51 protein-coding genes (1 of these 51 running past the window's edge) are annotated in these 57671 nt (G+C 55.8%); 30 read left to right on the top strand and 21 right to left on the bottom strand.

Annotated elements, in window-relative coordinates:
* Together GQF03_RS13280 and GQF03_RS13275 are read left to right on the top strand one after the other, a co-directional pair.
* Positions 1-419, top strand: partial view of an acyl-CoA dehydrogenase family protein gene (locus GQF03_RS13280; protein ID WP_161339783.1) — the 3' end only. The gene continues 769 nt to the left of window position 1, outside the view; only the last 419 of its 1188 coding nucleotides appear in the window; the start codon falls outside the window, past its left edge; it ends in the stop codon at positions 417-419.
* Positions 420-458: 39 nt separating this feature from the next.
* A complete protein-coding gene (locus GQF03_RS13275) occupies positions 459-2000 on the top strand; it encodes an acyl-CoA synthetase (protein ID WP_161339782.1) in 1542 nt (513 codons plus the stop codon).
* A 66-nt stretch (positions 2001-2066) separates the two neighbouring features.
* Here GQF03_RS13275 and GQF03_RS13270 read toward each other — a convergent pair whose 3' ends face one another.
* Entirely contained in the window at positions 2067-3272 is a 1206-nt protein-coding gene (locus GQF03_RS13270; RefSeq protein WP_161339781.1) for an acetyl-CoA acetyltransferase, read from the bottom strand.
* A 2-nt stretch (positions 3273-3274) separates the two neighbouring features.
* On the bottom strand, positions 3275-4744 hold the full coding sequence (locus GQF03_RS13265; protein WP_161339780.1) for a hydroxymethylglutaryl-CoA synthase family protein: 1470 nt from the start codon (positions 4742-4744) through the stop codon (positions 3275-3277).
* A 225-nt stretch (positions 4745-4969) separates the two neighbouring features.
* On the opposite strand from GQF03_RS13265, the gene GQF03_RS13260 reads away from it, so the two are divergent.
* From GQF03_RS13260 to GQF03_RS13245, 4 genes are read left to right on the top strand one after another with little or no spacing between them, the layout of a single operon-like run.
* Positions 4970-6592 (top strand): acyl-CoA carboxylase subunit beta, encoded by a 1623-nt coding sequence (locus GQF03_RS13260; protein WP_161339779.1) that lies wholly within the window; start codon positions 4970-4972, stop codon positions 6590-6592.
* Positions 6593-6645: 53 nt separating this feature from the next.
* Positions 6646-8649: an acetyl/propionyl/methylcrotonyl-CoA carboxylase subunit alpha gene (locus tag GQF03_RS13255; protein WP_161339778.1), complete on the top strand. Its 2004-nt coding sequence runs from the start codon at positions 6646-6648 to the stop codon at positions 8647-8649.
* 25 nt (positions 8650-8674) lie between these two features.
* On the top strand, positions 8675-9469 hold the full coding sequence (locus GQF03_RS13250; protein ID WP_206376001.1) for a TIGR03084 family metal-binding protein: 795 nt from the start codon (positions 8675-8677) through the stop codon (positions 9467-9469).
* A gap of 26 nt (positions 9470-9495) precedes the next feature.
* Complete coding sequence (locus GQF03_RS13245) at positions 9496-11526, top strand: NADPH-dependent 2,4-dienoyl-CoA reductase (protein WP_161339777.1); 2031 nt, start codon at positions 9496-9498, stop codon at positions 11524-11526.
* Positions 11527-11626: 100 nt separating this feature from the next.
* Here the strand turns inward: GQF03_RS13245 and GQF03_RS13240 are convergent, their stop codons facing one another.
* Positions 11627-12772, bottom strand: a complete 1146-nt coding sequence (locus GQF03_RS13240) for an acyl-CoA dehydrogenase family protein (protein ID WP_161339776.1) — start codon at positions 12770-12772, stop codon at positions 11627-11629.
* A gap of 171 nt (positions 12773-12943) precedes the next feature.
* Here GQF03_RS13240 and GQF03_RS13235 point away from each other — a divergent pair, with 171 nt between their 5' ends.
* From GQF03_RS13235 to GQF03_RS13200, 8 genes are all read left to right on the top strand, one after another.
* On the top strand, positions 12944-13561 hold the full coding sequence (locus GQF03_RS13235) for a TetR/AcrR family transcriptional regulator (RefSeq protein ID WP_161339775.1): 618 nt from the start codon (positions 12944-12946) through the stop codon (positions 13559-13561).
* Between the two features lie 34 nt (positions 13562-13595).
* On the top strand, positions 13596-14423 hold the full coding sequence (locus GQF03_RS13230) for an enoyl-CoA hydratase/isomerase family protein (RefSeq protein WP_161339774.1): 828 nt from the start codon (positions 13596-13598) through the stop codon (positions 14421-14423).
* A 5-nt stretch (positions 14424-14428) separates the two neighbouring features.
* On the top strand, positions 14429-16240 hold the full coding sequence (locus GQF03_RS13225) for an acyclic terpene utilization AtuA family protein (protein WP_206376002.1): 1812 nt from the start codon (positions 14429-14431) through the stop codon (positions 16238-16240).
* Between the two features lie 34 nt (positions 16241-16274).
* Positions 16275-18374, top strand: coding sequence for an acetate--CoA ligase family protein (locus tag GQF03_RS13220; protein ID WP_161339772.1), 2100 nt, complete (start codon positions 16275-16277; stop codon positions 18372-18374).
* Positions 18371-19576, top strand: coding sequence for a CaiB/BaiF CoA transferase family protein (locus GQF03_RS13215; RefSeq protein ID WP_161339771.1), 1206 nt, complete (start codon positions 18371-18373; stop codon positions 19574-19576). Before GQF03_RS13220 ends, GQF03_RS13215 begins: the two co-directional genes overlap by 4 nt.
* Positions 19577-19623: 47 nt before the next feature.
* Positions 19624-20259, top strand: a complete 636-nt coding sequence (locus GQF03_RS13210; RefSeq protein ID WP_161339770.1) for a glutathione S-transferase family protein — start codon at positions 19624-19626, stop codon at positions 20257-20259.
* Positions 20260-20280: 21 nt separating this feature from the next.
* Positions 20281-20943 (top strand): rhomboid family intramembrane serine protease, encoded by a 663-nt coding sequence (locus tag GQF03_RS18930; protein ID WP_161339769.1) that lies wholly within the window; start codon positions 20281-20283, stop codon positions 20941-20943.
* 103 nt (positions 20944-21046) lie between these two features.
* Positions 21047-21523 (top strand): YHS domain-containing (seleno)protein, encoded by a 477-nt coding sequence (locus GQF03_RS13200; protein ID WP_161339768.1) that lies wholly within the window; start codon positions 21047-21049, stop codon positions 21521-21523.
* A 72-nt stretch (positions 21524-21595) separates the two neighbouring features.
* Here GQF03_RS13200 and GQF03_RS13195 read toward each other — a convergent pair whose 3' ends face one another.
* The 4 genes from GQF03_RS13195 to GQF03_RS13180 form a co-directional block, all read right to left on the bottom strand.
* Complete coding sequence (locus tag GQF03_RS13195) at positions 21596-22099, bottom strand: DUF934 domain-containing protein (RefSeq protein ID WP_161339767.1); 504 nt, start codon at positions 22097-22099, stop codon at positions 21596-21598.
* Positions 22092-23744, bottom strand: a complete 1653-nt coding sequence (locus GQF03_RS13190; RefSeq protein ID WP_161339766.1) for a nitrite/sulfite reductase — start codon at positions 23742-23744, stop codon at positions 22092-22094. Before GQF03_RS13190 ends, GQF03_RS13195 begins: the two co-directional genes overlap by 8 nt.
* 14 nt (positions 23745-23758) lie before the next feature.
* On the bottom strand, positions 23759-24073 hold the full coding sequence (locus GQF03_RS13185; RefSeq protein WP_161339765.1) for a DUF2849 domain-containing protein: 315 nt from the start codon (positions 24071-24073) through the stop codon (positions 23759-23761).
* Positions 24074-24204: 131 nt separating this feature from the next.
* On the bottom strand, positions 24205-24954 hold the full coding sequence (locus tag GQF03_RS13180; protein WP_161339764.1) for a phosphoadenylyl-sulfate reductase: 750 nt from the start codon (positions 24952-24954) through the stop codon (positions 24205-24207).
* Positions 24955-25130: 176 nt separating this feature from the next.
* Here GQF03_RS13180 and GQF03_RS13175 point away from each other — a divergent pair, with 176 nt between their 5' ends.
* Both GQF03_RS13175 and GQF03_RS13170 read left to right on the top strand, forming a co-directional pair.
* Positions 25131-25904 (top strand): hypothetical protein, encoded by a 774-nt coding sequence (locus GQF03_RS13175; protein ID WP_161339763.1) that lies wholly within the window; start codon positions 25131-25133, stop codon positions 25902-25904.
* Positions 25894-27390 (top strand): M48 family metalloprotease, encoded by a 1497-nt coding sequence (locus tag GQF03_RS13170; RefSeq protein ID WP_161339762.1) that lies wholly within the window; start codon positions 25894-25896, stop codon positions 27388-27390. The genes GQF03_RS13175 and GQF03_RS13170 overlap by 11 nt, the downstream gene beginning before the upstream one ends.
* A gap of 21 nt (positions 27391-27411) precedes the next feature.
* Here GQF03_RS13170 and GQF03_RS13165 read toward each other — a convergent pair whose 3' ends face one another.
* From GQF03_RS13165 to secA, 5 genes are all read right to left on the bottom strand, one after another.
* Positions 27412-28227, bottom strand: coding sequence for a hypothetical protein (locus tag GQF03_RS13165; RefSeq protein ID WP_161339761.1), 816 nt, complete (start codon positions 28225-28227; stop codon positions 27412-27414).
* Between the two features lie 122 nt (positions 28228-28349).
* Positions 28350-28847 (bottom strand): CarD family transcriptional regulator, encoded by a 498-nt coding sequence (locus GQF03_RS13160; protein ID WP_161339760.1) that lies wholly within the window; start codon positions 28845-28847, stop codon positions 28350-28352.
* Positions 28848-29126: 279 nt separating this feature from the next.
* Entirely contained in the window at positions 29127-29465 is a 339-nt protein-coding gene (gene fdxA, locus GQF03_RS13155; protein WP_161339759.1) for a ferredoxin FdxA, read from the bottom strand.
* 114 nt (positions 29466-29579) lie between these two features.
* Positions 29580-30038 (bottom strand): tellurite resistance TerB family protein, encoded by a 459-nt coding sequence (locus GQF03_RS13150; RefSeq protein WP_161339758.1) that lies wholly within the window; start codon positions 30036-30038, stop codon positions 29580-29582.
* Between the two features lie 31 nt (positions 30039-30069).
* Positions 30070-32751 carry a preprotein translocase subunit SecA gene (gene secA, locus GQF03_RS13145; RefSeq protein ID WP_161339757.1) on the bottom strand — a complete coding sequence of 894 codons (2682 nt, stop codon included), beginning with the start codon at positions 32749-32751 and terminating at the stop codon, positions 30070-30072.
* A 335-nt stretch (positions 32752-33086) separates the two neighbouring features.
* On the opposite strand from secA, the gene GQF03_RS18925 reads away from it, so the two are divergent.
* The gene (locus GQF03_RS18925) at positions 33087-34055 is read left to right on the top strand and encodes a peptidylprolyl isomerase (protein WP_161339756.1); all 969 of its coding nucleotides are present in this window, start codon (positions 33087-33089) and stop codon (positions 34053-34055) included.
* 63 nt (positions 34056-34118) lie between these two features.
* Here GQF03_RS18925 and GQF03_RS13135 read toward each other — a convergent pair whose 3' ends face one another.
* Positions 34119-34559 (bottom strand): DUF1178 family protein, encoded by a 441-nt coding sequence (locus GQF03_RS13135; RefSeq protein WP_161339755.1) that lies wholly within the window; start codon positions 34557-34559, stop codon positions 34119-34121.
* 95 nt (positions 34560-34654) lie between these two features.
* On the opposite strand from GQF03_RS13135, the gene GQF03_RS13130 reads away from it, so the two are divergent.
* A complete protein-coding gene (locus tag GQF03_RS13130; protein WP_161339754.1) occupies positions 34655-35164 on the top strand; it encodes a class I SAM-dependent methyltransferase in 510 nt (169 codons plus the stop codon).
* Between the two features lie 6 nt (positions 35165-35170).
* Here the strand turns inward: GQF03_RS13130 and GQF03_RS13125 are convergent, their stop codons facing one another.
* Genes GQF03_RS13125 through GQF03_RS13115 form a run of 3 tightly spaced genes read right to left on the bottom strand, consistent with a single transcriptional unit; the run spans position 35171 to position 37111 of the window.
* Entirely contained in the window at positions 35171-36025 is an 855-nt protein-coding gene (locus GQF03_RS13125) for a carbon-nitrogen hydrolase family protein (RefSeq protein ID WP_161339753.1), read from the bottom strand.
* An 18-nt stretch (positions 36026-36043) separates the two neighbouring features.
* Entirely contained in the window at positions 36044-36304 is a 261-nt protein-coding gene (gene grxC, locus GQF03_RS13120; protein WP_161339752.1) for a glutaredoxin 3, read from the bottom strand.
* Positions 36305-36349: 45 nt separating this feature from the next.
* Positions 36350-37111: a ComF family protein gene (locus tag GQF03_RS13115; protein WP_161339751.1), complete on the bottom strand. Its 762-nt coding sequence runs from the start codon at positions 37109-37111 to the stop codon at positions 36350-36352.
* A 113-nt stretch (positions 37112-37224) separates the two neighbouring features.
* Here GQF03_RS13115 and GQF03_RS13110 point away from each other — a divergent pair, with 113 nt between their 5' ends.
* Both GQF03_RS13110 and GQF03_RS13105 read left to right on the top strand, forming a co-directional pair.
* Positions 37225-38121: a methyltransferase domain-containing protein gene (locus GQF03_RS13110; protein ID WP_161339750.1), complete on the top strand. Its 897-nt coding sequence runs from the start codon at positions 37225-37227 to the stop codon at positions 38119-38121.
* Between the two features lie 160 nt (positions 38122-38281).
* Positions 38282-38671: a MarR family transcriptional regulator gene (locus GQF03_RS13105; RefSeq protein ID WP_161339749.1), complete on the top strand. Its 390-nt coding sequence runs from the start codon at positions 38282-38284 to the stop codon at positions 38669-38671.
* A 194-nt stretch (positions 38672-38865) separates the two neighbouring features.
* On the opposite strand, the gene mutT is transcribed toward GQF03_RS13105, so the two are convergent.
* From mutT to ubiG, 3 genes are all read right to left on the bottom strand, one after another.
* Positions 38866-39282: an 8-oxo-dGTP diphosphatase MutT gene (gene mutT, locus GQF03_RS13100; protein WP_161339748.1), complete on the bottom strand. Its 417-nt coding sequence runs from the start codon at positions 39280-39282 to the stop codon at positions 38866-38868.
* On the bottom strand, positions 39282-40514 hold the full coding sequence (gene argJ / locus GQF03_RS13095) for a bifunctional glutamate N-acetyltransferase/amino-acid acetyltransferase ArgJ (protein WP_161339747.1): 1233 nt from the start codon (positions 40512-40514) through the stop codon (positions 39282-39284). The genes mutT and argJ overlap by 1 nt, the downstream gene beginning before the upstream one ends.
* Before the next feature lie 73 nt (positions 40515-40587).
* A complete protein-coding gene (gene ubiG / locus GQF03_RS13090) occupies positions 40588-41349 on the bottom strand; it encodes a bifunctional 2-polyprenyl-6-hydroxyphenol methylase/3-demethylubiquinol 3-O-methyltransferase UbiG (RefSeq protein WP_161339746.1) in 762 nt (253 codons plus the stop codon).
* Positions 41350-41533: 184 nt separating this feature from the next.
* Here ubiG and GQF03_RS13085 point away from each other — a divergent pair, with 184 nt between their 5' ends.
* From GQF03_RS13085 to clpB, 10 genes are all read left to right on the top strand, one after another.
* The gene (locus tag GQF03_RS13085) at positions 41534-42754 is read left to right on the top strand and encodes an aspartate kinase (protein WP_161340803.1); all 1221 of its coding nucleotides are present in this window, start codon (positions 41534-41536) and stop codon (positions 42752-42754) included.
* Position 42755: 1 nt separating this feature from the next.
* Positions 42756-43799: an NAD(P)H-dependent flavin oxidoreductase gene (locus GQF03_RS13080; protein ID WP_206376006.1), complete on the top strand. Its 1044-nt coding sequence runs from the start codon at positions 42756-42758 to the stop codon at positions 43797-43799.
* On the top strand, positions 43800-46064 hold the full coding sequence (gene ptsP, locus GQF03_RS13075) for a phosphoenolpyruvate--protein phosphotransferase (RefSeq protein WP_161339745.1): 2265 nt from the start codon (positions 43800-43802) through the stop codon (positions 46062-46064).
* A gap of 84 nt (positions 46065-46148) precedes the next feature.
* A complete protein-coding gene (locus GQF03_RS13070) occupies positions 46149-47543 on the top strand; it encodes a helix-turn-helix domain-containing protein (protein ID WP_161339744.1) in 1395 nt (464 codons plus the stop codon).
* 124 nt (positions 47544-47667) lie between these two features.
* Positions 47668-48813 carry a flavodoxin-dependent (E)-4-hydroxy-3-methylbut-2-enyl-diphosphate synthase gene (gene ispG / locus GQF03_RS13065; RefSeq protein ID WP_161339743.1) on the top strand — a complete coding sequence of 382 codons (1146 nt, stop codon included), beginning with the start codon at positions 47668-47670 and terminating at the stop codon, positions 48811-48813.
* 39 nt (positions 48814-48852) lie between these two features.
* Entirely contained in the window at positions 48853-50097 is a 1245-nt protein-coding gene (gene hisS / locus GQF03_RS13060) for a histidine--tRNA ligase (protein WP_161339742.1), read from the top strand.
* Between the two features lie 9 nt (positions 50098-50106).
* The gene (prfA, locus tag GQF03_RS13055) at positions 50107-51195 is read left to right on the top strand and encodes a peptide chain release factor 1 (protein ID WP_161339741.1); all 1089 of its coding nucleotides are present in this window, start codon (positions 50107-50109) and stop codon (positions 51193-51195) included.
* Complete coding sequence (gene prmC / locus GQF03_RS13050; RefSeq protein WP_206376007.1) at positions 51185-52054, top strand: peptide chain release factor N(5)-glutamine methyltransferase; 870 nt, start codon at positions 51185-51187, stop codon at positions 52052-52054. Before prfA ends, prmC begins: the two co-directional genes overlap by 11 nt.
* A 244-nt stretch (positions 52055-52298) precedes the next feature.
* Positions 52299-52934: a DUF4167 domain-containing protein gene (locus GQF03_RS13045; RefSeq protein WP_161339740.1), complete on the top strand. Its 636-nt coding sequence runs from the start codon at positions 52299-52301 to the stop codon at positions 52932-52934.
* A 245-nt stretch (positions 52935-53179) separates the two neighbouring features.
* Positions 53180-55768, top strand: a complete 2589-nt coding sequence (gene clpB, locus GQF03_RS13040) for an ATP-dependent chaperone ClpB (protein WP_161339739.1) — start codon at positions 53180-53182, stop codon at positions 55766-55768.
* A gap of 87 nt (positions 55769-55855) precedes the next feature.
* Here the strand turns inward: clpB and GQF03_RS13035 are convergent, their stop codons facing one another.
* Both GQF03_RS13035 and GQF03_RS18780 read right to left on the bottom strand, forming a co-directional pair.
* Positions 55856-57310 (bottom strand): peptidoglycan DD-metalloendopeptidase family protein, encoded by a 1455-nt coding sequence (locus tag GQF03_RS13035; RefSeq protein WP_161339738.1) that lies wholly within the window; start codon positions 57308-57310, stop codon positions 55856-55858.
* 108 nt (positions 57311-57418) lie between these two features.
* On the bottom strand, positions 57419-57671 hold a 253-nt coding region (locus GQF03_RS18780), incomplete at its 5' end, for a hypothetical protein (RefSeq protein WP_206673083.1).

Raw genomic sequence — 57671 nt, 5'->3', positions numbered from 1 at the left:
GCGAGAGGCTGGGGATGGCGGCGGGGGCCAATGCCGCCGCGCGGGTATGCCTTGAAGACGCGCTGACCTGGGCCCGCGAGCGCATGACCTTTGGCAAAAGGCTCGCCGATCATCAGGTGATCCGCCACAAGTTCGCCGAGATGGCCCGCAAGATCAATGCGACGCAAGCCTATCTGGAACAATGCGCCCTTCGTGTGCAGGCTGGTGAACGGCCGGTCGCCGACCTTTCCCTGTTGAAAGTTCAGGCCAGCCAGACCATGGAATTCTGCGCGCGTGAAGCCATGCAGATCCTGGGGGGCGCGGGGTACATGCGGGGTTGCCGGGTGGAGCGGATTTACCGGGAAGTTCGGGTGATGGCGATCGGCGGCGGATCGGAGGAGATCATGCGTGACCTTGTTGCGCGTCAGATGCAGATATAAAGACAAAAAATCGAACAAAAATGCGATCGGGAGGGAAATATGAGCGTAACGCATTATGACTGGCTGGCCCATCATGCCGAAAGAATACCGGATAAGGACGTCTGGGTAGACCTGCATTCGAACCGGCATTTCACCTACCGGGAGGCGAATGACCGGGCCCTGCGCCTCGCGGTACATTTCCAGAGGAATTGCGGGGTAGAGAAGGGCGACCGGATCGGTGTCCTTGCCATGAATTCCACGGATATGCTGGAAATCCAGGCGGCTTGTGCCAAGATAGGCGCGATATTCCTTCCTCTCAACTGGCGTCTGACGGTCAGTGAGCTCGATTTCATCATCCGGGACGCGGCGCCGGACGTTCTGATCCATGACAGGCAATTTGCGACCGAAATAAAAGAGCTAAAAGAAAAGACCGGTGTACCTTATACGTTGGAGACCACGGGCGGCGGCGGAAATACGCCCTATGAAGCGGCGATTGCCGCCGCGAGCCCGTCTCCCGTTCTCGCCACCGTCACCCATGACGATGTCTGGACCATCATGTATACCTCGGGAACGACGGGCCTGCCCAAGGGTGCGATGAACACCTATGGCATGGCGTTTTACAACGCCGTTAATCTGGGCGTGCCGACCTATTTTACCCCGAATGCCAAGACGCTCACCATTCTGCCGCTGTTCCATACGGGCGGGCTCAACTGCTACAGCTCGGTTGCACTTTATTTTGGCGGAACGACACTGGTCATGCGTGCTTTCGATCCCGGCGAATGCCTTCGGCTGATCAATGACCCGGAGGTCGGCCTGACCCATTTCTTCGGCGTGCCGGCAAACTATCTCTTCATGAGCCAGCATCCCGATTTCAAGACAACGGAGTTATCGCGTCTTGTCTGCGCCGGTGTTGGCGGGGCCCCGACGCCGGTGCCGCTTCTGGAAATCTACAAGTCGCGCGGCCTGGCGTTGCAGCAAGGCTACGGCATGACGGAGACGAGCCCGACGGTGACGGTTCAGGATGCGGCGATGGCGTTCGGCAAGCCTGGCTCCGCCGGCAAACTCGCCATGAATGCTGAAGCGCGCATTGTCGATGAAAACGGCAATGACGTCCCGCAAGGAAAAACCGGAGAACTCTGGGTAAAGGGACCGAACATTACTCCCGGCTACTGGAACCGGCCGGACGCGAACGCCACGACGATAACTGATGGCTGGCTGCATACCGGCGATGCCTGCCGGGTCGACGAGGAGGGGAATTACTATGTCGTCGATCGCTGGAAGGACATGTATATCTCCGGCGGAGAAAACGTCTATCCCGCGGAAATTGAAAGCGTGCTGTTCAAGATGCCGGAGATCGCCGATGTTGCCATTATCGGTGTGCCGGATGATCGATGGGACGAAGTCGGTTGCGCCGTGGTTGTCGTGGCGCCGGATCAGACGCTGGCCGCAGACGACGTAATCCTCTTCTGTCAGGACAAGCTTGCGCGTTACAAGATCCCGAAACATGTGGTGTTTAAAACGGAACTGCCGCGGAACGCGACGGGGAAGGTTTTGAAGAGGGTTCTGAAAGAAGAGATCGGGGATCTTCGCAAATCCGCTTGAGCACTCTTTAAATATTCTTCAGGCTGCCCGGGAGTGGAGGCAGCCTGAAGAGGTCAAGGAAAAGAATTATGCGCCTTCTTTTCCAACAATAGTGATCGAACAGACGTTCTGGTGCGGGAAGCCGCCGAGATTGTGGGTCATCCCGAAAACCGGCTCCTCACTGCGCTGACGCTCGCCCGCGCGGCCCTGCATCTGCAGATACATTTCATAGATCATGCGAAGACCCGATGCGCCGATCGGATGGCCGAAGCATTTGAGGCCGCCGTCAATCTGGCACGGCACCTTGCCGTCCGCGTCATAGAAACCGTCCATGACATCCTTTACCGCCTTGCCTTCATCGGAAATGTACAGATCCTCCATAGTCACGAGTTCGGTGATGGAGAAGCAGTCATGAACCTCGAACATGCTGATCTGGTCGCGCGGCTTGGTGATGCCCGCTTCCTTATAGGCGCGGTTGGCGGCTGCCCGCGTGGTGACGAAATAGCTGCCGTCCCAGGAATTGTGCTGCGATTCCGTGCCGTTTGAGGCGGAAAGCTGCAACGCCTTCACGGTAATAAGGTCCGTCTTGCCGAGGGACCGGGCGATCTCCGGCGTCGTGACAATCGCACAGGCAGACCCGTCGCTCACTCCGCAGCAGTCAAACAGCCCGAGCGGTTCCGCAATCATCGGCGCGTTCATGACCCTGTCTTCGTTGATCTTGTTGCGAAGATGCGCCTTCGGGTTTCTCGATCCGTTGTCATGGCTCTTGACGGAGATATGGGCCATCGCCCGTTTCATATCTTCCTTGCTGACCCCGTGCTTCGCCGAATAGGCGGAGGCGAGCTGCGCAAAGGAACCCGGGGCAGAGGCATTTGCCCAGAAAAGATCATTGACGGAGCCGCGGTTGCGCTGCGGCAGGCCGCCATATCCTGTGTCTTTCAGCTTTTCGACGCCGAGAGCCAGGGCAATATCGCAGGCACCCGACGCGACGGCATAGACGGCGCCGCGGAAGGCTTCCGACCCGCTGGCGCAGTAGTTTTCCACGCGTGTGACCGGTATATTGGGAAGGCGCAGGGCCATCGAAAGCGGAACCGCGGATTTCCCCACATGTTCTTCTTCAATGGCCGTCGCGAGCCAGGCGGCTTCGATCTGGCTTTTCTCGATACCGGCATCCGCGAGGGCTTCGACATAGGCCTCGATCATCAGATCTTCGGCATTGTCGTTCCAGCGTTCGCCAAAACGCGAGCAGCCCATGCCCAGTATGGCAACCTTGTCTTTAATTCCTGAGGCCATCGTTATTCTCCTTTGTTTGAAGCGCCTGCCGGGGCCGCTTTCCAGAAATAGCGCCTGAACCCGCGCTTGTTGTCATAATCCTTGATCCGGAACATCATCCGCATGGGCATTCCCACCTTGATGTCGGTTTCCGGTGAAATGTCCGTGAAATCGCTCATCAGGCGGCCGCCCTCCTCGAACTGAATCATGCCGTAATAGGCGGGTGGGTCCGGAGAGTAGGTCAGCCGGTCGGCGGTAAAGGAATTCACCTTGGAAATACGCTCCGCGAAGGGATAATCTTCCTGTGTGCCGATCGCGCCGCAGTTTTCATTGACGCACATATTGGATTTCGGAAACTGAGCGGTCCCGCATTGGGAGCATTTGCCGCCCACCATTGCCTGCGCCATCCCCTTGTTCCGATAGAGCGTCGTCAGGCCGGTTTTCTTGTCCGTTTCCGCCCGAATGCCCCGCTCCAGATTGACGAGGTCGTGGAAGGCAAGAAACTTGCTGTAGTTGGTTTCCGGATAACGACGGGCGAGATAGCCGGAAACGCCTCTGCGCGGCGAGAGAGTTTTTATCTCCTCTGTCACTTCGAACAGGAGCGCATCGCTGCCCTGACCAAAGCTCGCGACGAGAATTTTGTCGCCTGGCTTGCTGTTCTGAAGCGCCAGCGCCAGCATGACCACTGAATGCGCGGTCCCCGTTTCGCCGCAATTTTCCTGAAGATTGTCCGCGACCGCACTTTCAGGAAGACCGATTTTCTTGGCAATCGCCCCCGCGACCCCGCGGGCCGCGACCGGAAAGCAGAAAGTCGTAATGTCTTCCGGCTTCACGCCTGTTTCATTAAGAAGCGCGGAAATGGCCGCCGGAACGATCTTGAGATAGCCTTCATCACGGATCCAGCGTTCTTCCCAACTGTAATCGAAGTCTTCGTTTTCGCCGCGGAAATGATCGACGAAATCGACGGCTTCTGTATGCGATCCGAGAAGACGGGCGATGACTTTGCCCTGTCCGACCAGAAAGGCCGCGGCGCCATCGCCTGATGTCATTTCAAGCGGGCTTGCTGCACGGGTTTTGCGTTTTTCTGCCGCCGTGAAGAGGATGGGTCCACTGCCTCCCTTGGCAACCTGCAGGGCGACGGAAAGAGACGCGGTCCCGGCCCGCTGCGACGATGCGAAATCGAGCGTCTGAAGACTGCTTTTCAGATTGAGGGCATCGGCGACGATCCCTGCATTCTGACGGTCCGTGAACGGAAAGGTTGTTGACGCCATATAGACGGCGGAAACCTGATCACGATCAGAGTCGGCAAGACAGTCCCGCGCGGCCTCCACTGCCATGGTTACGCTGTCTTCATCCCAGTTCGCCATCGCGCGCTCGCCTTTGGCCAGCCCCTTCAATCCGGGGTTGAACCATGCATGTGCTTTGGCGATTTCGCTGCGTTGCAATCGGCTTTGCGGGATATATCCCCCGTAGGCCAATATTCCTACTTCCATTTGGAGAGGCTCCTTTTTTATTTTTTCTTAGTGCCACATTTTTTGTCGCAGGGTTTTTCTTTGGTTTTTCCCGCGCTGTCCAACCGGACCGGCCTTAGTGTAAAACGACTGTCCGCCTAACGCCAGAAAATTCAGCGCGCCGCCGGCAATTCGGATTTTTTGCTTAACGGTCCAGACTTTCCTATGCTATTCAAGAAAGAAAAAAATAAAAATCGGGAGTTCTGAATGGCCGTTTTCACTTCCAAAATCGTCACCTCCTCCGACAGTTTTGCAACCAACCGCCAGGAAATGCTGGCGCTTGTTGACGAGCTTCATGCGTTAAAGGACCGGGCAAAGCAATTGTCCGAGCGCCGGCGCGACCGGTTTGAGGAGCGCGGACAACTCACGCCGCGCGAGAGATTGGTGCGGCTGCTCGATCCGGGGATGCCGTTTCTGGAACTGTTCGGCCTTGCCAATTACTGCGTTGATACAAATGACCGCGAGAAAAGCATACCCGGCGCGAGTTCGCTTGCCGGAATCGGTTTTATCAAAGGTGTCCGCTGTATGATCTGCGTCAGCGACAGCGGCATCAATGCCGGTGCCATGACCCAGAAATCGGGCGAGAAGCTTCGAAACTGCCAGGATATCGCGATCGACAAGAAACTCCCCTTTGTTCATCTGGTGGAGAGCGCGGGCGCCAACCTTCTGAAGTACCAGGTGGAATCCTGGGCCCATGGTGGCGGGGGATTTCAGCGGCTCGCGAAGCTGAGCGCGGCCGGTATCCCGACCTTCGTCGTTTTGCATGGTCCGTCGACGGCCGGCGGCGCGTACTTGCCGGGCATGAGTGATTATGTGATCGGTATCAAGGGGCGTGGCCGGGCGTCCCTTGGCGGCGCGGCGCTTGTGCGGGCGGCGACGGGGGAAATTTCCGATGATGAGGAACTTGCAGGCTCGGAGATGCATGCGACCACGACAGGTCTTGTCGAGTATCTTGCCGAGGATGATGCAAATGGCCTACTTATTGCCCGCGATATCATCGGCCGCCTCGGCTGGAATGACAAATGCCCAAAGCCGGAGATTAAAAATTTCGCGGAGCCGTTATATGATCCCGATGAAATAGCCGGCGTCGTTCCGGTAGATTACCGCAAACCCTATGATGTCCGCGAGGTTGTTGCCCGGCTTGTCGACGGATCGGACTTCGAGGAATTCAAGCCGCGCTATGGCTCCACCCTTGTCTGCCTGCAGGCGAGTATCTTCGGGCAGGCTTGTGGTATCGTCGGCAATAACGGCCCGATCGATCCCGACGGCGCGGCCAAGGGCGGGCAGTTTTTCCAGCTTTGCGATCAGGCGAATATACCGCTTGTCTTCCTCAACAACATCACCGGCTACATGGTCGGCAAGGAATATGAGCATAAGGGAATGATCAAGCATGGATCGAAAATGATCCAGGCGGTCTCCAACGTCCGCGTGCCAAAAATAACGCTTTATATTGGGGCGAGCTTCGGCGCCGGGAATTACGGTATGGCCGGCCTTGCGTATGAGCCGGACTTCCTGTTCGCGTGGCCAAATGCCAAGACCGGCGTGATGGGCGGCGAGCAAGCGGCGCTCACCATGGATCAGGTCGCCAGAAGCGGCGCGGAGCGAAAGGGTGTTCCGGTTGATGAAGAGGCGTTGGCCGCGCAGAAAAAGCGTCTAATCGAACATTTCGACAATCAGGCGGACGCTTTCTACACATCGGGCCGTCTTCTGGATCAAGGTGTCATCGATCCGCGTGACAGCCGGAAGGTCATCGGTTTTGCGTTGCAGACCTGCTGGGAGGCGCGCAACAGAACCCTGCAGCCCAACAGCTTCGGTGTTGGCCGGCTTTAATCTCGGGCAGACTCCGTAAAGAACCATGAAAAAGAACAGGTAGGCCCGGAAAAATGAGAAAATTTAACAGCATACTGGTTGCCAACAGGGGCGAAATAGCGGTCAGGGTGATGAAGACGGCCAAAAGCCTCGGCTATCGGACCATCGCCGTTTATTCAGAGGCGGATGCCGCCGCGCTGCATGTACGGATGGCGGATGAGGCGGTGCTGATCGGGCCTGCGCCGGTGCAACAATCCTATTTGGACAGCGCGAAAATATTGGCCGCCGCCAGGGAAGCGGGTGCCGAGGCGATCCATCCGGGCTATGGCTTCCTCTCCGAAATCGCTGACTTTGCGCGCGCCTGCGAAGCGGCCGGGATCGTGTTTATCGGCCCGACCGCCGAGGCGATCGATCTGATGGGGAACAAGGCGGCGGCAAAACGGCGAATGATTGCGGCGGGCGTGCCCTGCGTCCCGGGCTATGAAGATAAGGATCAGTCCGATGCGACCTTGATAGCCGCCGCAAAGAAGATCGGATTTCCGATCATGGTGAAGGCGGCTGCGGGCGGCGGCGGACGTGGCATGCGACTCGTTCATGAGGAAAAGAAACTTGCCGGTGCGTTGGGTTCCGCGCGGTCGGAAGCCCTCAACGCGTTTGGCTCTGACGAACTTATTCTCGAAAAGGCGATTGTCGAGCCACGTCACGTTGAGATCCAGATTTTCGCTGACAGTCATGGCAACGTCATTCATTTGGGCGAGCGTGATTGCTCCGTCCAGAGACGGCACCAGAAAGTGGTCGAGGAAGCACCCTGTCCGGTCATGACGCCGGAACTTCGCGTAAAGATGGGCGCGGCCGCGGTGGAAGCGGCGCGGAGCATTGATTACCGTGGTGCGGGTACTGTCGAGTTCCTGCTTGATGCGGAAAACAACTTCTACTTTCTCGAGATGAACACCCGCCTTCAGGTCGAGCATCCTGTGACAGAGCTCGTCACCGGGCTTGATCTCGTGTCCCTGCAAATTCAGGTTGCGCAAGGGGAGCCTCTCGATCTTGAGCAATCCGAAGTGAAACTTCAGGGACATGCGATAGAAGTCCGTCTTTATGCCGAAGACACGACGCAGGATTTCCTTCCCTGCACCGGTAGAATTTCGATCTGGCAGCCCGAAGAAGGGGACGGCATCCGCTTTGACGCGGGCATTGACGAGGGCCAGGAGATTTCTCCCTTTTACGACCCGATGATCGCCAAGGTAATCGCATACGGCGAGAACAGGGAAGTCGCCCGGCATCGCCTTATCGAGGCACTTAAGAATACGGTTCTTTTCGGCCTGACGACAAATCGCGGGTTCCTCATCGATATATTGAATGAGGAAACCTTTGCGAAAGGGCAGGCGACGACAGCCTTCATCGGCGATCTCTTCGACGCGGACCGTCTTGCCGCGAAGACACCGACGGAGGCCGAAATGGCGATGGCAGCCGTATTATTTTACCAGATAGAGCGGGACCGTGCGAAGGCGGAAGCACTATTCGCGAGCGATCAGCTGATGGATTGGTCGAGCGGCGGGGCTTTGCTGACACGCTATGTTTTCGGCGCCGATGAGAACAGGACGGACGTGACGGTGTCGCCCAAGCGCACAGGCGGCTACGATGTCGTTGTCGGGGAAACACCGCATTTTGTCGAGGTTATGGGACGGAGCAAGTCACGCGCACAACTGACCGTCGACGGCACTCGCAAGCGCCTGCATTGCGAAGCCCCGTCCGACGGCGTGCTGGACATTACGGACGATGGCAAAACGCTGCGGTTCGTCAATGAAATTGCCTTTCCTCTGACCGCGGTAACGGCGGCCGGAAGCGGGCAGGTGAGTGCGCCGATGCATGGCACGTTGCTGGAGGTATTCGTAAAAATCGGTGACACGGTTGAGGTAGGCACGCGGCTGGCGGTACTGGAGGCGATGAAGATGCAGCATGATATCCTAGCCGAGGTGGCGGGCGTCGTTCAGGAAGTGATTGCGTCGGCGGCGAGCCAGGTATCCGTCGGTGATCTTCTCTTTGAGATCGAAGCGGCGGACGACGACGGAAAATAAATGAAAAGGGAAGGAAACCGAGCCGATGTTGAAAGAAGCCTATGATTTCAGGGATGAAAGCGAAGCCCTTTATCAGCTGATTGAACCACTTGGCGATGCCGATTACGACCGGGTGACGCTGTTCCGCGACTGGACGGTCAATGACGTCATCCAGCATTTGCATTTCTTCAATTATGTCGCCGACCTTACCCTTTCGGACGAGCCGGAATTCAGGCGCGTCTACGGTGAACTGAAGGCGATCCAGGAAAAAACTGGCTCGCTCGTCGCATCGACGGACCAGATGTTGAATGGCCTGAAAGGCGTCGCACTCCGGGATGCCTGGCGGGAATATTATGTGGCGATGGCCGACCGGTTTTACGCGGCCGATCCAAAACAGCGGCTGCAATGGGTGGGTCCCAGCATGAGCGCGCGCTCCAGCATTTCCGCCCGTCTAATGGAAACATGGTCGCACGCCCAGGAAATATACGATTTGCTCGGGGTCGAACGGGTGAACAGGGACTTGATAAAAAGCATTGCGGTTATGGGAATGAATACCTTTGGCTGGACCTTCATCAATCGCAAGGAAGACGTGCCGGAGCCGGTCCCCCATGTTCGTCTGACAGCGCCCTCCGGTGCGATTTGGGAATGGAATCCGGAAAACGCGACGGATAAAATTGAGGGTGACGCGGCGGAATTCTGTCAGGTCGTTACGCAGACCCGCAATGTCGCCGATACCAACCTGAAAGTTACCGGAGATATCGCGACGCGGTGGATGTCCGTCGCGCAATGTTTCGCCGGGCCCGCGCGCAATCCGCCCGCACCCGGAACCCGACATGCGTAAGCCCGATAAAAAGCTTGGAAGAAAAAATGACGCATAGCAAATACCCAATCCTTTTCTCGCCGCTCGACCTTGGCTTCACCACGATCAAGAACCGCGCCCTTATGGGATCCATGCATACCGGTCTTGAAGAGCTGGAAAACGGATTTGAGCGGATGGCCGCCTATTTCGCCGAGCGGGCGCGCGGCGGCGTTGGACTGATCATTACCGGCGGCATTTCTCCCAATCTGGAAGGCGGCGCCGGCGCCAAGCTCTCCAACGATGACGAGGTCGCGGAACACCGCCTTGTAACGGAGGCTGTTCATGGCGCCGATCCTGAGGTGAAAATCTGCATGCAGATCCTGCATATGGGGCCGCTTGCGCGCAACGAGAATCCGGTGGCCCCGTCGGCGGTCCGTTCCCGTATCGCCAGCCATACGCCGCGCGAGCTTGATGCGGCGGGAATTGAAAAGCAGATCAGTGATATCGTGAATTGTGCGGTTTGTGCCCAAAAGGCCGGATATGACGGCGTCGAAGTTATTGGCTCGGCCGGCTATCTGCTGAGCACCTTTCTGGTCGAAAAAACCAACCTCAGGACCGATGAATGGGGCGGTTCATACGAAAATCGCATGCGCTTTCCCCTTGAGGTGATGCGCCGGATTCGCGAGGCTGTCGGACCGAATTTCATCCTGATTTTCCGTATTGCGGCGATGGACATGCTGCAAGGCGGGATGTCCTGGGAGGAAATTGTTCTACTTGCCAGGAGAATGGAAGAAATTGGTGTCAATATCATCAGCACGCATTTCACCTGGCATGAATCGGCGGTGCCGACGATAGCAACCATGGTGCCCCGGGCGGCATTCACACAGGTAACCGGCCGCCTTAAAAAAGAACTCACTATCCCACTGATCACCAGTAACCGCATCAATATGCCGGATGTTGCCGAAGCGGTGCTTGCGCGGGGGGATGCAGACATCGTCTCGATGGCGCGGCCAATGCTGGCAGACGCCGATCTCGTGAAGAAGGCGTTCGAGGGCCGGGAGGACGAAATCAATACCTGTATCGCCTGCAACCAGGCCTGCCTCGATCATACATTCAATGGAATGGAAGTGAGCTGTCTCGTCAACCCGCGCGCCTGCCATGAAACCAAGCTGAATTACGAACCGACGACAGCGGCAAAGAAAATTGCCGTTGTCGGGGCGGGTCCGGCGGGGCTGGCATATGCCGAAGTTGCGGCGCGGCGGGGCCATCAGGTGACTCTCTTTGACGCCGCATCGGAGATTGGCGGGCAGTTCAATCTGGCCAAGCGGATTCCGGGCAAGGAAGAGTTTTATGAGACCATTCGCTATTTCAACAAAATGATCGAGAAACGGAAAATCGATCTCCGGCTTAATAAGAAAGCCACCGCAGACATGCTGGCAGATGGCGGTTTCGACAAGGTCGTTGTCGCCACTGGTATTTCCCCGCGCATGCCCGATATCGAAGGCATCGACCATCCCAAGGCTGTCAGCTATATCGATGTGATCAAGGGCCTGAAGCCGGTGGGCCGGAAAGTCGCGATCATGGGCGCGGGCGGGATCGGGTTTGACGTTGCCGAAAAAATCACCCACGCCGGTAAATCTTCCGCGCTTGATGTCGATATCTTCGCGAAGGAATGGGGGATCGATTTCGAAAACCATCCGCGCGGCGGGGTCACCGGTGTTGAACCCATTGTCGCCCGGGCGGATCGGGAAGTCACTCTTCTGCAACGCAAAACGACGCCCGTCGGACGTGGACTTGGCAAGACGACGGGCTGGACCCACCGGATTACACTCGCCCGTCGTGGCGTCAAGATGATCAACGGGGTCGAGTATCTCAAGATCGACGATCAGGGGCTTCATCTTCGGATTAATGACCAGTATGAAATCCTGGATGTGGATACGGTGATCATTTGCGCCGGGCAGTTGCCCTTGCGCGATCTTTTCGACCAGCTTGTCGAGCTGGGCATCGAGGCCGATCTTGTCGGTGGCGCCTATGAGGCGATGGAGCTTGATGCCAAGCGGGCGATCAATCAGGCCAGCTATCTAGCAGCCGCCGTCTGATCTGAAGTCTGGCGTCTTCGGTCGGAAGCAAACGAGCGCCGCCAAGACGCCCACGCTTAGATTCTGCGGGTTTGAATCGGAAGGTCAATTTTCCGATCCCTCAATCCGGTGAAATTCCCATCAGCTTGGTTATTACCTTCAGCATGACTTCGTCCGCGCCGCCGCCGATCGAGGTGAGGCGGAAATCGCGGAATTTCCGGGAGATGGAGGATTCCCACATATATCCCTGTCCGCCCCAATATTGCAGGCAACTATCCATCACCTCGCGCTGCAATCGCCCGACTTTCAGCTTCGCCATGGAGGCGAGCTTGTTGACATCCTCACCCGAAACATAAAGGTCAACGGCGTGATAGGTAAGGGCTCTGAGCGCCTCGACTTCCGTTTGCAGTTCCGCAAGGCGGTAATTCACCACCTGGTTGTCGAGGATTGACCTACCGAACGCCTGTCGCTCCCGGGTATAGTTGATTGTCTCATTGATCGCCTCTTCCATAACGCGGGGACCTCGGGCGGCGGCGAACAACCGCTCTTCCTGGAACTGCTGCATCTGATAGATAAAGCCACGACCCTCCTCGCCGATAAGGTTCCGCTGCGGGACACGCACATCATCGAAGAAAAGCTGCGCGGTATCGGAGGACATCATGCCGATCTTGCGGATTTTGTGCTTCGTGATGCCCGGACTATCCATCGGAATAATGATCAGCGATTTATTCTTGTGAACGGGCCCGTCGCCGGTATTGGCAAGGAGGCATATCCAGTCCGCCTGTAGCCCGTTGGTGATATACATCTTCGAGCCATTGATCACATAGTCATCGCCGTCCTTGCGGGCTGTCGTTTTCAGGCTGGCGACGTCTGATCCGGCCGCCGCCTCGGTCACGCCGATACAGCCGACCATCTCCCCCTTGATCGCAGGCGCGAGGAAATTCCGGCGAAGTTCATCCGACCCATGGCGGGCAAGCGCCGGTGTCGACATATTCGTTTGCACGCCGATCGCCATGGCGACGCCGCCGCAAGCGATATAGCCGAGGGCTTCGGAAGCGACGGCTTCATAGGAATAGTCGAGCCCGCTGCCCCCATATTCGGAGGGTTTGCTGATCCCGAGAAAACCCATGTCGCCCATTTTCTTGAAAAGCTCATGGGCCGGGAACTGCTCGGCCTCCTCCCACTCGTCGACATGGGGATTTATTTCCGCCTCGATGAATTTTTTCAGACTTTCGGTAAGTTCTCGATGTTCTTGGGTGAACTGCATGGCGTCCGGCTTTATTATTCCGAGGAATATTTTCTAACCCCGGTCCCGAATGGGATTGTTTTTTTGGTTCAATGATACTAACATTCATGCATGAATGTTACAAATGATAAATGTGATAACGGACGTCGGGCATGAAATTCTCCTTTGCCTACCACAGAGATTTTGCATGGCATGGCACGCATGGATAACAGGCGGCGGCGAAGCCAGAAAGAACGGCGCGTTGAAACCCGGCGGCGCCTGGTCGATGCGACGATCAAACTGCTTCATGAAAAGGGGGCAGGGCTTCTCACCATGGAGGAAGTGGCGCGCGAGGCTGGCCTGACTCGCGGGGCGATCCAGTATCATTTTGACTGCCCGAAATCCCTTCTCATCGCGAGCATCGTTGAAATTGCCGACCGTCTCAGTAAGCATCTTGATGCGGTGGAACTGGCGCGGCTGCCCCTTAAAGAGCGGATAGACCGGGTTGTGGAAGATTATTGGCGCGGATTTCGTGGGGGAAACTATACTGCGTTCATAGAGATTGCCGTCCGGGGGCGACAGGATCCCGAATTCGAAGACGCGATTTCATCGACCCTGGCGGATTTGGAGCGGCAAAGAGATATTGTCTGGCAGACCGTTTTTGCCGATAGTGGACGAAGCCGGGAAGAAATACAGTCCTGGCGGCGGATGCTGCTTATCGCGCTGCGGGGTCTCGCACTGACAAATATGATTGCCGGGAGTGAGGAAAAAGTTTCGCTGCAAATCGATCAGTTTAAGGCTATGTTTAAAAGATACCTGACCGACTTATAAAAGGCGGGTAATGCGAAAAAGAAAGAATAAGAAAATGCATGAACTACCTGTATGTGAATTTCTCAAGCTTGAGGTGGCGGGACCGCGCCTCAACCTGATTTTCAACCGGCCGGATCAGCGCAATGCCATCAACAGCCAGATGGGGGCGGAGTTCGCGGCGGTCGTCGACTGGCTGGAGGCAACGCCGGAGGTGAGGGTGGTCGTGCTTCGCGGCGCAGGCGGACATTTCTGCGCCGGCGGGGATATCAAGGAACGCCGCAACATGGCCGACGATATCGTGACGGTAGATAGTGATCCGATAATGGAACGGAATGCGGCCGCCGGTATGGCCTTTCTCAAATTCGAGCATCTGCCGCAAACGACGATTGCGGTCGTCGAAGGATCTGCATTTGGTGGCGGCATGGGGTATGCCTGCCTTGCAGATATCACGATTGTGGCGGAAGGCGCGCGCATGGGCATGCCGGAGACAACGTTGGGTGTGGCCCCGGCGCAAATAGCACCTTATGTGGTAAAGCGCATTGGCCTGACCCGCGCGCGTCAGCTTGCGCTTACCGGTGAGCGGTTCGACGGCGCGAAAGCTTTTGAGTACGGGATCGCACAGTATTTATGCGCGGATGAGGATATCGATACGACACTTGAAGATGTGGTGGCGCGGGTGCTTCGGTGCGGGCCCAAGGCGAACGCGGCGACCAAGGCCATCATGCTGAAAGTCGGCTCGCTTCCCGAAGAGGAAATGGTCCGTTTTTCCGCGGCAAAATTTTCGGAGCTCAACCGGAGTGATGAAGGCAAGGAAGGGCAGTCCGCCTTTGCGGAAAAGCGCAAACCTGCCTGGCAACTGACCGGCAGCGAAGCAAAGGGATGAGTGCCATGACCGGTTCAAAAGCAATCCGTATCGGTGGCGCATCAGGTTATTGGGGCGATTCGCAGGAAGCGCCGCGCCAGCTCGTAATGAAAGGTGATCTTGACTATCTGGTGTTCGACTATCTTGCCGAAGTCACCATGTCGATCCTTGTTAGGGCGAAGGAAAAATCTCCGGATCAGGGGTATGCGCGTGATTTCGTCGATCTGGCGATGAAGCCGCTTTTGCATGAAATCAAGTCGCGGGGCATCAAGGTGGTGGCCAATGCCGGCGGTGTCAATGTGGCGGCCTGCGCGGCGGCACTTGCCAGGGTGGCGGAAGATGCGGGCATCGATCTCAAGATCGGCACGGTGGACGGCGATAATCTCGCGGATAAAATTGAAGATCTCCGCAAAGACGGCACGGTGGAAATGTTTTCGGGCGCGCCCATGCCGGAGGGGATGATTAGCGCCAATGCCTATCTCGGCGCCTTTCCCATAGCGGCAGCGCTCGATAATGGCGCTGATGTGGTAATCACCGGTCGCTGCGTTGACAGTGCCGTCACCCTGGGGCCGCTGATCCACGAATTTGGCTGGACCGTGGATGATTATGACAAACTAGCCGCCGGCTCGCTCGCCGGTCATATTCTCGAATGTGGCGCGCAGGCGACCGGGGGAAATTTCACGGACTGGCAGGACGTCGTCGGTGGCTGGGATGATATGGGCTATCCGATTGCGGTCTGCAGGAGCGATGGCACTTTCGCCGTCACGAAACCGCAGGGGACCGGCGGCGTTGTCTCCCGCCTCTCGGTTGGTGAGCAAATACTCTATGAGATCGGTGACCCGGCGGCCTATATCATGCCGGATGTGATCTGCGATTTTTCGCACGTGACCCTGACGGAAACGAAAAAGGACTGGCTGGAGGTTGCGAATGTGAAAGGCCGCGCCCCGACCGCCACCTACAAGGTGTCAGGTACCTACAAGGATGGATTTCGAGCGACCGCAACGACCGTGATTACCGGTTTCGATGCCGTCGCCAAGGGCAAGGCCTTCGCGGATGCGCTTTTGAAACGGACGCGGCGTCTATTCACTGAGCGAAACCTCGGCGATTACCGCGATACCGCCGTGCATATCATCGGCGCGCAGACGCTTTGGGGTGACAATGCGGACGAACACGCGGCCCTGTCACGTGAAATCGTGACGCAGATCGACGTCCGCCATGACGAGAAGGCGGCGCTCGAGCTTTTCTCCAAAGAGACAACGGGCGTCGGTCTTTCCATGACGACCGGCCGTTGTTCCGCCGGTGCCGCCGGCCGCCCGAAGATTACGCCCGTCGTTGCGCAGTTCGCCTTTCAGATCGATAAGGCGCGCATTAAGCCAAAGATATATATAAACAATAAACCGGTTAAATTTAAAATTCCGGTTCCGGCGAGCTATTCAGAATTTCCGAAACCGCGACATGCGGTCGCGGACACGCGACCGAGCGCAACCTCTGACGTGATGACGGAAGTGCCGCTGATCAAGCTTGCGGCGGCGCGAAGCGGCGATAAAGGCAATAACGCCAATGTCGGTGTCCTTGCCCGGAAACCGGAATATATGCCCTGGATAAAGCAAAGCGCGACGGAAGAGGCGGTGAAGAAATATTTCGGCCATGTCGTCGAAGGAGAGGTGATGCGATTTGACCTTCCGGGCATGGATGCGGTGAATTTCTTGCTGACGGATTGCCTTGGCGGCGGGGGAACCTCGACATTGCATCTGGATAATCTGGCGAAGACCTACGCCCAGCAATTGCTTGCCCTTCCGGTAAAAATTCCCGGAGATCTGGCGGAGAGCCTAGGATAACAATAAACGAACAGGGATAAAGAAGGAAAAAAGAATGACCCATCCACTTGAGCCCATGCTGCGACCGAAATCTGTTGCCATCATCGGCGCGTCGGACACGGCGTCGCGGATCGGCGGCCGGCCCATCCACGCCATGAAAGCGGCCGGTTACAAAGGCAATATCTATCCGGTCAATCCGAATTACGAGACGATCCAGGGATTGCCTGCCTATGCCTCTATCAAGGATGTGCCGACGGGTGTCGACTGCGCGGTGATCGCGGTTGCCGCGAAGGTCGCCGTACAGACCCTCAGGGATTGCGCGGATCAAGGCGTAAAAAGCGCCGTCATGTTTACATCGGGCTTTGCCGAACAGAGCGAGGACGGTGCGAAGGCGCAGCGCGAGATTTCCGAAATTGCGCGGACAAGCGGGATGCGGATAGTCGGCCCCAACTGTCTTGGGGTCTTCAACATAAGCGCGGGCTGGTACGGGACTTTCAGCAATGCGCCGGGCGCCCTTCGCCATCCACCCGGTCCCATCGGGATTGTCAGCCAGAGCGGCGCCTACGGCGCGCATGTCTTCACGGTATCCCAGCTTCGCGGTGTCGGATCGAATTACTGGGTGACGACGGGGAATGAATCCGATGTCGATGTCGCTGAGGTGATCGAGTATTACGCCCAGAATCCGGAAGTAAAGGTCGTTCTCGCCTATGCGGAGGGTATGAAAAATGCGGACCGGATCTGCCGCGCGCTTGAAATGGCGCGGGACGCGGAAAAGCCGGTCATCTTCATGAAGGTTGGGAAGACCGACGCGGGGGCGGCCGCCGCGGCGTCCCATACAGCGTCGCTTGCCGGGGCCGACGCGATTTACGATGCGCTATTCAAGCAGTATGGCGTCTATCGCGCCGAAACGACGGAGGAGTTCATCGATATCGCCTATGCCTGCCAATTCGGGAAATATCCGAAAGGCCGCAAGATCGACCTTCAGACGATCTCCGGCGGAGTTGGTGTGCAGATGGCGGACGCCTCGGTGAAATACGGCCTTGATGTCGCGCCGATTCCTGCCGCAACGCAAAAGAAGATGAAGGACCTTATTCCCTTCGCCGGTGTCGCTAATCCGGTGGATTTCACCGCCCAAGCGTTGAATGATCCCAAGCTGATGGAAGCCAACATCGAGATGACGATCGAGGAGGCGGACTTCGACAGTCATATCGTTTATCTCGCCGGTGTTCCCGCATCCCCCTTCACCAAGGATGCCTGCGCGCAGATCTTCGAGAATATCCGGGCGAAATATCCCGATGAGGTGATGATGATGAGTCTGATCGGCCCGGAGGACGTCGTCTCGATCTATGAAAAACTTAAAATGCCCTGCTATGAGGATCCGTCGCTCACCGTCCGGGCGATGGCGGCGCTCACGTACTTCGGCGAGGTATTTCGGCGCGGCCGGCCGGAAGCCCCGGCGAAACTCCCTGATAGCGCCCTGCCTGCGCCGACGAAGCCCATCGCCGAGCATGAAGCAAAAAAAGTACTTGCGAGTATCGGAGTGCCGGTCACGAAGGAAGAACTTGTGCAAACATCGGCCGATGCCGTCAAAGTCTGGCGGGATATCGGGGGTGCCGTGGTCATGAAAATCGCGTCGCCGGATATCCTCCATAAGACGGAAATTGGCGGCGTGCTCTTGAAACTAAATTCCGAGACGGAAGTCGCGGAAGGGTTCGATACGCTGATCGAGCGCGCCAAAAAGGCGAAGCCAAATGCCAAAATCGACGGCGTCATCGTTGCCGAAATGGTTTCGGGTGGCGTTGAGACGGTCATGGGTGTCGTTTGCGATCCGGTGTTCGGGCCGGCGGTCATGTTTGGCCTTGGCGGTGTCTTCGTCGAGGTATTGAAGGACGTCACGTTCCGCCTTGCGCCCTTCGGCGTCGATGAAGCCCACCGCATGATCGACGAAATTCAGGGCCGGGCAATGCTGGACGGTGTGCGGGGTGCGCCACCCTCGGACATAGATGCGCTGGCCGAGGCGCTTTCCCGGCTTTCGGTTTTCGCCGCTGAGAATGCCGACAAGATAGAAACAATCGACGTTAATCCCTTTATCGTACTGCCCAAAGGCGCGGTTGCGGTCGATGCATTGATCGTCCCGAAAGGAAGCGCAGTATGAGAGCCTATGAAGGATTAAAGGTCGTCGACTTTACGCAAGTATTGGCCGGACCGATCAGCACCCAGATGTTCTCCCTGCTCGGCGCCGATGTGATCAAGATTGAGGCACCGGTCAAGGGGGATCAGCTGCGCACCACCCTGTCAGACGCGGAGATGGTCGCAAAGCGCCTGTCTCCTGCCTTCCTGACGGTCAATCTTGGCAAACGAAGCCTCGCCATCGACCTGAAATCGGAAGAGGGGCGAGCAATCGCTTATCGCCTGATTGACGATGCGGACGTGGTTGTTGAAAATTTCAGTCCCGGCGTCGCGAAAAGGCTCGGGATTGACTATGAAACCCTTAAAAAGCGCAATCCCAATCTCGTTTATTGCTCCATCAGCGGGTACGGCCAGGAAGGGCCGCGCAGTGGTGATAAAGCTTATGATTCCGCCATTCAGGCGGCCTCTGGTCTTTTCACCCTGAATGGCCATGAGGAAACCGGACCGACGCGCATCGGCATCATGGTGATCGATATGTTCACCGGCGCCAACGCGGCTTTTGCGATTTCATCCGCATTGTATCGGCGGGAGAAGACGGGCGAGGGGCAGTATGTTGATGTGGCGATGTATGACAGCGCACTCCTGATCGCTGCGGCGCAGATGGCGGACTTTATGGTCCGCGGCAATGTTCCGCCGCTTATTGGCAATCAATCCCCGACCCGCCAGCCCACTGCCGGTGTGTTCGAGACGAAGGACGGAACGGTGTTGCTGGCGACGATCACGCCAGACCAGAATATTGCGGTGCTGAAGGCAGCGGGCCTTATGCATATGCTCGACGATCCCCGGTTTGCCACCTTCGAAGCCCGTCAGGCGAACCTGAATGAAGGGCTTGAACTGGTCGGCGAGGCAATGAAGACGAAGACAACCGCGGAATGGCTGGACATCATGAACAAGGCCGGCGTCGCTGTTCAGGCTGTCCGGACGCTGGCGGAAGCGACAACCGATCCACAGCTTGAGCATCGCGGTATCATTGTCCAGGCGGAAAATATCCAGGGGTTCGACGAGGCATTGCGGCTGGTCGGTGCTCCGTTCATCGCCAACGAAGACAGCCCGATCCGGGAAGCGTCGCCGCCCGGCAAGGTTGGCCAGCATACGGAGGAGATACTGCGCGAGCTTGGATATCCGGAAAATGAAATCGACAAGATTCTCTCCCTGAATAAGGGGTGACGACAGGTTCGTCCCCACAAATTTTTTGTCCGAAAGGGATCTGCTAAATGATAACGGTCCATCATCTTAATGACTCTCGCTCGCAGCGAATTTTATGGCTGCTTGAAGAACTCGGGGTCGATTATGACATTGTCTCGTATGCCCGCGATGCAACGACGCGTCTGGCGCCGCCCGAGCTCAAGAAAATTCATCCCCTCGGAAAATCGCCGGTGATCACGGATGACGATATGGTGATCCATGAATCGGGCGCAATTACGGACCATCTGATCCGGAAGTATGGCGAGGGAAGATTGGCGCCAGACGTTGGTTCGCCTGATTACATCAAATATGTGGAATGGCTGCACTATGCGGAAGGATCGGCGATGCTGCCGTTGTTGCTCCGCTTATATACCAGCCGCCTTGGCGAGGCCGCCGCGCCGCTGATGCCGCGGATAGATAGCGAAACGGAAAATCACTTCTCCTTCGTGGACGGTGAAATGGAGGCGCGCGATTTTTTTGTCGGCAATGAGTTGACCGGCGCCGATATCATGATGTCCTTCCCGCTCGAGGCGGCAAGGGCGCGCGGCATTCTCAAGATTTATCCGGTGCTGTCCGCCTTCGTCGATCGTATGCAGGCGCGCCCGGCGTATCTCAGGGCTCTTGAAAAAGGCGGGCATTACTCCTATGGTCCGGTGACTTCCTGATGCCAATAGAACTGGTCCAGTGTGACAGCGGATAATCAAAACCGGGAGCCGGTCTTCAACGTGCCGCCCGCGACCCTATATCTGGTCGCTGCCATTATTGGCGTTCATCTTTTGATGACGGTGACGTCGCCGGAAACGCTGAATTGGGTGTACAGCAATTTCTCCTTCCGTCCGGCCGTCATCGGGGCGATTCTGGAGCAGCCGACTCTGGGTGGTCTTTTTCACATATTCCTGACGCTCAACAGCCATTTATTCCTCCATCATGACTGGAGCCACATGGCCCTGAACGCGGGAATGCTGCTCGCCTTCGGGTCGATGACGGAACGACGATTTGGAGCGACGCGGTTTCTCTTGCTGTATTTTCTGTCCGGATGGTTCAGCGCTGTTGTTGAATATCTGATCGCGCCCGCCAATGTGGATGTCACGCTTTATGGCGCTTCGGGTGCCGTCTTCGGCGCGATGGGGGCGACGATGATTGTTCTCCTGCCACGGTATCGATTGCGCGGTGTTGTGACCATGGTCGCCGTGCTGCTCGGGATAAATTTCGTGATTGGGGCGACGCCTCTCGGAGCCCTGCTCGTCGGACCGGGAGCGGAAATTGCATGGGTTGCGCATATTGCCGGATTTGTTGCCGGGCTTGCGATCGCCCTTCTCTACTCAAGTCCACGCGCGCCGCGGCAATAACGCTCACGCTTTTGTTATTGAAAGTGGCTGGCGGTTATCCGCATTTTCCCTATCTTCTCCGCATAAGGAATTCTGTTCTTTCATATTAGGGAGGATATTCGAAATGCTGACCCAATGGACTAACCTTCGCATATCGGCGATCGCCTTGATTGCCGCCCTCTTGTCCTTTGCGACCGTCCAGACAGCCGCTGCGGAGAAGCTTTACTACAGTACACTCTTCGGAACGGCTGTCGAAGGATACGATGTCGTTGCCTACTTCACCGACGGAAAGCCTGTCGAGGGTAGCAAGGAGCATAGTGTCGAGTGGAAGGGTGTCGACTGGTATTTTGCAAGCGATGAACATAAAAAAATGTTCGAAGCCGAGCCGGAAAAATACGCTCCGCAATACGGCGGATATTGCGCCTGGGCGGTCAGTCAGGGATATACCGCGTCAACCGTTCCTGAAGCCTGGAAAATTGTCGACGACAAGCTCTATCTCAACTATTCCAAGGGCGTGCAAGCCACATGGGAAGAAGATGTTCCCGGCAATATACAAAAGGCAGATGGAAACTGGCCCGGTATCGCAAAGGACCTTGAATGAAAAAGCACCTGGCTGCGGGGGAGCGAGAACCAGGTGCTTTCAAAAGAAGCCGCATTGCGCGGTCTTCTTATTTCATATCGACTTCGGCTCACGACGCCAGATCGGGAATTCCTCATCTGCGGCCGGTTGATAGGTGACCGTCATTTCATCGAACGCCTTGAGTGAATTTGCGGGATTCTGATCCGCCCGCAATTCATATCCATTTATGCCGCATCGCTGCATGTAGAACAACTGGTCATGTAGAACATCGCCGGTCGCCCGGATTTCTCCCTGAAAGCCATAACGCTCCCGGAGGATTCGCGCCTGGCTGAAGGCCCGACCGTCGGCCATTTTCGGAAACTCCAGAACGATCAGGTCCAGTCGCTCGAGATCGTCCTTGATAATTCCCGGGTCGTCCGTATTACGAAGCGCGACGCCAAGCCGTCCGTTCCGCGCAAGCAGCATTTCGCGCGCCTGCATCCATTCTTCGAGCGGGACATAGATATCGCCGGAGGGGAGGGAGCTCCCGTCCTCAAGGCCGGTAAAGGGCATCCATTCGTCCGCCTCGATCTTTCGGTCCTTGATGTAGTTATCCATAGAGCCGCTCCTTGAAGGGAGCGTCGCCGAGCCGCCGGTAGGTCATCAAGAAGGTTTCCTCCGGATCCTCCCGGTTCTCGAGATAGACCGAGAGGACATCGCTGACAGCATCCACGATTTCGTCGGCTTCAAAGGCCGGACCGATAATCTTGCCGATGGCCGCATCCTCGCGTGCGCTGCCGCCGAGTGTCATTTGGTACACCTCCACACCCTTCTTGTTGACGCCGAGAATACCGATGTTCGCGACATGGTGATGTCCGCAGGCATTGATGCATCCCGAAATATTGATACTAACGTCGCCAAGGTCGTTCACGAAGTCATAATCGTCGAACCGCTGCGTGATCGCCTGAGAAATCGGGATCGAGCGCGCGGTTGCGAGGGCACAATAGTCCAGCCCGGGGCAGGAGATGATGTCCGTCACATGGTTATAGTTCGGCGTTGCGAGATCGAGCGCCTTCAGCTCTCCCCAGAGGGCGGGAAGGTCCTTGAGCCGGACATCGCTCAGCACCAGATTCTGCCGATGTGTCGAGCGAATCTGACCAAGGGAATATTTATCGGCAAGATCGGCAATCGCGTCCATCTGATCGGCGGTCACGTCGCCTGGCGGTTGGTGCGCGGTCTTGAGCGACAGATAGACGATGCGATATCCGGGTTGCTTGTGAAGTTCGATATTCTTGTCTACCCAGCGAGCGAACTCGGCGTTCGTGAGCAAAAGATTCTCGAATTCGCCGTCACGGTCCGATAGCTCCTCGTATTCCGGGTCGAGAAAGAACTTTTTGATCCATTCGAAATCCTCGTCCCGAAGATGGAGACCGCCCTTCTTGATCTTTTCCCATTCGGCTTCGACCATCTCGCGGAAATTATCCTCGCCGGTTTCATGGACCAGGATTTTAATGCGCGCCTTGTAAATATTGTCGCGCCGGCCCAGCATGTTATAGACCCGCAGAATCGCTTCGAGGTAGGTCAGCATATGCTGCTTGGGCAGGAACGGGCGGATCACTTTCCCGATCATCGGGGTACGCCCGAGTCCGCCGCCGACATGAACTTCAAAGCCGGTTTCCCCCGTGTCATTCCTGACAAGGCGAAGGCCGATATCATGGACGGCAACTGCTGCTCGATCCTGGGTTGCGCCGCTCACTGCGATTTTGAACTTGCGGGGCAGGAAGTTAAACTCCGGATGGAAGGTGGACCATTGGCGGATCAGTTCACAATAGGGGCGCGGATCCTCGATCTCGTCCCGCGCCACACCGGCGAGCGGATCGGACGTCGTGTTGCGGATGCAGTTGCCGCTCGTCTGAATGGCATGCATCTCGACTTTCGCGAGATCATCAAGGATATCCGGGACGTCCTCCAGTTTCGGCCAATTGTACTGGATATTCTGGCGCGTACTGAAATGGCCATACCCCTTGTCGTATTTCCGCGCGATGTGGGCAAGCGTTCGCATCTGGTCAGACGACAGCAGACCATAAGGGATTGCGACACGCAGCATGTAGGCGTGAAGCTGGAGATACAAGCCGTTGCGCAGGCGCTGGTGCTTGAATTCCTCTTCCGAAAGCTCGCCCTTTACGCGGCGTTCGACCTGCCCGCGGAATTGCGCGACCCGCTCCAGCAGGAGCTGGTGATCCTGCTCTGAATATTGATACATGGTAACCCTTGAATTTATGCGGCCCTGCGGCTCTCGCGAATTTTATCCTGCGGCAGCGTAATGGTCGGGCCGGATGCGCGAATCTGTTCGCGTTTCGTGGTGGCCATGATACCGCTGTCCGTCTCCAATACCTCGATGGCATAGGGGGCGACCACGATATTGTCCTGTTCCGACCTTTCGGCGGCTAGTTTCAACGCATCGAGCTCTTCGTCATGACCGGCTGTTGCCTGACTGATATCGAATGTCCAGGAGGGACGGCCATTCTCAAGACACAGATATGCGACCAGGCCTTCTTTCAACAGGGACGCGGTGTAAACTTGCAATGCCATTGTTGCTCTCCTTAATCACAGGGCCGGATCTGGTAATCACCGGACCGATCTTCGTTATCGGTAAATGTAGATATTTATTTTAAATTAGCAAGAAAAATGTATTTTAAAATAAATACCATAAAAAAAATGTATTATATCGCCGCCGACAATCCGGACCGACGGGCGAGATGGATTCCGCATTCCGTTTTGTCGCGCCCGGCCCAGCGACCGGAGCGGGGATCCGCCCCCTCCGCGACCCGGGAGGTGCAGGGCATGCAGCCGATGGACTTGAACCCGTCAGCGACCAGCGGATGCGGCGGCAGGTTCTTGGCCAGGAATGCTTGCTTGATGTCCTCCCCCGTCCAGTCGGCGAGCGGGTTGATCTTGACAAAATCCGTATCCGCCTCAATCACAGAAAGAGTGGAGCGGGTTGACGCCTGAAAATGCTTGCGGCCGGTAATCCAGGCTTTATACCCCAGATTACCCATTTTTTTCATGACTTTATCCAGCGGTTCGACTTTCCGGATATGGCAGCATTTGTCCGGGTTTTCATTGAACAGCATATCATCCGGATCGAACTGCATGAGGGTACCATCATCCGGGCGGATAATGCGTACATCCTCAAGGCCGAAATAGTCTGTCAGGGTTTTCTGATAGCGAAGGGTTTCACCGAAAAGGCGCCGTGTATCAAGAAAGATGACCGGAATGGTTGGATCGACCTTTGCCACCATATCCAGAAGAACCGCAGATTCCGCACCGAAGGATGAGGAGAGCATAATCTGCCCGTTGAGTTCCTTCGAGACCAGCGCATCGAGTAGCGCAAGACCGGAGAGATGACCATAGAGACCGCGAAGGCGGGCGGCTTCCGATTCGGGGCAGAATTGTTGCGCGATATTGCTCATCATATTTCCGTCGTGAATAATCCTTGACCATATTTATGGAGTATATTTTAAAATATCAACTTAAAATGTAAAAAAATATTTATACAAAAAAATAGTGTATAATAATTTTCGCAGTCAGGTCGCGTAATACTATTGATTGAACATCGTATTTTTCCCAGACTACCAGCGGAGGAAGGATGCGGGCAGTTTGGATAATTCTGGCATTATTGGCGCTGGGCTCTAGCGGACTCGCGGATCCGGCCGTAGGGGTCTTTCATGCCGACCGGATCGACGGGGATCGTGTCATTACCCGCGAAGATGTCCGCGTTTCCTTTTATGGTGTCCGCATGGTCGGGAAAGAAACCGATCCCGCGCTCCATCAACGCGCGGTCAGGTTCCTTACGGAGGCCTTCGACACACTGCCGTTTCGGCTGGACGACGCGGTATTTCGCGAATCAGGCATCGGGGTCAATCGCTATGGGGATCGCCAGGGCATGATCCTTCTTGCTGATGGCCGCTGGCTGCAAGAGGAACTTGTTCTGCGCGGTTTCGGCCTGTGGAACGGCGCCGCGGGTTATCCACTGCCGTTGCGGGAACGACTTATCAGGGCCGAAAATGCGGCGATGATCGAAAAGTCGGGGATCTGGCGTCGGTTTTCCATTATCGATGCCAACAGGCCGCCCAAAGCTTACTGGAAGGGGGAGTTTATCATCGCGGAGGGAACCATTCGCGATGTCTACAGAAGCCCGTCAGTGACCTATCTGAACTTTGGGGATGACTGGCGGACGGACTTCACGGCAGCGATTCCGGCGCGGGCGCGAAAAAAATTTGAAGCCGGAGGCTGGAAGTTGGCCGACTTAAAGAATAGATCAGTTACTATACGGGGCAGGGTGCGGTTTTATAACGGACCTTACATGGAGCTCGATTTTCCGGAGCAGTTGGAAAGAGAAGAGGTGGCTGGTGAGGGATAGCAAGGCATCGAAAGTTCGCAAAACGCGCGGTCGTCCGCTGCGTCTGTTTGCGATTGCCCTGATCGCATTCAGCCTACTGCCAACAAGCAAACCGGCCAATGCCGACCTGATCGACAACTTTTTCTCTATTTTCGAGCCGGGGGACGATCGCAGTATCGGGGCGAAACAGCATCCCCAGATCGTCGCGCAGTTCGGCGGAGAATATATCAAGGAGGGCCTTAACGACTATATTCTGGATATTGGCTTGCGGCTCGCCTTCGTTTCTGAAATGCGGGACCTGCCCTGGCGGTTTACGATCCTGAATTCCCCTGTCGTCAATGCCTTCGCGATTCCCGGCGGATATGTCTATATCACCCGCGGTCTGCTCGCGCTTGCCAATAATGAAGCGGAGGTCGCAGGCGTGCTGGCCCATGAAATCGGCCATGTAACCGCGCGTCACGGCGCCGCACGTCAATCCAGGGCGACGGGCATCGGTCTTCTGGGGGCGCTTGCCGGCATCCTTACGGGCAGCTCCGTCGTCCATGAACTGGGGCAGCAGCTGGGCGGACTTTATGTTGCGAACTATTCCCGCGAACAGGAATACGAAGCCGACCAGCTCGGCGTCAAGTATCTGGGGCTCGCCGGTTATCCGCGGGACGCCATGGCTGATTTTTTAAAGCGGATGGAAGCGCAAACGAAATATATGGCGGCCGTGACCGGAAATTCCGGAGGTGGGAGCTTTGATTTCTTCGCATCGCATCCCCAGACCGAAGACCGTATTGATCGCGCAGAAGCCTCGGCCGCGGCGAATGCAGACAATCTTGAACGCGAATATGAGAAAAGCCGCTATCTGACTGAGATTGACGGAATGCTCTATGGCGATGATCCGAAAGAGGGAATTATCCGTGGCCGCGAATTTCTGCATCCCGACCTGCGTTTCAAGTTTACGGCCCCTGAAGGATTCCAGCTGATTAATTCCTCCCGCGCCGTATATGCCGTTGACGGCAAGGGTAGCCAGATGGTTTTCGATATCGCCATGTGGAAAAGCGAAAACCAAAGTTTGGCGGATTACCTGAGCCGGGAATGGCTGGCCAAGATCGATGTGCCCTCCGTCGCGATGACCGACGTCGGCGGCGCGCCGGCAGCAGTATCGCGGTTCGCTTTGGATCGGAACGGCACGAGGTATTATCTGACGGTCGTTGCGATCGACTTCGGGGGCGGCAAAGTTGCTCGCTTTATCTACCAGACGACATCCGCGAATACGGATCTTCAATCCCGGTTCACCCAAAGCTATAAGAGTTTCCGGCCCATGGATGCGGCGGAGGCGGCCGCTATCAAGCCGGTAGTAATCGCCATCGGGACGGTACGGGAGAACGACAGCCTTGAGACGATCCTTGCCGGTATGGCGGATATCGTAAAGGACAAAAAGGAGTTATTCCTGCTCCTCAATCCGGCATTTGAAGATGGCGTCCCGCCGGCGGGAGCGCTTTATAAGGATCTGAAATAACGGCCGGCAGCAGGCCGGCCTTCAGGGATCGATACTGACCTGATCCGCGATCTCACCATCGAGGGTAAAGCAGACCGCCTCAAGCGAGCCGTCAAAGCCGCAACCGCCATCAATAGTGGCTGTATAGGGCCCCACCGTAACGCCGCGATGCAATTTCTCATATCCGCGGATGACCTTTCTGAACCCGCAATAGGGCGAGGAAATCTCCTTGAAGTGACGGTTTCCCCACCAGAAGCTGTCATTCTGTTCGATAACCGGGAGGTTTGGATCAAGACCGGCATGAACGAACAATAATTCTCCGCCCTGAGTATAGGCGGCGCGGCGGAGCGCGACGAAAATTTCACTATGCCCCGGATGCGAGCGGACCTTTTCGCGAAGACGGTTCGTCCATTTGGTTGTGGCCAGAATGCCCTCGCGAATATACTTTTTCGCCTCTTCTGCCGAATCACCATAGGCTTTGAGCGTCGCTCCGATATCATTTGCTATCATCCAGTCGAGGACGCTTGCGGGTTGCGGCGCGAGCTGAATTTGCAGGAGACTGCGCCAAATCTCCTCCTGGGCGCCTCGCAGAAAAACGATATCCTCCGGGATCATGCCTGGCAGGCAAAGGCGGTTGATGCGAAAGGCGAGGAGTTCGTCGAGAACTTCCTTTATCGCTCCGCCGCGGCCCAGATAATTTCCAAGGTATACAAGTCTGTCGCCATGTTCCCAGCGTTGGGAGATTTCGTCATGTAGCGCGATCAACGCTCCCGCTTCGCCGTTGATCGAGGAGATTGCCCAAACCCGCTTCGCGGCGCTCAAACATCCGAATTTTTCTTTATATTTTCTCGACTTCATGGTTGCTCACAATGAAACCAAGCGGGAAGCTTGGCAAGTCCCATGGTCATTTTTCGGAAAATTTAAACAAAAAAAGCCCGGAATCGCTTCCGGGCTTTATCTGCAATTGCCATGGTCGAAAATCAGGCGACTTTCAAAACCTTCTGGACCTTCTCCGTCGCGGCATCCGCCTCGATCTGCTCGACGACGGCAAGTTCACGGGAAAGACGCGCAAGAGCCGCCTCGTAGATCTGGCGTTCGCTGTAGGACTGATCCGGCTGGTCGTCGCTGCGGTGCAAATCACGCACAACCTCCGCAATCTGAACCGGATCGCCTGAATTGATCTTTGCTTCATATTCCTGGGCGCGGCGGCTCCACATTGTCCGTTTGATCCGGGCGCGTCCCTTCAATGTATCCAGCGCGGACTTCATTTTCTTTGGCGTTGAAAGCGCACGCATGCCGACGTTCTTGGCCTGTTTCACGGGCACGCGAAGCGTCATTTTTTCGTGCGCGAAATCAACGACATAAAGTGTCAGCGACATGCCGGAAATTTCCTGTTCTTCGATACTGATAACCTGTCCAACACCGTGGGTCGGATAGACCACATGATCCAGCGGTGCAAAATCCATTTCTTTTGTCATTGAAGTCCTTCTCGTCAACCTTGGGAAATCCCAAATCCTTGCAGCGACGCAAAAAAAAGCAGCTGCATTTACAGCGCTGCAGAATTTCTTGCGTCAAACATTAAAAAATAGGCCATGCCATACTCAATGCAAATAGCCGTCACAGCCATTTGCACGCCACCCCTACAATAACAAACCTAATGCATGAAAGGATAATAGCACAATTTAGAGCCAATAGCTAATATTGTTATATAGATTGTGCTTGCCTGGCGTTTTTCAAGTGCAAAGGGGGGAGGAGGGTTATCCTTCCCCACCCGGTTTTGGACTGAAATCTTCGGGATATTTATTTGGTTTCCCGTTCCATTCCTCGGAGTCGGCAGGCGGCTCGCCCTTCTGCGTGATGTTCGGCCAGATTTCCGAATATTCGCGGTTGAGTTCCAGAAACTCCTCGGCCGCCTCTTCGGTATCGGGCAGGATGGCATCGGCGGGGCATTCCGGCTCACATACACCGCAGTCGATGCATTCGTCCGGATGAATGACAAGCATATTTTCACCTTCATAGAAGCAGTCGACCGGACAGACCTCCACGCAGTCCATGAATTTGCAGCGGATGCAATTTTCGGTAACAACGTAGGTCATTTATTTTCTCCAGCCTGTTCGTCAAAGCAATAATACGATGATATGGGTCTTTCCTTACGGATTATCGCTAATATTGAGGAAAAACAACCCCAAAATCAGCGGACGGCGGAAAAATCAATCGTCTTCGATCCCGAGGCGCGCCACAACCCGTTTCCGGGCGTCTCCTCGATCTCGGTCACTGACATATATCAAGCCCGCAATCCTGCGGACGAGATTGGCTTCGAACTTGCTGAGTTTGCCGTCGGCATAGGCAATCTCCCAGAGCATTTCGATCATCTGCACCCGTGTCTCGATGGGAAAACTGTCTTTGACCGTGCGGGTGAAGTAAAAGAGTTGCTCTGATTCTGCCTGTGCTTTTTCTGCGACGCGCACCAGATCGCGGGCTTCCGTGTCACTTATTCGATAGTGACGGACAAGGACGTTGACAATCGCGTTTCGCTCTACGTCCTGATAGTCATCGTCGGAGAGGGCGGCCTCAATCAGAAGAGCCGCGGTGGCGATATGCGCCTCGTCCTGTGTTGTTGGGTTTGCCGACGCGCCGTCGGATAAAAGGGACTTTAGAAACGAAATCATTATTTACCTGTGCCGGGTTTCCACGCCGCCCTTAAACACGACCGTGACATTGCTTGAATTTTTTACCGGACCCGCAAGGGCAGGGCGCGTTGCGCCGAACCTTGCCCCAGTTTTCGGCATTGTCGTCGGTAACGCTCAATTCTGCCGTCTCAAATTCATTTTCTCCCGTCACGGGATCGATATGGGTGGCAACCATTTCCTCTTCTTCGGGCTCCGGTCGGCGAATCTGTTCCGCCGGATTCTGAAGCTGGACATGCGAGAGGTAGGTTGTTACCGTTTCGCGCAGCTGATTGAGCATCAACTCGAACATGTTGAAGGCTTCGCTCTTGTACTCGTTGAGCGGATCTTTCTGCGCATAGGCACGAAGCGACACGCCCTGGCGCAGCTGGTCAAGCTGCAAGAGATGTTCCTTCCATGCCTGATCGAGAATTTGCAGCAAGATGCTTTTCTCGACCATTCGCATGACTTCCGGGCCGTACCTTACGGCCTTTTCCGCCATCATGCGATTGGCGGCGTCCTTGAGGCGGTCCCGGATTTCTTCATCCGCAATACCCTCTTCATTCGCCCAGTCTTCAATCGGCAGATCGAGTGCAAGGACGCGTGCGGCCGCGAGTTTGAGCCCTTCAACGTCCCATTGTTCCGGATAGGCCTTTGGCGGAATATGTTCCGTCACCATGTCTTCGATGACTTCTTCGCGCATCGTTGTAACCGTCTCGGACACATCCTGAGTGTCCATCAATTCGATGCGTTGTTCGTAGATGACCTTGCGCTGGTCATTCATCACATCGTCAAATTTCAGCAGGTTTTTGCGAATTTCATAGTTTCGCGCCTCGACCTTCTGCTGCGCCTTCTCAAGCGCCTTGTTGATCCAGGGGTGAACGATGGCCTCCCCTTCCTCCAGACCAAGTTTCCGCAGCATGCCATCCATGCGCTCGGATCCGAAAATCCGCATCAGGTCATCCTGAAGAGAGAGGAAGAAACGCGAGGTTCCCGGATCGCCTTGACGACCTGAACGACCCCGGAGCTGATTATCAATACGGCGGGATTCATGGCGTTCCGTGCCGATCACAAAAAGACCGCCGGCCGCCAGAACCTGTTTGCGCTGTTCGGCAATTTCCGCCTTGACTTCGGTCGCAATTCTTTTGATTTCCGCTTCGTCCGTAATTTCGGCTGTCCTGCTGGCGATCGCCATTTCCTCGTTGCCGCCAAGCTTGATATCGGTACCGCGACCGGCCATGTTGGTGGCGATTGTCACCGCGCCGATACGGCCCGCCTGACTGATGATTTCGGCTTCCTGTTCATGATAGCGGGCATTCAGTACCTTGTGAGGTATCTTTTTCTGCTTCAGCAGCCCCGACAGCATCTCGGATTTCTCGATGGATACGGTGCCGACCAGAACCGGCTGGCCTCGCTTCAGGCAATCATCGATGGTTTCGACAATCGCCCCGTATTTCTCCTCCGCCGTCCTGTATACCTCGTCATCCATGTCCTTCCGCGCGACAGGTACGTTCGTCGGTATCTCAATAACCTCGAGGCCGTAAATTTCAAGAAACTCGTCCGCTTCCGTCGCGGCGGTACCGGTCATGCCGGAAAGCTTGTCATAGAGGCGGAAGTAATTCTGGAAGGTTATGGAGGCGAGGGTCTGGTTTTCCGGCTGGATGGTCACCTTTTCCTTCGCCTCGAGAGCCTGATGCAGCCCTTCCGAATAGCGGCGGCCGTCCATCATGCGGCCGGTGAACTCGTCAATTATGATCACTTTGTCATTCTTGACGATATAGTCCTTGTCCTTCTCGAACAGTTTGTGGGCCCGAAGTGCCTGGTTCAGATGGTGCACGATCGAGACATTCTCGACGTCATAGAGATTGCTGCCCTTGAGGAGGCCCGCAGCATCCAGAACCTTCTCGATATCTTCCGCACCGTCTTCCGAAAAGCCGACTGTCTTCGTTTTCTCGTCGACCTCGTAATCTTCTGCCTTGAGATTCGGGATCAGCGCATCAATCGCCATGTAAAGCTCGGAGGAATCCTCGGCGGGGCCGGAAATGATCAGGGGTGTCCGTGCTTCGTCGATCAGAATGCTGTCGACCTCGTCGACGATCGCGTAATGAAAGCCGCGCTGGACCATCGCGGATCTCTCGTACTTCATGTTGTCGCGGAGATAATCGAAGCCGAATTCATTATTGGTGCCGTAGGTAATATCGGCGGTATAGGCGGCGCGGCGTTCCTGATCGTCTAGACCGTGAACTACGCAGCCAACACTGAGGCCGAGCTTTGCATAAACCTGTCCCATCCACTGGGAATCGCGCTTGGCGAGATAATCGTTCACGGTCACCACATGAACGCCTTTTCCTGTTAGCGCGTTTAGATAGACGGGAAGGGTGGAGACCAGCGTCTTACCTTCACCGGTCTTCATTTCCGTGATCTTTCCCTGATGCAGCACGATGCCGCCGAGAAGCTGGACATCGTAATGCCGTTCCCCAAGGGCGCGCGACGCGGCTTCCCGGACGCACGCAAAGGCTTCAGGAAGGAGATCGTCCAGCTTTGTCCCTCCCGCCAGACGGTCGCGGAATTCCTGGGTTTTCGCCATCAGTTCGGCGTCGCTTAGCGGCTTGATCTTGTCTTCAAAAGCGTTGATTTCGTCAACCTTGGTTCGAACAAGCTTAAGAGCCCTGTCATTCGGGGACCCGAACAACTTCTTGGCAATGGAACCGAACATATCTGACTAAACTCCAGTCATGGGTTTGCTTTATTCTGGATATGCGCTTTCACGCAGGCGTTATTGTATTTGTAAAAATAGCCCCACCACAGTGGAAAAACTATCTTTACAAATATGCAGACAGATAAGGGGCTAGGGCAGTCATGTCAATCTATCCGGCATGGCGGCGCGCAATAAGGGGTAAAATTGATGGCAAAAATAAGGAAATATTCGGCTCAACCGATGAATAGGTTGTTATAGGGCGAAATATTACTATATTCGCTGGAATTCCTGGCGCGCGGCAGGGCATTTTCGAACCTTGCCGACACGCAAACATTGATTGGGGCTCTAGTATTATGAAATCATTACACTATTTCTCTCTGGCCGTGATTGCGGTCCTGTGCTTGGCTATCGGATATTATGTCGGATCGCAAGGGGCCTCGATGTCCGGCATGGATCTGGTCGCTTCCGACAGCGAGATGAAAGAAGAGGGCGAGCGGACCGCGGAAGCAGAGGGCGAGATTCTGGCGACCGTCAACGGAAAGAACATTACGGAGGCGAATGTGGCACAGCTATATGCCTCTTTACCGCCCCAGTACCGCCAGGCACCCATGGCATTCATCAAGGATCAGTTGCTGCAACAGTTGATCAGCATGGAAGTGATCTCACAGGCTGCCGCCAAGGAAAACCTAGATACGCATGAAGAATTCAAGGACCGCCTTGACACGGTTCGCACGCAATTGATGCAGGAATTCTTTATTAAAGCGAAAATCGATGAACTCGTGACCAATGAGCTCTTGCAGCAAGAGTATGACAAGAGTGTCGCCGATTTCACGCCGCAGGAAGAGCTTCACGCCCGTCATATTCTTCTCAAGACCGAACAGGAAGCAAACGACATCATCAAACTGCTTGACGATGGGGGCGATTTCGCTGAACTCGCGAAGGAATATTCAACAGGGCCTTCCGGTCCGAATGGCGGCGACCTTGGTTTCTTTTCAAAGGAAAGAATGGTCCCCGAGTTCGCCAATGCAGCGTTTGACCTGAAAGACGGGGAGTACAGCAAGACGCCCGTTCAAACACAATTCGGCTACCATGTGATCAAGGCGGAAGAACGCCGCAATACCGCGCCGCCGACCTTTGAAGAAAAACGGGCGGAGCTGCATTCGGCGGTCAGCAATTCGGTAATCGACAAGCTGATTGAAGAGCTGAAAGCCGATGCCGAGATTATCCTCATGACGCCGGCGGAAGAAAAGAAGGCCGAGGAAGCCGCAAAGGACGGCGCCGCTGAAGAGGGCGCTAAAACGGAAGAAACCAAGAAGGAATAGTCTTCTGTGCCGGCTAAAAAAAGGGCCCGGATTTCCGGGCCTTTTTCTTTCACCAAACTGCGTTCAGGCGTCGGTTGTCGGTATCCAGGGAATTTCTGCAACCTCGACACCTTCTTCACGAAGTTCCTGGCTTTCCTCCGGCGTCGCTTCTCCGTAAATTCCGTGCCGCTCGACTTCCCCGTAATGGATCTTGCGGGCTTCTTCGGCGAAACGCGTTCCGACGTAATCACAATTTTCTTCAACGGACTGACGCAGTTGACGCAGCATCGTCATGGCCATCGCGGCCTGATTGATTTCCTTTTGCGCGGTTTCTTCCCGTCGCGACGCGGTCAGGGCGCCTTTACGCGGAACCGCGGGCGCCATCGGCGCCTTGCTGATTTTCGTCGATCCGCAAACGGCACAAACAATAGCCCCCGCGTCCGCCTGTTCATCAAAAGAGGCGCTGTTTTTAAACCATGCTTCGAACGCATGAACATTTTCGCATTTAAGGTCGTACTTGATCATCCGCACAATTTCCATGCCAACAAGACACTCATCTGTTAAGAAATAATCGATTCCCTGCTAAACACAAGACCTTGCTTCTCGGAAAAGGGAGTTTCATGCACCCACCGTCGCCCTGGATAGAAAAATTTTCGCCTCTTATACCGAAATCCGGACCGGTTCTCGATGTCGCCTGCGGGAGCGGGCGTCACAGCCTCTTTTTGCTTGAAAAGGGGTATCGCGTCGTTGCTGTCGATTTGGATATCGAGGCCATCGCATCCGTCCCAAAAACGTCCGGCCTCTCCATTGTGAAAGCGGATCTGGAGAAAAATCCATGGCCGTTTGCGCGCGACCAATTTACCGGGATTGTCGTGGTCAATTATCTCTGGCGACCATTGTTTCCGGATATCTGCCGGTCCCTGGCCCCGGGCGGTGTCTTGCTTTACGACACCTTCGCCCGTGGAAATGAGAAATACGGTCGCCCGCGTAATCCCGACTTTCTTCTGAAGCCCGGCGAGCTTAAAGAGGTCTTGCGTGAGTCGCTTGAAATAATAGATTTCTTCGACGGCTATGTGGAAACGCCGTCTCCCGCCTGCCGACAAATGGTGGCGGCAAGACGGCCTGCCTAGCTGCCTTTATTCGGCGGCATTTGCCACTGCTTCCGATGCATCCAGCGTGAACTCGCGGATATTCCTCAAATTCGGGATCTGCTGCCGTCTTTTACCCACTTCCGCAGTATCGATTTTCGCGGTGATGAAGCAGGGTTCTTCCGCTGCTTCCGCGAGAATTTCACCCCAGGGATCGATGATCAGGGAATGGCCGAATGTCCGGCGTTTCTCCGAATGCTGGCCGCATTGCGCCGGGGCGATGACGAATGCGCCATTCTCGATCGCCCGGGCGCGAAGCAGGACATGCCAGTGGGCGCGCCCGGTGGTTGCCGTAAAGGCGGCCGGCACTGTCAGGACGCCGGCACCCGCAAGTGCGAGTTGCTGATAGAGATGCGCAAAGCGAACGTCGTAACAGACGGAAAGGCCAAAGGGGATCCATGGGGTTTCCACCAGCTGCGCGGAGTTCCCGGGGGCATAGGCGCGGCTTTCCTTATGCGTTTCGCCATTGCTGAGCTCAACGTCGAACATATGGACCTTGTCATATTGCGCGGCGATGCTGCCATCGGGACGGATCAGGAAGGAACGATTGGCAAGCCGATCATCATCCGGCTTTTTTATAACAAGCGAGCCTGCCAATATCCATTTGCCGGTTTCCTCCGCAAGGACGCGGAAGGCCTTGAGGGTGACGTCATCGTCCTGCAACTGCGCCTTGGCGCGTGCCTCCACCTTGTTTGGCTCGAGCATATTGGTGACTTCCGGCGTCGCGATGACGTCGGCTCCGGCGGCGGCCGCCTCGCGGATCAGGGCTGTCGCGACGTCGAGATTTTCCTGAACGTCGCCCTTGCTCGTCAATTGAATGCAGGCCGCGGTGAATGATGACATTCTTGTTTCCTCCCGGGATCAGGCTATCCCTAATATTTGATCGAGCTTGCCGTTGGCATCGAGCATATGGATATAGTCGCTGTCGCCGATATGCTCTCCATCGACAAAAATTTGCGGGACGGTACGGGCGCCATGCGAACGTTGCGTCATCTCTTCACGCAGATCTCCTGCCATCGTCACATCAATTTCCTTGTACTTTATCCCTTTGCTGTTAAGCAATTTTTTCGCGCGGGCGCAAAAAGGGCAAAACATCGTCGTGTAGATTTCTATGTTTTTCATGACTGGTTACTTAACTCAATAAAAGTGGATGCACCCTTAATCGCATTATATAGCGGTGTTCGTCGCGCGAACAACCCGGCTGAACGTCAGCACATCAACATTTGCCGCACCGGCGGAAAGAAGTGTCTTGCTGCATGAATTGACCGTCGCGCCGGTCGTCAACACGTCGTCCACTAACACTATCCGCGCATTTTCGGGTAACTCCCGGCGGGCAGGATTGATTTCAAACACCCCCTGGACGTTACGAAGGCGCGCCTTCGCACTCAATCCACCCTGCGATCTTGTTGGGCGCTTTCGGATGATAAGATCGGGGATGGCGGGCTTTCCCGACAGTTTGGAAAGCTCGCATGCAAGGAGGGCAGACTGGTTGAACCGGCGTTGGATCAACCGGCGATGATGTAACGGGACAGGGCATATGATATCGCAATCGCGCAACAGCTTTTCGCCCGCGCGGTACATCCAGTTGGCAAATGCGGGCGCGCGGTTCGTCTGGTCTGCATGTTTGTATCCCAGAACCATGTCGCGGCTCGCGGTGTCATATTTAAGAACCGCCCGTGCCCGCGTATAAGCCGGCGGCTGTTTCAGACAGGCGCCGCAAACCAGGCCATTTCCGGCATTATATTCGAAGGGAAACCCGCAGGTTTCGCAAAATGGTGCGGAAATATAGGTCATGTCGGGCCAGCATTGCGCGCATAGATTGCCGGCCGTGTCGATCGGCTCTGCGCAATTTATGCAACCCGGGGGGAAGACTGCATCAAGGGCGGTCTTCTGAAGTTGATTTAAAAGGCGGGTGGCAGAAATCGACATGATGCGGAAACTATACCGGAGGAAATGATAAAAAAATATCTATAAAAAGCGGCAATGGCATCACCGTCATGGGTTTCATTGCAACCGCGAGAGGGAAGTGTAATAAAAGACGAATGAAAAAGCCGATTTCCCTAATTCAGCCAGAACATATTCTCTTTGACCGGCGCGCGGTTGCCGCTCACCGCCGTCGCGCCGCCGCTTTGAACTGGCCGCGGCACCGGTTTCTGTTCGATGAAGTGGCGTCGCGCCTGGCGGAGCGGCTGCTGGACATAAATCATTCCTTTAAGATCGCTCTTGATCTTGGGGGACGGGACGGTCTGTTGGCGCGCCACCTTACCGCAATGAAAAAATCCGAGTGGATCCTCCGGACGGATTTATCCGCCGCAATGCAGGGAACGGCAAAGGCCCCTTTTGTTGTGGCGGATGAAGAGTTTCTGCCCTTCAAACCGAACTCCTTCGATCTTGTTGGAAGCGTGCTAAATCTGCACTGGACGAATGATCTCCCGGGTGCGCTTTCCCAGATCGCCAAAATCCTGAAACCCGACGGGCTCTTTCTTGGTGCCCTGTTCGGTATCGAAAGCCTCAAGGAATTAAGAGCCTGCCTGTTGGACGCGGAATCGGAGGTGATGGGTGGCGCAAGCCCGCGGGTTTCCCCCTTTACGGAAGTGCGCGATGCCGGCGCGCTCCTGCAGCGGGCCGGATTGGCGCTGCCCGTTACCGATATGGATGTGATCACGCTAAAATACCCCCATCCTTTTGCACTGATGCAGGAACTTCGGGGTATGGGCGAAGCCAATGCGTTGCAGGCGCGTCAAAAGACGTTTACAAGCCGCCGTGTTTTGATGCGCACAGCGGAATTATATATCGAACGCTATGCGGATAACGACGGCCGCATCCCGGCAACATTCCAGATTATCTATATGACCGGTTGGTCACCCCATGAAAGCCAGCAGAAACCACTTGCGCCCGGTAGCGGCCGGACAAGCCTGAGCGACTATCTCGAAAGCTAGAATGTCGCTTCGGTCGGCATCGAAATAAAAACTTTTCGTAATCGCCGGTTGCCATCTATGGTCGTTTCAGTTGATATTATTAACTATAAATTTATTAATATCGGATCGCGGGTTAGTTTGTCGAATGCGTACACTCATTGAAGTTCTGAGCGGACGTCGGATGACGCCCGAAGAATACAGGATCATCAAACATTTTTGGACCCAGATCCGGGCCATTCAGGAGCGGCGGGATTCAAGCGTGACCAAGAATCGCTACCTGATAGGGGCGGCAATGGCCCATCGACGGATTCATCAACGCGAAATCGATCTCGAAACACTGGCTTCCCTGACGGGACTCGGGCGGTCCAGCCTTCATAAAACCCTTAAATCAATGGTGGTGGATAACCTGATCCGGCTTGAAAAAGATCCGGCCGACCGGCGGCGGACTTTAGTCCGTCCAACACCCCAATATACAAGCCTTTCCCTCGATATGTACGAGGAAACGCGAGATCTCATAAAGCAAACGTCAAGACGACTTATAAAAGGCGCTGAAGAAAATGACCACAAATAGCAACAAAAACAGTTGCTATATTTGGTCTTTTCGTTTGTAATTTCTAATGTAAACCTGAATGAAGAAGGGGCGTTTGGTGCCTGTCCCTGATTCGTACTCGCAAATGTGAGTAAAGAGGTTACTTGGGCCGGCCTTTGGATGAGGAGAAAATCCAAACGCCGGCCTTTTTCGCCGGCGGCTTTGAGGCTGTTTCCCTACAGCAAGTCGCGAAGCATGGCGATTAGCGGCACATCTGCCGGCGGCATATCGTAATCGCCAAGGCGCGCCGCGCGAACCCATTTTAAGGTCTGCCCTTCTGTTGGCCGCGGAATTCCGTTCCAGCGACGGCAGACATATAGCGGCATCAACAGGTGAAAATTTTCATAGCAATGGCTCGCGAAGGTGAATGGCGCGAGGCAGGCTTCGGTTACGTCGATCGCCAACTCTTCTTTGAGTTCCCGAATGAGGGCCACTTCGGGTGTTTCGCCCGTTTCCACCTTGCCGCCCGGAAATTCCCAAAGCCCCGCCAGGCTTTTGCCTTCCGGGCGCTGGGCGATAAGAACCCGGTTGTCATCATCGACAAGCGCGACCGCGGCCACGAGGATTGTCGGAAGCGGTGTGATTGACGTCATCAGCTTCGATAATCGGCGTTGATATCAATATAGCCATGGGTAAGGTCGCAGGTCCAGGCAAACGCGCTGCCGCTCCCGACGGCGACATCCACTTCAATCTCGATTTCCCGGCCTTTCATATAAGGCGTAACGTCTTCTTCCCGATAGGAAGATGCGCGACCGCCATTTTCGGCAATTAGCACGCCCCCGATCTTCAGGCTCATCCTGTCGCGGTCCGCCTTCTCGCCGGATTTGCCTACCGCCATGATCACCCGGCCCCAATTGGCATCCTCCCCGGCGATCGCGGTTTTTACCAGGGGCGAATTGGCGATCGCGAGGGCTATGGTCTTGGCCGAGGCGTCGCTTTCCGCGCCTGTTACTGTTACTGTGATAAACTTGCTCGCGCCTTCGCCATCGCGTGCGACCTGCTGGGCAAGGTTCGTCATCACGTCTTTCAGCGCACGTTTGAAATCGTGAAGGACGACATCATCGTATGATTCCGGCAGGTCATTGTCGGCCTGCCCGGTCGCAAATAGCAGAACGCTATCGCTTGTCGACGTATCGGAATCGACGGTCACGCAGTTGAAGGTCTTTTCATTCGTCTCGCTCAGGAGGGATTGCAGGGCGTTGGCGGGGATTGCCGCGTCGGTAAACAGGAAGGCGAGCATCGTGGCCATATCCGGCGCGATCATGCCCGATCCCTTGGCAAATCCGGCGATTGTCACCTCGGTTTCCCCGATTCTGGCGGTGCCCACGGCCCCTTTCGCAAAGGTATCCGTTGTCAGAATGCAGTTCGCGGCGGTTTCCCCGCCATCCGCCGACAGAGTCTCGGCAAGACGCGGAAGAAGCCCGGTAATTTTCTCTGTGGGAACCGGATCTCCAATCACGCCGGTCGAGGCGATATAGATCTGTTCGGGAGTGGAGGAGAGAAGCCGCGCGGCCGCGGCCGCGGTTTCTTCAACAGTCCTTACGCCCGCGGTGCCGGTGAATACATTGGCAATGCCGGCGTTGACGACCAGACCCCGCGCCGTGCCGTTGGACAGGATTTTCCGGTCCCAGTCTACCGGAGCGCCAGGCATCGAATTTTTCGTAAAAACTCCGGCAACTGTCGTTCCGGGCGCGAATTCCGCCAACATGACATCATCGCGGCTTTTGTAGCGCATTCCCGAATTTCCACAGGCAAATCGCACACCGGCGATTTCGGGAAATGACGGGAAGGCGGCAGGCGCAAGCGGTGACTTTTTTAACGGCATGGCGGATCTCTCGATAGAAAGCTATCCAATTACGGCAAAGGGCTGCCTTCGGTCAATTCCGAATTGCGATCGCTCATTCAGGATTTACAGCCGCCAGCATATAATTGACGCTGAGATCCTTGCCGATGCGCCAGCGATCTTCAAACGGGTTATAAATCGCCCCCGAGATATCGCGAACGACAAGACCGTTTGCCCGGACGAGGCGCGCGACCTCGGAAGGTTTCAGGAATTTTTTCCAGTTATGCGTTCCTTTGGGCAGCCAGCGTAAAATATACTCTGCTCCGACAATGGCGAAGGCGAAACTTTTGGCCGTTCTGTTCAAAGTCGCGATAAACATAATGCCGCCCGGCTTGAGAAGGGTGCTGCAGGCTTCAACAAACCCCGCGATATCGGCTACATGCTCGATCACTTCCATGTTCAGGATAACGTCGAATTTCTCGCTGGCCGCGGCGAGTTCCTCAGCCGTGCTATGCCGATAATCGATCTTCAGGCCGGATTTTTCTGCATGAAGGGCGGCAATCTGGATATTTTTCTCTGACGCGTCCGCCGCCACGACAGTCGCACCGAGACGCGCCATGGGCTCCGACAGCAACCCGCCGCCGCATCCGATATCCAGAATTCGCAATCCATCGAACGGTTTAAGTTTGACGACGGCGCTATCGAGCTGCAGGCCAAAATGGTCAATGACGGTATCGCGGATGTAGCCGATGCGAATCGGATTGAATTTGTGAAGCGGTTTGAATTTCCCGTTTTCGTCCCACCATTCATCCGCCATTGCAGCGAAATTGGCAATTTCGCCGGGATCCACTGATTTCGCCTTTGCTGCATCACTCATATTCGTCTCGTTCCCGAACGGGTTATAAAAAGTCAGCTATATTGCAATAAATTAATTGCGGCGCTTGCCCCGCACCCCTCGTTAAGTATAAGTATACGCTCCTTTTGAACCAAAGGGTAATTGTGACTTTTGCATAATATTTTGGAACCTTCGCTTGATGCGCGAAGGGAGAGGTAATGCGGCCATGGCGCGGCTGGTGATGAAATTCGGGGGAACTTCGGTCGGTTCGGTGGAGCGGATCAAGAATGTCGCCCAAAAAGTCAAAAGGGAAGTCGATGCCGGTCATGAGGTCGCGGTCGTTGTCTCCGCGATGTCCGGCGAGACAAACCGACTGGTTGATCTTGTGTCTGATGTCGCGAGTTTGCATGATGCGCGCGAATATGACGTCGTGGTGTCGAGCGGCGAGCAGGTGACCGTCGGACTTCTTTCCCTTGCACTTCAGGATCTCGGGATTTCAGCGCGGTCGTGGCTGGGCTGGCAGGTTCCCGTCAAGACGAACGCGGTCCATGGCGCCGCGCGGATCGAGAGAATAGACTGTGCAGAGATCATCAAACGTTTCGATGACAAGCAGGTTGCGGTCTGCGCGGGCTTTCAGGGGATAGGGTCGGACAACCGCATTACCACCCTCGGCCGTGGGGGTTCAGATACGTCGGCCGTGGCGCTTGCGGCGGCACTGGAAGCGGATCGCTGCGATATCTATACAGATGTCGACGGGATCTACACGGCGGATCCGCGGATCGCGACAAAGGCCGCCAAACTTGATAAAATCACTTATGAAGAGATGCTGGAGCTGGCGTCGCTCGGCGCCAAGGTGCTGCAAACAAGATCCGTCGAGATGGCGATGAAGCACCGCGTGAAGCTGCAGGTTCTTTCCAGCTTCGAAGACTTACCGGGAACATTGGTTGTAGATGAGGAAGATATCGTGGAACATCAGGTTGTAAGCGGCGTAACCTATACCCGTGATGAAGCCAAGGTGACGTTGCAGCAGGTCGCCGACCGGCCCGGCGTCGCCGCGAATGTATTTGGCGCACTGGCAGATGCGAACGTCAATGTGGATATGATCGTTCAGAACGTCTCGGAAGATGGCAAGGCAACGGATCTGACCTTCACGGTCGGCCGTAAGGAAGTGACCCAGGCGCTGGCGGTTCTCGAAAAGCTTAAAGGAAAAGTCGATTGCAAGGCCGTCGTCCCGGACCCGAATGTTGTTAAGGTATCCATTGTCGGCATGGGCATGCGCAGTCATGCCGGCGTGGCAAAAACGATGTTTGCTGCCCTTGCGGAGAAGGGAATAAATATTCAGGTCATCTCAACGTCAGAGATCAAAGTAAGCGTTTTGCTCGCTGAGGAATATACCGAACTTGCCGTACGAACGTTGCATACGGCCTTTGGACTGGATGCAGCGTGACATGGGTGATCTTGTGATGAATGGCGCGAAGTGCCTTGAAGCTGCCTGGAAGCGCGGATGCGATTTTCTCGGCACCAAATACGCCATACTTGGCGGTGCGATGTCCTGGGTGTCCGAACGCAACCTCGTGGCGGCGATTTCCAACGCAGGCGGGTTTGGCGTGATTGCCTGTGGTGCGATGACGCCGGAATTGCTCGAAACGGAAATCAAGGCGACGCAGACGCTGACCGATAAACCCTTCGGCGTCAATTTGATTACAATGCATCCGGACCTCGACAAACTCGTGGATGTATGCCTGAAACTTAAGGTCGGGCATGTGGTTCTGGCGGGCGGTGTCCCCTCAAAGGAAACCATTCTCAAGGTGAAGGAGGGCGGGGCAAAGATGATCTGCTTTACGCCCACTTTGGCGCTCGGGAAAAAACTGATCCGTAGCGGCGCTGACGCACTGGTCATCGAGGGAATGGAAGCCGGTGGTCATATCGGCCCGGTCTCCACCAGCGTCCTTGCGCAGGAAATCCTGCCCAATATCACCGATGTACCGGTCTTCGTGGCCGGCGGCATCGGCCGGGGGGAGGCGATCGCCACCTACCTTCGAATGGGCGCATCGGGATGTCAGCTCGGGACGCGGTTCGTCTGTGCCTTCGAATCCATCGCGCATCCGGACTTCAAGAAGGCGTTCATTCGCGCGAATGCCCGTGATGCCGTCACGACGGTTCAGGTTGACCCGATGTTTCCGGTTATTCCGGTTCGCGCTCTCAACAATGACGGCGGCATGAAATTCATCGAGACCCAGCATGAAGTGATCGCGAAATACAAGGCGGGCGAGATGGATCTTGAAGCCGCCCAGCTTGCGATAGAGCATTTCTGGGCCGGGGCCCTTCGCCGTGCCGTTATCGAAGGGGATGTGGCATACGGCTCCGTGATGGCGGGACAAAGCGTCGGTATGGTCAAAAAGGAGCAGTCAATCGAGGAGATCATGGAAGAACTCGTCGCACAGGCGCGGGACTCTTTCGACAATCATGGAGATCAAAGGAACAGATCATAAATGAGCGGTCTGGGGATCAGTGCACCGAGACTGTTGTTACGCAGGCTTCACCAGGTTATGGCGGGGCATGGCGACGCAGAACAGCGCCTGAACGAAATCGTCCGCCTGATCGCGAGCAATATGATCGCCGAGGTTTGTTCCTGCTATCTCCGGCGGGCGGGAGACGTCCTCGAACTCTACGCGACGGAAGGGCTGAAAAAGAATTCCGTCCATCAGACCCGCCTCCGCTTTGGCGAGGGGCTTGTCGGCGATATCGCCGCGCGGGCCCGGCCACTTAATTTATCAGACGCGCAATCGCATCCGCAATTTGCGTATCGGCCGGAAACCGGGGAAGAGGAATATCACTCGCTTCTCGGTACACCAATTTTGCGCGGCGGGCGCGTTATCGGCGTTCTCGTCGTACAGAACCGTACGCGTCGAACCTACACCGATGAAGAAGTCGAAGCGTTGCAGACGGTCGCGATGGTGGTGGCGGAACTTGTCAGTTCCGAGCAGATGGTCTCGGCAACAGAATTTTCCGATACCGCCGGAAACGCAACTTTGCCCCATCACATCAGCGGCCGGGTATTGGCTGAAGGATTGGCCTCGGGCGATGCCTTGCTGCATGAGCCGCGGATCGAAGTTCTGCGCACCATTTCGGAAGACCGGGCGAAGGAGCTGGCGCGGCTTAACTCTGCGGTCAGCGCCATGCAGAGCACCGTCGATAAGCTTCTCAACGCGACGAATACACTGTTCAGCGATGAATCGAAGGATATCTTCGAAGCTTACAAGATGTTCGCCCATGACAAGGGTTGGCTGAAAAAACTGCAGGATGCGGTCAACACGGGTCTCACTTCGGAAGCGGCAATCAAGCGTGTCCAGGATGACACGCGGGCACGGATGAAGGAAATCACCGACCCCTACCTGAGGGAGCGGCTGTCAGAGCTTGACGACCTTGCGAACCGGCTTTACCTCCATCTCGATGGCCATACGCAAATCGATCGCCGTAATCTTGAAAAGGATACCGTCGTAGTCGCCCGGAATATGGGCGCTGCGGAATTGCTCGATTATGACCGGCGGCACCTGAAGGCGCTCATACTGGCGGAAGGAACAAGATCGAGCCATGTGGCGATTGTCGCGCGGGCGCTTGGCGTCCCGGTTGTCGGTCAGTGCGAGACGATAATCGACAATGTCGAGCAGGGTGATTTCGTGCTGGTCGATGGCGAGCATGGCCAGGTTTTTCTGCGGCCGGGCGAAGATGTGCAGCAGGCGTTCGCCCAAAGCCAGCAGCAACGCGCCCGGCGTCAGGCGAAATATGCGGCGCTTCGCGACAAGCCGAATATTTCGAGAGACGGCATTCCCCTTCAGTTGAACGTCAATGCTGGCTTGTTGATCGACATCGATCACTTTCCCGATCTCGGGGCAGACGGCATCGGATTGTTCCGGACGGAACTGCAGTTCATGGTGCGCTCCCAGATGCCGAAGGTCGACGAGCAGACGGATCTATACTCGCGGGTGCTCGACAAGATGGACGGGAAACCTGTCGTCTTTCGCACCCTCGATATCGGCGGCGACAAGCTGCTGCCCTATTTAAAAACGAAGCCTGAGGAAAATCCCGCGCTTGGGTGGCGCGCCATCCGCATTGGCCTTGATCGTCCCGCTCTCCTGCGCAGTCAGCTCCGGGCCCTCGTGCGCGCTGCGGCGGGTCGGGACCTTTCGCTTATGTTCCCGATGATCGCCGAAGTGTCGGAATTTCAGGAAGCCAAGGCGATCCTGAACAAGGAAATCGAACGGGCCGCGCAACGCGACAGTGGCCCGCCGAAGAGCGTGAATGTCGGGACGATGATCGAGGTGCCCTCTATTGTCTGGCAATTGCCGCATCTCCTGGCGGAAGTCGATTTTATCTCGGTCGGTTCGAACGATCTGATGCAATTCTTTTTTGCCATCGATCGCGGCAATCCCAAGATCAGCGACCGCTATGATACGTTGAGTCCAAGCCTGCTGACGCTGCTAAGAAATATTGCGGAACATTGTGAGAAGGCAGGCAAGCCCTTCTCGATATGTGGCGATATCGCCGGTCGTCCGTTGGAAGCAATGGCGCTGCTTGGATTGGGATACCGCAACTTCTCGATGTCAGCGGAGACCCTCGGGCGGGTCAAGGAAATGGCGCTCAGCGCCGATATAGGCCGGCTGGAAAATTTCGTCCGCGGCCTGTGTCATTCGCGCGATCATTCCGTGCGGGATCAATTGCGCGCTTTCGCGCGTGATCACTCGATCATTATATAAATTATTGCAGTTTCCTTATTTTCGCCGATAATGGCGGGCAAGCTGTTGAGACGATTTAAATAACGGTAAATTTGGCGTTCCATTATGGCGAAAGACAGCAAGCGGCGAGACGTCGTGACACAACCTAACCTGTTCAGCAGACATGCATCCAAGGGCAACAGGCTGTCATTCCAAAACCCGAGTGAGACGGAAGAGGCGGTTGAGGAGGCCCCTCTGACCGTTGGCGCTCGCCTTCGCGAGGCGCGCGAGGCGAAAGGTCTCTCCCTTCATCAGGTGGCGGATATCCTGCGCTTGCGGGCGAGCCAGGTGCATGCGCTTGAAGAAGGCGACTTTAAGAGCCTCCCCGGCCAGACATTTGTGACCGGCTTTTTGCGCTCCTACGCAAATTTGCTGGACCTTGATGCGGTCGCCATTGTTGAGCTGTACAAGAATGAAGAAGGCAACGGTCTTCATGTACCGTCGCTCGCGTTTCCCGAACCCACGACCGGCGGACGGATTCCGGGAGCCGGTATTCTGCTCGGCACGCTGGTCTTCGCGCTGATCCTCCTGGCCGGTTGGTTCCTCTATCAGGAAAGCGAGAGTCTTGATTTTGACCGTGTCGCCGAACTTCCGGATCATCTGGCCAGCAAAATTCGCGATGTCGACCTTTCCGGAAATGCAAATAGTTCAGATGGCTCCGAGGAACCGGGCGTGCAGCCGCCAAAAAATATTGCCGAAATTGCACCTGCTACGCCGGTTACGACAGCGCCAGCCCTAAAGGATGAGACGTCAGAAATAACAACCGAAACTGCAGTCTCGTCATCGGATGGTGAGGTTTCGGAAATGGCGGCACTCGAAGAGAAGAAGCCGGTAGAGGAAGCATCCCAGGCGGATGAAAATACCGCCGCCGAAACTACCGCTGAAAATACGGAGCAGCCGTCAGACGCGCCGTCCGGAGATGCGGCGACAAGCGCGCCGGATACCGCAACGGAAGAAAAACCAGCGACGTTCGTTTCCGCCGAAGCTGCACCTGTGGTAGAAGCCGGAAATACCATTACGTCGGTCGATCCGCCATCGGGTGACGCGGCAGCAACATCAGCCGCCGCGGATCAGGCGGTAGACATCAAAACCTATCCGCAGGATACGCTCAAAATAGCGCTGGCGAACCAACCGGTGACCGATGAAGCACGGGAAAGCCCGCTGCCGAGAACATTCGGTGTTGAGAATACGGACGCGCGTGTTGTTCTTCGTGCCACCGAGGAAAGCTGGGTCGAGGTGAAGGCCGCTGATGAAAAGCCGGTGCTCTCGCGGGTTCTGAAGCCCGGCGACGTCTATATGGCGCCCAACGCCCCGGACATCAAGCTGACAACCGGAAACGCGGGCGGACTTGAAATTCGTGTCGATGGCCGGGAGATCAGATCGTTGGGCGGTGCCGGCACGATCCTGCGTGAAGTCCCGCTGGCGGCGGAAAGCCTGCTAGAGAACAGCGGACTGCAATAGCCGAACTCCGCATTCGTTGCGAGGCGCGAACGGTATCACTTGTAATTTCCGTCATTTGCGGCCATTTTAGGCGCGCATTGAGACTACGGCATTTTTTAACGCCAACTTATTAAAGCATGATCCCATGAGCATCAGACCTTACCGAGAAATTGTCCGGCGGAAATCACGCCAGATTTATGTGGGCGACGTCCCCGTTGGCGGTGACGCGCCGATTACCGTTCAATCGATGACCAATACGCTGACTTCCGATGCCAGGGCGACGATTGAGCAGATTCATGCGCTTGAGGATGCCGGTGCGGATATGGTGCGTGTTTCCTGTCCCGACGAGGCGAGCACGAGAGCGCTCAAGGAAATTATCCGGGAAACGAGCGTTCCCGTCATCGCGGATATTCATTTTCACTACAAACGCGGTATTGAGGCGGCGGAAGCGGGCGCGGCGTGCCTCCGGATCAATCCCGGCAATATCGGCTCGGCCGATCGCGTTCGTGATGTGGTCAAGGCGGCGGTTGACCATAACTGCTCGATGCGCATCGGTGTGAATGCGGGCAGCCTGGAGCGTGAGCTTCTTGAGAAATACGGAGAGCCCTGTCCGGAAGCCATGGTCGAATCCGCGCTAAATCATGCGCGTATCCTCGAAGACAATGACTTCTTCAACTTCAAGATCAGCGTCAAAGCATCCGACGTATTCCTCTCCGTTGCCGCCTACCAAGGCCTTGCGGAGGCATGCGATTATCCATTGCATCTCGGGATAACCGAGGCGGGGGGGCTCTCGACGGGGACGGTAAAATCCTCAATCGGGCTTGGCATGCTGCTCTGGTCGGGTATCGGCGATACCATTCGCGTCTCGCTTTCGGCTGATCCGGTCGAGGAGATCAAGGTGGGCTATGAGATCCTGAAATCTCTGGGCCTCCGGCGGCGAGGAGTGACAATCATCTCCTGTCCGTCCTGCGCGCGGCAGGCTTTTCCGGTCATCAAAACGGTGGAAACGCTGGAGCAACGTCTCGCCCATATCCAGACGCCTCTCACCCTCTCGATCATTGGCTGTGTGGTTAATGGTCCGGGGGAGGCGCGCGAAACCGACATCGGCCTGACCGGAGGTGGCAAGGATAACCATATGGTCTATTTAAGTGGCCTTACCGACCATAAAGTGGCGACGGGCGATATGGTCGATCATATTGTCGAGCTGGTCGAGGCCAAGGCCGCCGAAATCGAAGCCTTGAATGCCAGCGGTGAGACGACCGCTATCGAAGCGGCCAAACGGATCGCTTGACCCCCAAAACAGAAGCGAAAAGACAGACGGAGAAACGACGTGTCCTTACCACAGCCAGTCCGCGGCACCCATGATCTGTTGCCAGAGGAATTCGCGCGCCACGCCCATGTGCAGGGGACGGCGCGGGAAATGGCGGCACGTTTTGGCTATGCGGAAATGGCGACGCCGATTTTTGAATTCACAGAGGTCTTTGCCCGGACAATGGGCGAAAGCTCCGATGTGGTGTCGAAGGAAATGTACTCCTTTGAGAGCCGGAGCGGCGAAAGCATGACGCTGCGTCCGGAATATACCGCCGGAATCTGCCGCGCCTTTATCAGCAACGGACTGCAGCAGAACGTTCCCTTCAAGGTCTTTGCGGCGGGCCCAATGTTCCGCTACGAGCGCCCGCAAAAGGGTCGGCAGCGGCAGTTTCATCAGATTGACGTGGAATGCATAGGGGCAGCCGAGGCCAAGGCCGATATCGAGGTTGTCGCTTTGGGGGCGGCGATCCTGGATGCACTTGGCGTCATGGAGAAATGCACGCTGGAGATCAACACGCTCGGGGATACGGAAAGCCGTCAGGCGTATCGGGCCGCGCTCGTCGACTATTTCAACGATCATAAATCCAGTCTGTCGCAGGACAGTCTCGACCGGTTGACGCGAAATCCGCTTCGTATCCTCGACAGCAAGGATAAGGGCGACAGGGTTATTGTCGAGCAGGCGCCGATATTCACCGATTATCTCAACAGCTATTCCAGTGATTTTTTCGATGAAGTGCTGGAGGGGCTGTCGTTGCTTGGTATCGAATATCACCTGAACCGCAGACTCGTGCGGGGGCTCGATTACTATACCCACACCGCATTTGAATTCGTGACGACTGCGCTCGGCGCGCAAGGGGCAGTGATTGCCGGGGGCCGGTATGATGGATTGATCGAAACATTGGGCGGCAAACCGACCCCGGGGATCGGCTGGGCCGGGGGTATCGAGCGGCTGGCGATGCTGGCCGATGAGGCACCGGCGGCTGTTCGCCCGGTCGCCCTCATCCCCGTAGGGGAAGAAGCGGACGCCGTCGCGGCGAAGTTGGCGCATCAACTCCGCAAGGACGGAATATCAATAGAGATGGCCTTCAAGGGCAATGTCGGCAAACGGATGAAAAGGGCGAACAAGCTGAATGCGAGGGCCGCTATTCTGATCGGCGAAGATGAGCTTGTGCGGGATGTCTGCACGCTTCGTGATCTCGATCAGGGTGAGCAGAGCGAAGTCCCGCTCGCCAGCTTATCTTCCGCGCTTCGCCGTCTCCTATAAGGTCCGAGCATGTTACCTGAAGATAAACTCAAGATGATCCAGGCACGCTCTGAAGAGCTTGAGGCCGCAATGTCGGGCGCGATGGGAGATGTTGCCCCGGATGACTTCGTTCGCATGAGCCGTGAATATTCCGAGATCAAGCCGCTGGTTGAGGCAATCGGAAAATATCAGTCGGTCAGAAAGGAACTGAACGATCTTGGCGAAATGCTGGAAAGCGGCGACACGGATCCTGAAATGCGCGAAATGGCCGAGATGGAAATCGATGAGCTGAAGACCCAGCTCCCGGATCTGGAACATTCCATCAAAATCCAGCTTTTGCCGAAGGACGATGCGGATGAGAAAAACGCGATCCTTGAAATCCGTGCGGGAACCGGAGGAGAGGAGGCAGCGCTTTTCGCGGGCGATCTTTATCGCATGTATCAGCGATATGCAGAGGGTCAGGGATGGACATGTGAGACCATGTCCCTTTCAGAATCCGACCTCGGCGGCATCAAGGAAGTCATTGTCAAGGTCACGGGGCGCAACGTGTTCGCCAATCTCAAGTTTGAATCCGGCGTGCATCGTGTGCAGCGCGTTCCGGAAACTGAAACGGGCGGGCGCATTCATACATCGGCCGCGACGGTTGCCGTGCTGCCCGAGGCGGAGGAGGTGGACGTACAGATTGCCGACAGCGATATCCGCATTGACATCTTCCGCGCGTCCGGTCCCGGCGGACAGTCCGTCAACACCACCGACAGCGCCGTCCGTATCACCCATATTCCGACGGGAATCGTCGTTCAGCAGCAGGACGAGAAGTCGCAGCACAAGAACAAGGCCAAGGCGATGAGCGTCTTGCGCTCGCGCATATATGAGGCGGAGCGCGCCGCCCGGGCCGCGGAACGATCGGCGGCGCGCAAGGGCCAGGTCGGATCGGGGGATCGATCGGAACGCATCCGGACCTATAACTTCCCGCAGGGCCGCGTAACCGATCACCGCATCAATCTGACACTCTACAAGCTCGACAGGGTCCTTGCCGGTGAAGCGCTTGATGAAATTATTGAAGCGCTGATCGCGGAAGACCAGGCGGCGTTGCTTTCCGAGATCGAAGGTGAAAACTGACGTGACCTGCCTTGCGCTTCGTCCGGCCGTGCTCGCAGCGACTGAAATCCTGGACCGCGCCGGCGTGGAAAACGCCAAACGTGACGCCGGACTGATACTTGCCCATGTCTTTAAGGATGATATCGGGATTTTATACCGCGAGCCCGATCGCTGTCTCAGCGCCACAGAAAAAGCGGAATTCGATGCACTGGTTGCAAGGCGAGCGTCGAGGGAGCCGCTTTCCCACCTCACCGGACACCGGGAATTCTGGAGCCTCGATTTTCTGGTAACGTCCGATGTTTTGGACCCGCGCCCGGATAGTGAAACCTTGATCGAGGCGGTATTGAAAATGCGGGCGCAGGGCTTTCAACCCCAACGTATTCTCGATCTCGGTACAGGCAGCGGATGCCTTTTGCTGGCGCTGTTGAGCGAATTTCCGGACGCGAGCGGCATCGGTACTGATGCGAGCGAGCCGGCGCTTGCTGTCGCCCGCCGGAACGCGGAGCGGTTACAACTTGCTAATCAGGCCGGCTTCCGCCTTGGAAACTGGGGAGAAGGAGTTACGGAGCGGTTCGATCTTGTGATCAGTAATCCGCCCTATATCCCTTCAGCTGACAAATCCATGTTGCAACCCGAGGTCAGCGAGTTTGAACCGCATTCGGCTTTATTTGGCGGGGAGGATGGCCTGGATTGCTATCGGGAAATTCTTGCGCAGATACACATCCTGCTCCAGCCGGGCGGATTGCTTGTCCTTGAAGTGGGTATAGAGCAGGCGCCCCTTGTTGGGGAATTGGTCGTGAATGCAGGCTTTGTCGCGCCAGAATATCACAAAGATATCGCGGGAATAGAGCGGTGCGTCATGGCGCGGCTCGGTAAATAAGGCGCTTTTTGAAAAAAAGGTTGGATTATTGCGCAAACAGAAGGTAGGCTTTTAGCAGATCATATGTGAATAACGAGACCTCACTTAAGGTCCATGATCTTTATTTAATTCAAAATCAGGCTAGAGCTACCGGGATCGACAAGTCATCTTGGGAGCGCGAGCGGGGTTTCAACAGACGCCTGAATTGAATCAACTTTACAATAAAGCGAAATTAGAACTCTAGATTGACGGAATCATTGCGATAATGAGAGTAAGTAGTAACAGGCGTCCCCGTGGCGGGCGGGCAAACACGGGTGGCAACCGGACAGGTTCCGGGAACAATCGCCGGCCGAATGGCAATAACCGAAATTACGACAGCAATGGCCCGGATGGAAAGATCCGGGGAACGGCTTCCCAGGTCTATGACAAGTATGTCGCCCTTGGCACGGACGCCCAGAATTCCGGCGACCGCGTAGCAGCCGAAAACTACTTTCAACATGCCGAGCATTATTTCCGTATAATCGCCGCAAATTCTGTGCCAGTTCGCGAAAAGCAGAATGCGGATAACACTGAAAATGCCACTGCGGACGATGGCCAAGAAAAAGAGGCGCAGGTTTCCCGGCAATCGAAAGGTCGCGGCGATGACAATGCCGCCAATTCAGATGATAACAGCAAGGAAAGTGTGGACCAGACATCTTTTGTTGACTTGAGTACGGCCGAGCAGCCGGAAATCGAACTCGCGGCAAGCGGCACCGAACAGAGCAACACTGAATCGTCGGAAGAGGATGAGGGATCTGCGAAACCGAAACGCAAAGTCAGCCGGACGCGGACACTGCGTCGCCGCACATCCAGCCGGAATAATAGCGAGAATGATACGGAAGAGGTCAATACGACGGAGTAACGTCAATTGGACGCCGTATGCTGTACCACAGACGCGATGCGGAAGGGAGGTCATATCGGACCTCCCTTTTTTATTATGATCTTGAATTGGTTCAGAAAATGTCCCGGAATTACGCTTGAAATCAACCAATTTCGCCCCACATATAAACCAGTGAAGAAGCCGCTGGCGGGCTTGCAAATTGGTTGCCTCTAAGGGATCATGGGAAGTCGCGCAAGGAAACAGCGGTCTATGTGTCGAGGACGAGCATGGATATCGAAAAATATACAGATCGGTCGAAGGGATTTATTCAATCGGCCCAGACTTTGGCGTTACGTGAAAATCATCAACGGCTGACGCCTGAACATCTCCTGAAAGTCTTGCTGGATGACAAGGAAGGTCTTGCCAGCGGCCTTATCGAAAAAGCGGGCGGCGATGCCAACGCTGCGCGGCAGGGCGTTGAAGGCGCCATCGCGAAAATTCCGCAGGTTACGGGAAGCGGCGCGGGGCAGGTCAACCTGACGCCCGAGCTTGCAAGGGTTTTTGCCTCCGCGGAAAAGCTTGCCGACAAGGCCGGTGACAGCTTCGTTACGGCCGAGCGTCTATTGCTGGCGCTCGCGCTTGAAAAAGGAACGGAGTCGGCGAAAATTCTGGCGAACGCCAATGTCACGCCCAATAATCTCAACGAAGCGATCAATGATCTGCGCAAAGGCCGGACGGCCGACAGCAGCGGGGCGGAGGCGGGTTACGACGCGCTGAATAAATATGCCCGTGATTTGACGGAAGCAGCCCGCAAGGGCAAGCTTGATCCCGTCATCGGACGTGATGAAGAAATCCGCCGGACCATTCAGGTCCTGTCGCGCCGGACAAAAAATAATCCGGTGTTGATCGGCGAGCCCGGCGTCGGTAAAACGGCTATTGTCGAAGGGCTGGCGCTCCGCATTGTCAACGGCGACGTGCCGGAGAGCTTGAAAGACAAGAAATTGATGAGCCTTGACCTGGGCCAATTGATTGCCGGTGCGAAATACCGCGGTGAGTTTGAGGAACGGCTCAAGGCGGTTCTCTCCGAAATCTCGGCAACGGGCGGCGAAATCATTCTCTTTATCGATGAATTGCACACCCTTGTCGGCGCGGGAGCGGCGGAAGGTTCGATGGATGCTTCGAATCTGCTGAAACCGGCCTTGGCCCGCGGTGAGTTGCATTGTGTTGGGGCGACGACGCTCGACGAATATCGCAAATATATTGAAAAGGATGCCGCTCTGGCACGGCGGTTCCAGTCCGTATTCGTCTCCGAGCCGACGGTTGAGGACACGATCTCGATCCTGCGTGGCCTGAAAGAAAAATACGAAGTGCATCATGGCGTCCAGATTTCGGACAATGCGCTTGTGGCTGCCGCAACCTTGTCGAACCGCTATATCACTGATCGGTTTTTGCCGGACAAGGCCATCGACCTGGTTGATGAGGCTGCCAGCCGCCGCCGCATGGAAGTGGACAGCAAGCCTGAAGAAGTCGATGAGCTGGACCGCAAGATCCTGCAGATGAAGATCGAAGCCTCGGCGCTTGAGAAAGAAACGGATAAGGCCTCGAAGGAACGGCTTGAAAAACTCCGCAAGGAACTGGTCGAGCTTGAGAAGCAATCTGCCGATCTGACCGAAAGCTGGCAAATGGAGAAGGAAAAACTCAATCGTGCCCAGCATGTCAAGGAACAGCTTGATACGGCGCGCAATGAACTTGCCACGGTTCAGCGGCAGGGTAATCTGCAGCGCGCCGGAGAGCTCGCCTACGGAGTTATCCCCGAGCTTGAAAAGAAATTGGCCGAAGCCGAGGAAGCTGAAGGCTCCTCTATCGTGCGGGATAGCGTCAAGGAAGAGGATATCGCCGGCGTCGTCTCACGCTGGACCGGTATTCCGATTGACAAGATGCTCTCGGGCGAGCGCGAGAAGCTGCTGAATATGGAAACCGAGCTCCGCAAACGCGTGGTCGGTCAGGAAGAGGCGCTCGTTGCTGTTTCGAACGCGGTTCGCCGTTCGCGGGCCGGATTGCAGGACCCGAACCGCCCAATTGGTTCTTTCTTGTTCCTTGGTCCGACCGGCGTCGGGAAGACGGAACTGACGAAGACGCTCGCCGCGTTCCTTTTCGATGATGAACATGCGCTGCTGCGTGTCGATATGTCGGAGTATATGGAGAAACATAGCGTCGCCCGTCTGATCGGCGCTCCTCCCGGTTATGTTGGGTATGATCAGGGGGGTGTGATCACCGAAGCGGTGCGCCGTCGTCCCTATCAGGTCATTCTGTTCGACGAGATCGAAAAGGCGCATCCGGATGTATTTAATGTGCTCCTACAGGTGCTTGATGATGGCCGCCTGACGGACGGACAGGGCCGGACGGTGGATTTCAAAAATACGCTTATCGTTCTGACGTCCAACCTCGGCAGCGAGCATATGTCTGGCGGTGATGACGTCGATGACGAGCTTGTTCGTCACAAGGTGATGGAAACGGTGCGCGCGGCGTTCCGGCCGGAGTTTCTGAACCGGTTGGATGAGCAGATCATCTTCCACCGGCTGAGCCGCGAGAATATGAGCGCCATCGTCGACATCCAGCTTGAGCATTTGCAGAAGCTGCTTGCCGATCGTCGGATAGAGCTTGATCTTGATCCCGCCGCCTATGAGTGGATCGCCAATCGCGGATACGATCCGGTATATGGTGCCCGGCCGTTGAAGCGGGTGATCCAGCGGTATCTGCAAAATCCGCTGGCCTCTCAGATACTCGAAGGCACGATTGCGGATGGTGCAAAGGTCAGGATCACGGCAAGTGAAGATGGTCTGATGATCAATAATGAACTGGCGGATGCGGCTTAACGGCGTCCCCAGATGACAAGACAAACGGCTGCCAATTTATGGCAGCCGTTTTTTTCTTGCTATCTCATTTCGAAGAAAGCGATTTCTCTAGTCAGCCTTCACGCTCGCCAATTGCGTTTCCAGCTCGACACTGGCGACTTCCTGACGAATTTGTTCCGAGCGGGACTGAAATGCCGCAAGCATTTTGCCGCCAAGTTTGCGGCCCGCCGGCAGTTTAACGGAAAGCGGATTTATCTGTCGGTCGGATTTATGTACTTCGTAATGCAGATGTGGACCGGTAGAGCGGCCTGTTGATCCGACATAGCCGATAATTTGGCCCTGCCGCACCCGCGCGCCCTTGCGAATTCCCTTGGCGAACTTGCTCATATGCGCATAGGCCGTCTTGAATTCGCTGTTATGTCGTATGCGGACGTAGTTGCCGTAGCCGCCGTTCCGCGCCGCAAATTCGACGGTGCCGTTACCGGCCGCCATGATCGGTGTTCCGCTGCGGGCACCAAAATCGACACCGCGATGCATTTTGGTATAGCCGAGTGTCGGATGTTTGCGCTTGCCAAAGCCGGAGGTGAGGCGGGCGCCGTCAATCGGTGTGCGCATAAGCGTTTTCTTTACGCTCTGGCCCTTCTCATCATAATAATCCGTGAAACCATCATCCTCGGTTTTGAACCGGTAGACGGATAGCTTCTTGCCACTCAAGGTCATCGATGCCCAGAGGATCGATCCGTCTTTCAGGATATTTCCATTCTCGTCGGCAAAGCGTTCGAAATAGACTTCAAAGCTGTCGCCGGGCTGGATCTCACGCTGAAAGTCGACGTCATAGCTGAAAATCCGGATAAGATCGACGATTGTCTTGGTGGGAATGCCCGCCTGTGCCGCCGACAGGAAAAGCGAACTATCAATGACGCCGCCCGCCCGGACCATTTTCTTGTCCAGCTCTAGGATTGTTTCCTGCGCAGTAAAACCGGAGCCAGGTGTGCGCACTGCTGCCAGCTGGCGATCGACATCTTCATTCAGAGAGACGCGAATTAGGCTTGGCGTGGCGGCATCGCTCTGCTGGATATCGTCCGCATTGCCGAAATAAAGCGTGATGTCCTGACCAATCCGCAGGCTGCGCGGGTCAAAAATCTCGTTAAGGGCGGTAATTGCCTCATGGCTTTCCGTGCGATCGGCACCGGCCCTCGTCAGGACTTCCATCAGGGTGTCGCCCTTGCTGACGGAAACCGTCTTGGTCATTTCCTGAAGGCTTTCGGTTTTCGGCGTCGCATAAGCGGCAACAGTTACTTCAGCCTCCTTTTCCAGAACTTCGGAGGCTTCGATTTCATCGCTTTCCTCCGGCTTGGAGGCAGCGGCTTCAAGGGGTGCGCCGGGCGCCTCTTGGCTTTCTTCCATGCTCAGGCTTGAACTCGGAATATCACTTGAACTTGTCAGGAAAGTTGTCGCAAGCAGGGCTCCAACGGCGCCGCCGGCAATTAATGTCATGACAGGTATCAGCAAGGACTTGCCAAATGGGCCCACCAGGGCGCCTGATTTCATTTTCTTCAGCACTCGTTGAACCACCTAATCTAATGTGTTGATTTAGAACCCGTTAACCATAATTGCGCGACAAAAGATGCTGTCAGATCGCAATTTTGTCAAGTAATCCTCAATTTTTCCTTAAGTTATGCAAACCGACTGTTCTCGTGGCTGGCGGGCAATCGATTCCGAACCCAAGGCACCGGTCCCGTCTTTATTGGTGCATCTGTCCCGTTTGGGCGAGATAGAATCCGGTTTGAAGGCTTGGACAATCGGCTTGTACGGGAGGTTTGCGGCATAAACAAGGCCGCCAAAAAAAACTGAAAAATTTCCGTTGACGTGATTGGATGATGTGCCTATAAACCGCGTCACGCTGACGGGGCGGGTCTGGATG

The sequence above is a fragment of the Sneathiella chungangensis genome (assembly GCF_009882935.1).
Lineage (GTDB): Bacteria > Pseudomonadota > Alphaproteobacteria > Sneathiellales > Sneathiellaceae > Sneathiella > Sneathiella chungangensis.
The sequence above is the reverse complement of the archived record's forward strand: the minus strand, read 5'-3'. Positions and strand labels throughout refer to the sequence as shown.

Coding starts and splice junctions, on each gene's coding strand:
- GQF03_RS13275 (WP_161339782.1), top strand. CDS start 459: ATGAGCGTAACGCATTATGACTGGCTGGCCCATCATGCCGAAAGAATA.
- GQF03_RS13270 (WP_161339781.1), bottom strand. CDS start 3,272: ATGGCCTCAGGAATTAAAGACAAGGTTGCCATACTGGGCATGGGCTGC.
- GQF03_RS13265 (WP_161339780.1), bottom strand. CDS start 4,744: ATGGAAGTAGGAATATTGGCCTACGGGGGATATATCCCGCAAAGCCGA.
- GQF03_RS13260 (WP_161339779.1), top strand. CDS start 4,970: ATGGCCGTTTTCACTTCCAAAATCGTCACCTCCTCCGACAGTTTTGCA.
- GQF03_RS13255 (WP_161339778.1), top strand. CDS start 6,646: ATGAGAAAATTTAACAGCATACTGGTTGCCAACAGGGGCGAAATAGCG.
- GQF03_RS13250 (WP_206376001.1), top strand. CDS start 8,675: ATGTTGAAAGAAGCCTATGATTTCAGGGATGAAAGCGAAGCCCTTTAT.
- GQF03_RS13245 (WP_161339777.1), top strand. CDS start 9,496: ATGACGCATAGCAAATACCCAATCCTTTTCTCGCCGCTCGACCTTGGC.
- GQF03_RS13240 (WP_161339776.1), bottom strand. CDS start 12,772: ATGCAGTTCACCCAAGAACATCGAGAACTTACCGAAAGTCTGAAAAAA.
- GQF03_RS13235 (WP_161339775.1), top strand. CDS start 12,944: ATGGCACGCATGGATAACAGGCGGCGGCGAAGCCAGAAAGAACGGCGC.
- GQF03_RS13230 (WP_161339774.1), top strand. CDS start 13,596: ATGCATGAACTACCTGTATGTGAATTTCTCAAGCTTGAGGTGGCGGGA.
- GQF03_RS13225 (WP_206376002.1), top strand. CDS start 14,429: ATGACCGGTTCAAAAGCAATCCGTATCGGTGGCGCATCAGGTTATTGG.
- GQF03_RS13220 (WP_161339772.1), top strand. CDS start 16,275: ATGACCCATCCACTTGAGCCCATGCTGCGACCGAAATCTGTTGCCATC.
- GQF03_RS13215 (WP_161339771.1), top strand. CDS start 18,371: ATGAGAGCCTATGAAGGATTAAAGGTCGTCGACTTTACGCAAGTATTG.
- GQF03_RS13210 (WP_161339770.1), top strand. CDS start 19,624: ATGATAACGGTCCATCATCTTAATGACTCTCGCTCGCAGCGAATTTTA.
- GQF03_RS13200 (WP_161339768.1), top strand. CDS start 21,047: ATGCTGACCCAATGGACTAACCTTCGCATATCGGCGATCGCCTTGATT.
- GQF03_RS13195 (WP_161339767.1), bottom strand. CDS start 22,099: ATGGATAACTACATCAAGGACCGAAAGATCGAGGCGGACGAATGGATG.
- GQF03_RS13190 (WP_161339766.1), bottom strand. CDS start 23,744: ATGTATCAATATTCAGAGCAGGATCACCAGCTCCTGCTGGAGCGGGTC.
- GQF03_RS13185 (WP_161339765.1), bottom strand. CDS start 24,073: ATGGCATTGCAAGTTTACACCGCGTCCCTGTTGAAAGAAGGCCTGGTC.
- GQF03_RS13180 (WP_161339764.1), bottom strand. CDS start 24,954: ATGAGCAATATCGCGCAACAATTCTGCCCCGAATCGGAAGCCGCCCGC.
- GQF03_RS13175 (WP_161339763.1), top strand. CDS start 25,131: ATGCGGGCAGTTTGGATAATTCTGGCATTATTGGCGCTGGGCTCTAGC.
- GQF03_RS13165 (WP_161339761.1), bottom strand. CDS start 28,227: ATGAAGTCGAGAAAATATAAAGAAAAATTCGGATGTTTGAGCGCCGCG.
- GQF03_RS13160 (WP_161339760.1), bottom strand. CDS start 28,847: ATGACAAAAGAAATGGATTTTGCACCGCTGGATCATGTGGTCTATCCG.
- fdxA (WP_161339759.1), bottom strand. CDS start 29,465: ATGACCTACGTTGTTACCGAAAATTGCATCCGCTGCAAATTCATGGAC.
- GQF03_RS13150 (WP_161339758.1), bottom strand. CDS start 30,038: ATGATTTCGTTTCTAAAGTCCCTTTTATCCGACGGCGCGTCGGCAAAC.
- secA (WP_161339757.1), bottom strand. CDS start 32,751: ATGTTCGGTTCCATTGCCAAGAAGTTGTTCGGGTCCCCGAATGACAGG.
- GQF03_RS18925 (WP_161339756.1), top strand. CDS start 33,087: ATGAAATCATTACACTATTTCTCTCTGGCCGTGATTGCGGTCCTGTGC.
- GQF03_RS13135 (WP_161339755.1), bottom strand. CDS start 34,559: ATGATCAAGTACGACCTTAAATGCGAAAATGTTCATGCGTTCGAAGCA.
- GQF03_RS13130 (WP_161339754.1), top strand. CDS start 34,655: ATGCACCCACCGTCGCCCTGGATAGAAAAATTTTCGCCTCTTATACCG.
- GQF03_RS13125 (WP_161339753.1), bottom strand. CDS start 36,025: ATGTCATCATTCACCGCGGCCTGCATTCAATTGACGAGCAAGGGCGAC.
- grxC (WP_161339752.1), bottom strand. CDS start 36,304: ATGAAAAACATAGAAATCTACACGACGATGTTTTGCCCTTTTTGCGCC.
- GQF03_RS13115 (WP_161339751.1), bottom strand. CDS start 37,111: ATGTCGATTTCTGCCACCCGCCTTTTAAATCAACTTCAGAAGACCGCC.
- GQF03_RS13110 (WP_161339750.1), top strand. CDS start 37,225: ATGAAAAAGCCGATTTCCCTAATTCAGCCAGAACATATTCTCTTTGAC.
- GQF03_RS13105 (WP_161339749.1), top strand. CDS start 38,282: ATGACGCCCGAAGAATACAGGATCATCAAACATTTTTGGACCCAGATC.
- mutT (WP_161339748.1), bottom strand. CDS start 39,282: ATGACGTCAATCACACCGCTTCCGACAATCCTCGTGGCCGCGGTCGCG.
- argJ (WP_161339747.1), bottom strand. CDS start 40,514: ATGCCGTTAAAAAAGTCACCGCTTGCGCCTGCCGCCTTCCCGTCATTT.
- ubiG (WP_161339746.1), bottom strand. CDS start 41,349: ATGAGTGATGCAGCAAAGGCGAAATCAGTGGATCCCGGCGAAATTGCC.
- GQF03_RS13085 (WP_161340803.1), top strand. CDS start 41,534: ATGGCGCGGCTGGTGATGAAATTCGGGGGAACTTCGGTCGGTTCGGTG.
- GQF03_RS13080 (WP_206376006.1), top strand. CDS start 42,756: ATGGGTGATCTTGTGATGAATGGCGCGAAGTGCCTTGAAGCTGCCTGG.
- ptsP (WP_161339745.1), top strand. CDS start 43,800: ATGAGCGGTCTGGGGATCAGTGCACCGAGACTGTTGTTACGCAGGCTT.
- GQF03_RS13070 (WP_161339744.1), top strand. CDS start 46,149: ATGGCGAAAGACAGCAAGCGGCGAGACGTCGTGACACAACCTAACCTG.
- ispG (WP_161339743.1), top strand. CDS start 47,668: ATGAGCATCAGACCTTACCGAGAAATTGTCCGGCGGAAATCACGCCAG.
- prfA (WP_161339741.1), top strand. CDS start 50,107: ATGTTACCTGAAGATAAACTCAAGATGATCCAGGCACGCTCTGAAGAG.
- GQF03_RS13045 (WP_161339740.1), top strand. CDS start 52,299: ATGAGAGTAAGTAGTAACAGGCGTCCCCGTGGCGGGCGGGCAAACACG.
- clpB (WP_161339739.1), top strand. CDS start 53,180: ATGGATATCGAAAAATATACAGATCGGTCGAAGGGATTTATTCAATCG.